Here is a 57,671-nt window from a genome sequence, read left to right as displayed (position 1 = left end):
AAACTCCAATTACCGGTTTCTAAAATGACTATTCCATCCCTGGTCTTAAGATTTATTCTAGCCGCATTGTTAATCGCTGCCCTACTGACCCCGTCATGACCAATAATCAAATCTCCAGCGCCAGTTTTACCAAATATCATTGGACCTAGACCATGCATTCCTTGTCCTGATGGAATGTGACTTTCACTCATCCTATTTATGGTCTCCCTTTTCAATACCTTATTGTCTGAGAAATTTGCTTTAAGAAACAAGGTCATATCTTCGATATTAGTATAAAGGGAAGCAGCTGCGAGTGCCGTGTATTTATAATGAGGTGCAACGGACGAGTCACTATCATAAAATGTCGCTAGATGCAAAGAAGAAGTGTCGGACCAATGAAAAGAGGAGTTCTCCATTTTCAAAGGTTTAAAAACAGTTTCTGTCATGTAATCATTAAAGGATTGGCCACTGACTTCTTCTATTATTAATTGAAGTAGCGTGTACCCACCTCCTGAGTATTTGTATTCAGTGCCGGGTTGATAACCCACTTTTGTTATTCCTTCGGTATAGAATGCGTCTGTCGCTTTAGTTAATGATTCTTCTAAAGTCTGGACAGAGTCTTGAGTAGTAAATCCAGCATATCCAAGACCATCAATAAGTCCAGAAGTATGACAAAGTAGATTGCGAATGGTAACTTCATTATTATTGAATTCACTTTCAGGTAAATGCCATCGGCTAAGGTGTTTTTCAACGGAATCATCAAGGGTGATTTTACCCTCTTCAATTAATGCAAATACTCCCCAAGCAGTCACCCATTTACTTACTGAAGCCATTTGAAAAATGGAATGTTTATCGATTGGCTCGTCAATAGAGTAATAATAATCTTCGGAGACTTCTCCACCCTCCAATAGTACCATAGCTAAATTTCCAACAAACTCATTTTCAAGCTTTGCTTCGGTCGCCTCGACAAATGATGCGGAAGTATCTTTTGATGTAATTGATTTTAGTAGAAGACCAGTGCTAGCTCCAAAATTAATAATAGCGGTCCATGCCAAAAGTATCAAAACTAGTAGAGCTATATATTTGACTTTTCTCATTTATTAGTATTTAATTCCTGATCCTCTTTGATGAAGGGTACCAGTCAGGTTATACCCATTGTTGTGCAACGAATTTTATTCTTTTTTAAACATGATTTGAGCAAAGTTCCAAAAAGCTTCAATTCCCAATGCATTGAGTTTAGGTTGGTGGCTTGTCAATTCGATTCGCCCGTTCCGCTTTTTAATTTTATACTCAATGTCCTCTTTTATATCTGAACCTTTCTCCTGAATTCTAATTTGAGTCTGTCCAATTCTCTCCCAATTGAACACTCCAATTTGATTATATCCGCCTATTTCATCATCTCCTTCTGACCAGCTTTTATATGCTCCGGTTCCATCAGGCTTTATATTCATCCATGAACCCATAATCATCATAAACCCGCTTCCATCGTCCGAATTCCACTCTCCGCACAATTCATCCTTTTGCATGCCACGTTTTCTATTTCTAAATAAGTCTATAAACATCTATGTCAAGAATATTGCTTAATCCAAAAGCTTTTTAAAAAAGAGAGAATCAATTAGCAACGGAATCGCTAAAGTTGCAGAAATCACAATTAGGGATACTATCAAATCAGGCCACTTTTCGCCGCCACCAGCACTTATTTCAGGTTCTCGTTTGAAGAGGATGTAGAAAGGAAATCTGACTATTTTGAATAAAATCAAAAAAGTAAATGTCATTTGTGATCCAATGTAAACAAGAAACTTGTTTTCTGTTTCAGCATATTTTTGGTATAAAATGCCCGCAATTAAAACAACAATTGAAATTAATAAGTGCTTAATAAAAACAGATCGATACTTAAGTTTCTGTTGATCCAAAACCAGAATCCAACCAAAAGGGATAGCCATTATTAAAAAAAATATAATAGTGTCAATGTTCACTTTTGATCAAGGGTTTTTAGATATGTTGCACAATGTGTTTGTGTATGGTGCGTTGCCATATTAGTAGGAGAGAGTTTAAAGTTAGCCAAATTTTGGCAATGTGTTATACACGCTGTTAGCCATAGTTATTACTCTGGTATCAGTCGAAATTTGGTTCTCATATTTCCGCCAAGTCCCATCATCGAAAAGTTGGTTTGGATTTCCATATCACCGTCATATTCAATCCACATTCCTTTATTAATTGAGAAATGACCTATGGCTTGATGTGTCATTTTCATATAGGTTTCTTCATCACTTTTTCCGGTAAACATGGTCATGGGTCCGTTACCAAAGTTGCCAGATACAAACTCTTCAATGTCATATTTAATCACAGCAATTTGGTCGCCATTTTTTTCAATAATTTTATCAAGGTAGACCTCGTTCCTCTTGAACAACGTGTCCGCAATAAAATTTTGGTCCATTGCAATCATATCGACATTTAAGCTCCACTTGTCACCTACTATGACAGGTTTATTCGGCAGTTCAAATAATATCGAAACCAGATTGTTTTGAGCCCTTTTGTAGTAAAAACTTAAGAGTTCGCCATTCTGGCTCACCTTGCCGCGAAGGACAACGTTACCATTCATTGCTGCCATTCCAGTAAATATGTTTTCGGTTGTATCGGTCTTATCTTTTTTAATCAACATCGCGATATCGATGTTTTTCATTCTGTCAGGATAAAGTTTCGTCTCATATTTCAAATTACCCATGCTTTCCTTCATATTCTTAAAAATATCAGAAGCCTTTCCAAATATTGTATCATTTGTCTGCTCTTGTTTTGCTTGCTCTACTGGAATGTCCGTCATAACAGTTTTATAAGTGAGCGTATCATTTATTATCCACTTTAAATCTACAGTTTTGTCCTCCTGAGCATTTACTGAAGAAATGGTAATAATAATAATTAGCAATAATTTTCTCATAATTGTGGGTAAAGTGTTCGTGTATGGCTCGTGCCGCATTTTCGGCAGAGTGAGTAACACGAAAATTAATTAAACTAAAAGTAATGAATTTTTGTGTTTAGCGAAGGCATGAGCTATACGCGTTGTTGTAGGTAGTTTTATTTAGTTTCAGGAAATTCAACTGCAATTACCTCCGCCTCACCGACTTTAATTGGACCTTCATGAATCCACCATTTTCTTCCTATATCCAAATATTCATCAATAGGTTGTCTCGTTAAAAATCGGACTGTTACCTCATGAGTTTCACCAGGCAAAATCCATTCATTTTGAGCAAATTGAATATCTCCCATAAATGCATATCTCATTTGACCGTCTGATTCATATTCAAACACGTGATTGGGTCTGTAGCCAGAATTTATTCCCGTTTTACGACCACTTTGTTCTGTTGGTAATAACGTAAAACTGGCTTTTACATGAATTAAGTCTGGTGTTTCCTCTAAGTCGAAATCAGTTATGCTATAATCTGTATATTTTCCATAGGCAAAGTGATCAAACACCTTTCCGTAGCCCAAATTCAGCCACCTTTTGTAAATCAATTTACCATTGAAATACAAATACAATTCATTGTCATCCTTTATTTCCTTTTTTACAATCATTGGCTTAAATTACCTACAACGGTCTCGGCTATGAGTAGTTGCGTGGGTTAGCACTTAACTTAGCAAGTACACACCAAACTGACACGAGCGCAGCGAACTGGCACCAGTAAAATCCGCAAGGATTTTCAGAAGCGATGCCCTGAGTTTGTCGAAGGGTAAGCGAGTACTAGCTATTACTTATAGCCATTGTTAGCAAACGTTTTTATTTAGTCAATTCGTAGTATTTAAATCGACCGTTCTTTTTATTTTCTTTTTTATATCCTTTAGCATCTTTGTATTCAGGAATTTTAAAGGCACTATTTTCAATTACCTTATTATTGATTTTAACTAATTTATATTCCTCATATAAGTCCGCATTTTTAACGTCCAACTTATAATAGAAGAGTATAGAGTTTTTCAATTCAGATGCTATTTCGTCAGGATGTATTTGTTCTCCAATATTCCTTAATATGTTGCGATTGTCAGTCAGCTTAAATTCTTTAGAATCGGAATAAACATAAGTTTCGTTCCCATATTCTCTTTCCACGAATAGCTTCTTTAATTCACGATTTTCTTTGTCAAAATTTATAATTGTGTCTGATTTTGATAACGAAACTATTTTTCCAAAATGAGAATTTTCTCGATTGTAAAGTTTTCCAAAATTCAGGTTATCCTCATTCATTGAGAGGTTTTTAGATTTACTCAAGTTGTCTTTATAGATTACATAAACTTTTCTCAAAGAATCAATGAAAAGTATTTTTTCATAGTTCTTTTTGTTTGTCAGTTTTATGTAATTCTTGTCCTTATAAGTTATTGTTAGAGTATCGTAAAACTTTCTTGATTCGGAATAATTTTTTGAGTTCATTTTCATATCGTGATGATAAATCAATTCTCCTTCAAATACTTTTTCGGTAGATGAGACATTAATGAATAAAATACAAATAATGAATGTCAATATCTTCATTTCTCAAATGTTTGCTAACGCCTCACGGCTATGGCGAGTAGTGTTGTTCCGCTTTAGCGGTACAAAAGCTACGGGTAGCCATTAGACACTAATTCGCTATAGCCCTTGTTAGGGAAAGTACCGAGATAGCGGTTGTGAGAGCCTGTTATTGGGTATTAAATATAAAGTTATTTTGGCGAATTTGCAGTCGTACTGTGAGGCGTTAGAGGAAAATAGTTCAAGAGGGAATCCCAACTTGTTGGGATGGCTTGAACGACCGCAGGTATTTTCCTCTAACGGTCTCGGCTATGAACAGTTGCGTGGGTTAGCACTAAACTTTGCCAGTATACACCAAACTGACACGAGCCCAGCGAACTGGTGCCAGCAATTCAACCGCGATGAACTCTACGCTTTATCAACCAATGTTTTTTATTTCTTTTTTTATTTTTTCAACCCAACTTTTGTCAGATTGTTCAACTATAATTGCCTTAAAGTTAAATCGATTGGCTTCTATTCCGACACCTTTTGAATCGTCAATATGTATGTCAAAGTCAAAAGCTGAAGGGAACTTAGACGAAATTATATTTAAAGATTTTAAGGTCCGCTCATTTTCTTTTTGATTGACAATTCGGTCAACTTTTATTCCATAATATTTTAAGAACCTTCTTATTTTTCCTTTAGTTCTAAAAGATGTAGTATAGATATGAATTTTGTGTCCTTCTTTTTGCAATTCAGAAATCAGTTCGGAACTACCAATTCTTATTCTTTCAATTCCGAAAAATTTTGCTATAACGCTTCTCTTTTCAGTATCAAATTCATCCCCATTTGGTATTAAAGTACTATCTAAATCAAAGCTGATATTCATTTTCCAGGGTTGGGTAACGTTCCTGCTTAAAAGCTTAGAAACGGTTTGGTTGGTAAAGTCTATGATTTTTAGCCATTGTTGGGTTTAATGCGTTTAATTTTTCATTTTTACATCGACTTTAACCTTGCCGTCTTTGTCCCTTGTAATAGTTCTTTTAGTGTCAGGCCGTAAGTTGCCTTTCAAAACTTCCTTAACATCATTTTTAAGCTTTTCAAAGTCAATATCTTCGTTATAAGTATATGAATACAGGGTACCACTCACGTCTTCGGTGGCTGTTTCCAGTCTTTTGTCCATTACGTAGTCAAAATTTTCATTATTACCGTGAAACATTAAAACGTGTAATCGGTAAAGTTGGTCTTTATCGGAACCATCTTGATTTGTACTGTAAACATAGTATACTACTTTTGTAAAACTACTGGAAAATCGGTCTTTTGGTAATTCTGCATACCATTCATAACCCCAAATGTTTTTGTCCTCGAATTTGAAAAAATCATAATTGAAATATTCGTCAATTCCCTCAGGTAACACACCATTCCTTCTGGCCTCATACATTTTCTCTTTCCATTTTTTGCCTTCTTGAAAATTCCCTGAACCATAATAAGAAACAATAATGTTTTTTATCATAAAGTATTTTCTTTTGGCAAATTCCTTATCAAATAGTTCTATTCCTTTTTCAATTCCATCCAGTGCCTCAAGCCCAAATTCAAGGGATTTATCAAAATTTTCTTGAAGTCTATTAACCTCTTCCAGATAGGTTGCAGTTCCTACTTTGTACCAAAGCGAGTACTCATATAAAGTATCATTTTTAGGCAAGCTTTTTTCCAATTCGTTGAATTTAACATAAGCAGAGTCAATATCATTTGTTTGTAAAAAGCTTTCCGCTTTTTTATATTCTATTAGATAGTCCCTTTGTCCAAATCCAATTATCGGTATTAACAGTAAAATCAGAAACTTTATTTTTTTCATAAATGTTTTTTTGGCATTCGGCCCAACGGTCTAAAGGCTATGATATACATTTTATTTTGGTCTGGCACAAAACCACCATGAAATATAGCCATTGTTGCAGGTAGCTTTTTAATCTAGCGAATTAAGATACTTTTTTCTTTTAAATGCATTGTAATCATCAATTACAAGTCCATTGGAGGTATAAAAAAACACCGAGTCAGAGTCCATTTTCTTGATTATTGAATCTCCAATCATTAGGTTGTCAAATAATTCTCTATAAACTATTAATTCAGGTCCATTTTTTAGATGGATTTTATTTCCTTTCGTAGGATGTTCGTCAATTTTCTTAGAGAGGGTTGCTTTGAATCCCATGTCTTTAAACCCGAAATATTCCTTTCGTAAGTAATGGTCCGAGTTTAAATACCAAATCAACGCTCCAAAAATTACTACGAAGGTCCCCAGAACTGAAAATTGAACCTGTTTTAAATTGAAATCACTCATTCTTAAATCACCTACAACGGTCACGCGGGTAAAGCGAGTAGCGTTATCGGGCTTGCCCGATAGTGAGCTACGGCAGCTTTTAACGCTATTTGTTTTTAGCCGCAAGTTGGTATATGTGCCGAGGCACCCTGCTCTGTATTGGTTATAAAGATATGTAATAACAACAAATAGCAGTGTACTGCGTGACCATTGGTAAAAATAGGATTAAAACGAGCCATGAAGTGGCGGTTTAACCGTGCCGTCAGGCATTTTTACCAACGTGTTCGTGCATGGTTTGTGGTGTTTGCGACCTAAGTTAGCAAAAAGGAAGGGAAGAGTGGATGGATTTCGCAAGAAATCCCTGAACATCGTTTAAACACTATGAACTATACACGTTGTTGGCAACAGTTATATTTCCTTTTTTTGTCCATCAGATAATACTCGATAGTAGGTTTCATTTTCAATTAGAAGTCCTTCTGACTTTCTATTGGGCCAATTTTTGTGATAATCCTTAGGATGTTGCACATCTATAGCTATCACCTTCCCCTCAAACTGCCTGTTTACTTTTTTCTGTATAGTATGTCCTACAATAATGTCTTTAGCATTAAAATTATCAAGTCCTTTTTGAACTTGATCGAATGTTACATCATCTTTAAAGTAGCCACGATACCAAGAAGGACCCTTGAAAGTTGAGATTAACAACTGTTCAGTACTTTTTATTCTTTTTGGATAAAACGTATTACGATAATTTGCTCTGACAATTTTGTTTATTTCTTCAATAGGCATATTTGCTTCCGCAACATCTGGATGTACTCCTCCGTGTACAAATAGGTGGCCGTTGATTCGTTCTACCGTGTTTTTACTTTCTAGCCATCTGCCTAAAAATGAATTGCTATCGTATAAATTATGCTGCTGTTTGCCTAGTATAGCTGAAACATAATTATATTTAGGAGAGGCAGCTTCATAATTACCTTGCAAATTCTTTATTTCGTGATTTCCAAGTATAAAATGTACAGTACCACCATGATTTTTAGCATTCTGCTCTAACTTATAAATAAACCATAGAACTTGCGTGGTAGAAAACCCTCTATCCACAAAATCTCCCACCAAAACAAGATGTCCTTTACCAAAAGTCCACTGTAATTGTTCATCTATTACCCGACTATGGATTAAAAAATCCCTGAACGATTTGAAGCCACTTTCAATATCAGAAATTGCTAAAATCTTTTCATCGTCTTTGTAAGTTGCCATTGGCGTTTCAATTATGTCGTTGTCTATTGAAAAATTGAAACTTGTGTCATCAAGGGCAAAATAACACTTTAAAGGAATGGTTTTTGATGTTGAGTACTTTTCTTGGTTTACATAAAAACCATCTTTTTGATTTCCTTTTACATACTGTACGTTGACTGTACTGTCATTTTCATAAAATACATAAGGTCCTTCATTATCCCAGTTCATTTTTAAATTATTATCTCCATAATGAATACCGCCATTTTCTGATAGTAACACATAAAGTGTTCCTATTGATAATAGTAATAGTGTTCCAAAAATGTGCTTGAAGTAGCGTAAGATTCTTTTTTTCATTGTAATAGATTTTGATGATTATTAGTTTTTTATCATCGCAAATATGAAAGGAAGGTGTAACTCAAGAAAGTAAATGTGATGAACGACTAAAAATGTGTGGCACATACCTGTTTTAAAATAAAAATCATCTTATACCATATAACATCAAAGTCATCACAGCTTTGATATAGTTTGTCACTTTTGTTTTAAAAACGCTTTTAATAAAACGTATTTTGCGATATGAATTTTACACTATCAAAAAGCAAAAGGCTAATTATATTCAGCATAATCGTTGGAATTGCTTTAATTCCTATCTTAATTACTGCTTATCAAATCATTACCACCTCTGACAAATCTGTGGTATTTTTGGAAGGTTTTCATCCCAATGTAGCGAGGATAATAGAAGGCTATTATGTTCTACTACTAATTTTAGCTCTTCTATGGATAACTATGCAAATAAAGGCTATAGTGCAATTGAAAAATGAGAAAAAGAAGAATGAACTACTGCATTTACAAAGCCAAGTAAATCCACATTTCTTTTTTAATATACTTAACAATTTATATGGACTAATAGATGTAGATTCTGAAAAAGCCAAAAACCTCATTCTAAAACTTTCTGAATTAATGAGATATAGTATTTACGAAGGTGAGAGAAAGACAGTAGCACTAAAGGAAGAAATTAAATACTTAAAAAACTATATTGAGCTACATCGAATGCGTTATCATAAAGACATTGACATTACATTCAATATTGAGATAGATAAAGACCGTTATAAAATAATGCCATTGCTTTATATCATTCTTTTGGAGAATGCATTTAAACATGGGGTAGAAAATTTACGAGAAAATTCTTTTGTGGATATAAATTTGGTGGCATCTTTAGGGCAGATTTCTTTTGAGGTCAAAAATAATTTTGATTCCGAAGAACTGCCAAAAAAACCGGGAATAGGTTTACAAAACCTAAAACGTAGATTAGACTTGGTATATCCTAAAAAGCACAATCTCATCTTTACAAAAACCAAAGATGTCCATACTGTTACATTACAATTAGAATTATGATTAAATATATTATCATAGATGATGAACATATAGCTCACGAAATTATTAAAGGGTATTGTGATAAAATGCAGAGTATGGAATTAATGAAGAATTGCTATGATGCCTTGGAAGCCTTGGATTATTTAAGAGAAAACCAAGTGGATTTGATATTTTTAGATATCAATTTGCCTAAGCTAAAAGGATTCGAATTTTTAAAAACACTCACTGCGCCACCTAAAGTAATTGTTACTACAGCCTATCAAGAATATGCTTTGGAAGGCTATACACTAGATGTAGTCGACTATTTATTAAAGCCCTTTAGTTTTGAACGATTTTTGAAAGCACTTAATAAGGTAATACTCGTAAATCCTACTTTAAGTAATGACAACAAAGACAATAAACAATCAGATTTAATGTTTGTTTATGCCAACAAAACTCACACGCAAATTAGCATTAGCAGTATAAGTCATATTGAAGCTGCTGGAAATTACGTGAAGATATATACCACAAACGAAACATTTACGATAAGGGATAAAATTTCAAATATAATTTATAGACTACCCAAAGATAATTTCATACAAGTCCATAAGTCCTTTGTCGTTTCAAGACAGCACATTCATTCAGTTGAAGGAAACAGAATTAAAATTGCAGACTACATTGTTCCCATAGGAAAGTCCTATAAAAATGAAATAAATAAATTGTTGAAGTAGTTAGTTGTCTTTAATTGTTGCCAACGGTTTTGTGTATGAGTAGTAGCGGATTTCACACCACTAAGCTGCTGGATAGCAAGATACTTATAAAAACGCAAAAACGGCTCAAGTATGCACTCGAACCGTTATTGCTTATACACAATGTTAGGCACTGCCTTTTATGAATCTTTAGCCATTTTTTCTGTCATTTCCTCAAGTGAACTTAGCATAAAAGCTTGAAATTGTTCTTCAGTCATTTGTGGGTTTTCCATAAACTCATCATAGTTCGACCACCAAACAAGTATGCACTTTCCATAACCAAGGTCAACTACTTGCATGAAGTTAGTCATTCCTTTTACAGGTGCTCCCTCAAGTACAGAATAGGAAAAGCTTCGTGATGATTCGTCATAAGCAACAATTTTTTCTTTGAAGAATCCTTTCCCATCTGGTGTGTGGCAAATTCTTTCTCCTCCAACTCCCATATTACCGCTCCAATCTACCTTTGCAATTACAGAGGAATATTTATGTACTTGGTCTAGTTTTCTAACTGTCTTCCACATTTCATCTGCGGACTTATTTACTACCTTACTAAATTGAACTTTTGGCTCACCCATACTTTGGGCAGTGGCCAAATTCGCACTTAATAGAAGAACGAATGTGCTTAATAATAAATTTTTAATTTGCATTGTTAATGATTTTTATAGTTTACCTTTTGATACAGTATTAATTGATGTGTTACAGAATTAAGCTACTTTCTCTCGATTTTTTGCCAATTCTTTTTGCTTATAATCGCTTGGGTTACCTGTTTCAACGAATATTTTTAGGTCTTCAATAACGCCTGCTACTGTTTTGTTGAGTTGCATTTTCATCATTGGACCCATAATGGTCCCTTTAAAGCCTTTGGTTTGCATTTTCATGTGCATGCTTACAAGCGTATTGCTTCCCTTTCTTTCCAAAGACCATGTATTAACAGCGGAAGTGATAAAACCAGGAAAGCCTTTAACGACTTCGTAAGCCAACACGTAATTTTTTGAATCGAATTTTTTGATGTCTTCCTGAATTGTTCCAAAGCCAGCAACTTCGCAGGTTCTGTTGCTACATTCTGCCCCATCAAATTTTGATTTTCCAAAACCTTCGGAATGAGTCAAGCCTCTTGCCCATTTGTAGGCAGTTGTAAATTGATTCCCCAAAACCTCCCATACCTCTTGAATTGGACGATTAATTACGATTTCTTTTTTTATTTCCATTTTGTTTGAATTTTTAATTTATCATTTTGATACAGAAAACTCTCTTGTGTTACAAAACAGAAAACAAAAAGCCCGTGATTTTCAGAATCACGGGCTTTTTTATAAGTATTGGTCAATACTAGTTTAGCTCAAAAAAATCTAGTAATTCATTATTCCCAATAATTTCCTCAACAATGGCTTCTTTAGAAAAATCATCCCTCGCTGGAATATCTCGAAGTAACTCTAAATGCTTTTTATCTACAATATCAGCAACCAATTCACTGTTCTGAAAAGCATAGTCCCTTACTCTGGTTTTGTAACCTACATTGAAAAACTGTTGGTCTTCGGTGAGGTAACCATTTTTGCGCATAGTTTTTGCCTTTTTACCACATCTGCAAGGGTTTTTCGGGTTCATCAGTCCGCATTTTTGTTGCATAAAGTTGATTAACTCCTTTCTTGCTCTGTGAAGCTTTACCCTATAGTTAGCTTTTGTCATTCCGAATATTTCAGAACCTAAATTGTGGTCGACTCCGAACGTTTCTCCTACAATAAATAAAAGCCTTTGCTCCCTGGTAAGACACATTATCATACCTGACAGACAACGATATCTAAGCTCCTTAGCCAATTCCTCGTATTCCTTTTCTTCACTTTCGCCTACGGTTGCATTTTCAATAGAGTCAAGTCGTTTTCCTTGATTTTCAAAATCCGTGAATTGTTTTTCTCCTTTTCGTCTTTTGGATAACAAAAATTCGTTAAATACAATGCGATAGAGCCAAGTTCTAAATTGGCTTTCGAATTTAAATTGTGATAGCTTGGTTATTACCTTGATAAGTGCCTCTTGAGTTAAGTCTTCTGCGTCTTGAGGGTCAAAGGTAAATTTCCATGCCACATTGAAAATATAAGGTCTGTGGATTTTTATAAGCTGATTCAATGCTACTTTGTTACCATCCAAAGAGGAATTTAATAGTTCTAAATTTTTTTCCTCTGAATATTTATCTCCAAGTTGATTCATATGAGTATTTTCTTGTTAGATACAAGAATTGGATAGGTGTTACAAAGTTCGTTTTAAGGTTGTGCCTAACGGTATTGTATATGCCCCGCGCCAGCCTCAACGCTAAACTGGGTTACACAAAAAATTAGTTTCTTAAAGCTACTATTTTTTTGTGTATGAATTGGTGGTATGGGGTATATGCGTTATTGGCCACTGAATCATTGCTTCGGTTCGAGCCAATATAGACTATCAACTTTTTTTAAGTTGTTATTCAAAACTGTATTAATTACAACCAAGCTATCGCTTTCTAACCACTTGACATTGAGCACTTCACTTATTCTTTCTTCTCGCGTGAAACCTGAGTAGAAATTCATAGAAACCACCCCTTTTTCATTTGCATTGAAGGGTCTTGAGATACGAATTAAATTATGTCCGCCCACATCATACTCAAACCAATTGGTCCTAACTACTATTTCGTTCCCGACTGAGCTTACGGTCTTCAGTTTGTCCTTTTGGAACATATCCTTGAAATCCGACCAATATATTATTATGACAATTGGAACTAGAAATAGTGAATAATACTTTTTGAAAAGTTTCATCTGCTATGGTAAGATTTTGTGGCCAACGGTCTCGTATAACCGTCAGTTACGGGCCAAATTAGCGATTATTTTCGGATTAAACCTCGACTGTAGCAATTCTGAGTGGATTCGGACAGCCTGTCCCGAATTTGTTTCGGGATAGTCGAATTAGCCCTAATTTCGGTTATACATTGTTAACCACTGGCTTTTTATTTTTGAACAAGATTAAGGCAAACCAAACAAAAACGATAAGACTCCATAAGCCTAAGAATGGGCCTAAGTCAAATAATTCAGCATCTGCTGGTGCCACAGGGAAAGTTAGTATGTTTAATGTAAAAAGGCCTGCTGATATAAGACAGCCAGTCCAACCCAATAATTTATTGAAATTAGAGTTTTTTGCAATATTAATTCCGAACAGAAACCAAGATATAGTTATAAAAATATCGAAGGCAACATCTAGTCCTGCTTGCACTCTATTTGCTCCTTTGAAAGATGCTTTCAACAATGATTTTGCTTCATCAGAATTCGCTGCTTCCATTGCGGTCTCATGCCATATAAAATTTGCTTGTTGAACTACAATAAATGAACAAGCAATAGCGGCTCCAATAATTCCAAATAAGTAAGCTATTTCTAAAGTTGGTGTATGAGACTCCCTTTTTAAAAAACTATAAAGTCCCATAAAAGCAATGATCCACAATAATGGAAAGGTAAATCCTAGCAATCTACTAACGTAATCCGGAATAAATGGAAGAATAGCTGCAGCGAAGTAGAATATAATTGAAATAATGCCGGATATCGCTCCGATTTTTTCGATGTGATGAATTGTGCTCTTTTTTGGCTCCATGTCTATAGTTAAGTTAGTCTTCTAGACTCGTCAAGTATTGATTGTCTTTTAAGTCTTTCAACTATAATAGACGCAAAAAATTTGGAAAAGGTTGTCTAGTCTTTAGGCTTGGAATGCGATTATAGCTTGTGGCTAACGTGTTTGTATATGGTTTGTTGTGTGTTTTGAGCACCTAATTTTGTAAATACAAACCGAATAGAAAATCCGCGAGGATTTTCAGAAGCGATGCCCTAAGCTTGTCGAAGGGAAAACGAGTTCTAGCAATTACTTATAGCCATTGTTGTAAGCAGTATTTTTAGTTTAACCAGACAATTTTCAGTCCAGTTTTATTCTTAATTTCTTTTAAACTTTCCGCTGTTTCAAATCCGATAACTGCATTTTGTCCTGCTGTGTCAAAATATGTGTAACGACCTTTAGAGTTACTGTTTTCAGTCAGATTTACGATTTTGGAAAACAAGTCAGTATCAACCCAATCATTGTCAACTTTTAAATTCCATTTGTAATCTTTTCCATTAAACGTAAAAGAAACCCAAGCTTTTTCCTCTTCAATATCCACATAGTCTTTCACGTTTTCAAATTTCAAACTACCTCTTGTAATTCGTTCAAGATTTTCAAATATATCAACATACGAGCCGTGGTCTTCAATAGCTTCTGTGTCAAAATCCCAGCATTTATTCGTTAGTGGTGTCCAAGGTTCACGCTCTATTGTTTGTCCAAGTGTCATATACATTAAAGAAAACGGTTCATCAAGAAAATCTTGCTCATCCCAACGCTCAATGTCAGATTTATCGGTTCCAGGATTTAATTCAAATCCCAATTCCTTAAATATTTCAAGTTGTTCCTCAAACGAAGGGTTTTTTGATGCAGAATTATTCTTAAATCCTAAAAATGATAATATTCCCATAAATAATAATATTTTTTTCATTTTGTGTTTTTGTCAAATTGCTTACGGTGTGCATGGCACGTGTCCCGCAGGGCATGTGCAATACACGATGTTAGCGCCTGTTTTTTTTATTTTTCTATCCATCCAATAATACTTGATATCCAAGGAATTTCAATATCTGTCCAAGTTACGGTTATGTTGTTCCACACTCTGACACCTTTAGGGTAACCAAGATTAGAGCCAATATCCCCATACTCTACTCCAATAAAACCTGTAGTTGTTTTGGCATTGTAGTAGTTACACCAAACCCGTCCTATTTCTTCGTTATTGAATGTAATGACTCTCCCATAACTGTCGTTTCTGTTATTCTCGATTGAGAAGTCATTATCAACTGAACTCATCATGTGAGGGATAGCTTGCTTCTTATCAAGGTCAATTTCAAATTGTCCTTTTGCGCTATGGAATATTACTACTCCCCGCGGGTCAATCGAAAAGCTTGACCTTGAAATAGCTGGAGGCACTGAATCAATTTCCGCAACCATGTCAGAGCTTTTTGTTTCTCTATTGACTTTATGAATATTTACAGTTGCAGTTACTCTATCTGTCCAACGACCCGATATACTATATGTCGCATATAGGAAATGTTCATTGTCAACCCAGTAAACTGGGACATTCGGCATAGTTGAAGCATAGGATGATAGTAATGTCCCAGCACCACAATTATTCACAATAACTTCCTGCTTATTCTTTTTGTCATTTAGAACTATCTTGTAAGGCAACTCGGATTTTTCTATTTCAAGTCCCCAAAGATGGTCTGGTGAATTAATGCCCTTTACACCTAGAAACTTCTTATTCTTGACAAACCCATAAGTCCTAGCCTTTAAATCACACACCAAATAACCAGTTCCAGTGAAAATGTTATCCCTATGAAAAATAATGCTATCACCTTTGGTTTCAATTAAGTCGTCACTTTCTTCCATTACCAATGATTGGGTCTTTACGTCAATGACGTTTCCAATTCCTGAAATCACATATCTATTTTGATAAACAAAATTGTGTCCTAAGTCATACCGCACATAGGAGCCTTGATATTGTCCTTTACTTGTCGGTGCAGAAAGTATTGTATCGTTGGAAGAAAGCTTCCCGTCAATGAAGTTGTAACTTACAAGATGGGTGTAATTTCCAGTTCCTTCATCATTTTTCTGATATTCAGCAACGAGCAAGGAGTTTTTTCTAGTTTGCTGCCCAAGACAAAGGGTAGTCGAAAGAAGTCCTATGATGAAAAATATCTTGATCATTTTTTAATTGGCGCTAACGGTCTCGGCTATGAGTAGTTGCGTGGTTTAGCACTTAACTTAGCAAGTACACACCAAACTGACACGAGCGCAGCGAACTGGCACCAGCAAAATCCGCAAGGATTTTCAGAAGCGATGCCCTGAGCTTGTCGAAGGGTAGATGAGAACAAACAATTACTTATAGCCATTGTTGTGGTTAGTGTTTTTTATTCGTTTAAATTAATTTTTTTTATCTCAAAATAACACTTTTCGCATACTAATTTAATCTTAGCAAATTCCATTGATTCGTCATTCCAACCGTCTGTTTTTATTCGTTCTTTTTCGCATTCAGAACACCAAGCTTGAAAATCATCTTCTCCGCCCAATTCCATTCCACGAAAAGTTTCAAAAGCTTCTTCAAATCCAGTTTTGGTTTTAACATTCAGATGTTGGCAGATAAATGCCTTTCGTAATTTTCCGTGAATTCCGCAGTCAATTAACTCGTTTTCTATTTTCTCAACTTCTTCAGTTGAGATTTGGTCGGTAAGTACAAAGTATTTTTCTAAATGGTCAGAAATTACTCGATAAGTTCCAATTCCACCAAGTATGTCAAAAGTTATAGAAGTCAATTCCCAACCTGTGTATTTATCTCCGTCAAAATGAGCTTTGGTCAGGTTTTCATATTTCTTTTTTTCTCCAAATTCCTTAACTTTTAAAGTCTTAAATTTTCTCGGCTCAAAAGAATTTTCGTTCGCCCAAGCCCACATCCACGTATTTGTCTTTTGAGAAAAAGTTCCAACAGGTATGTATTTGAAATAGATTTCTTTGTCGTCTGAATACAGTCTTAATGTTTCGCTGGATTGATTATAGAACCAATTTGCATAATTGTCAAGGTCATATTCGGCTCTGAATTCGTTTTGAAATTCAGTCAGCTTTTGACAAATTTTGTCCGCATATTTTTTGTATTTCAGTGTTCCAAATATCAATTCAGTTAGTTTTTTTACATTAACCACAACGGTCAAGCTACCCCCCGTACCGGAGCGAATGCGAAGGTATGGTCGTGGCAGCTATTGTTGTAAGGCGTTAATTTTTAATTTGGCTACTTGCTATTCTAAATCCCAAATTAAAATATCGACTATTAGGGTAATCATAATTCCGCCATGCAGTTTTCAATGCATTTTCTTTATTGTGAAAAGAGCCTCCTCTCATAGATTTTGCATTTTCGTAATTCTCGATTGGTCTATTTTCGTATGTCTCGGCGGTGTTTTCACACCATTCCCATACATTACCCGCTAAATCATAAACTCCATATTCATTTGGAGAATAACTTCCATTTGGTGCTGTGAATGCATACCTATCATCAACTAGATTATTAGCCCAAGGATAAGGTGTGTTTTTGTCAGCGAAATTTGAATTTATACCGGTAGGTATATTATTTCCCCAAGGATATTTTATAGATTTCCCTTTATTTCTTGATATATACTCCCATTCGTCTTCAAATGGAAGTCTATATTCTGTATTAGTTTTTTTCGATAACCATTTACAATATTCTTTTGCATCATTCCAACTTACACAAGTTACTGGATGATTATCACTTTGTTTAAAGCCAGGGTTTTTCCAGTTGATATTTTTCTTCTCCCATCTTCGGATTGAATCGTTAACATATAAATAACTATAGGCCCAATTTTCTTTTTCAGCTTCAGTTACATAGTCTGTTGCATCTACAAAAAGTTCAAAATCTTTCACAGATATTTCATGCCGACTTATTCGAAAACTATTAACAAGAACTTTATGTACTGGTTGAGCTGTCAAGTTTGAAGAATCGAATTCGTCTCCCATATAAAACTCTCCTCCTGTTATAAAAATCATCATATTATTTGAGTCTGGAAATGGATTGGTGTCTCTTTCGCATGAAAAAAGAAAAGATAGAATAAATAACACAATGAATATTTTCATGACATGAAATATAATTACTTACAACGGTATTGTGTATGGCAAGTTGCCGTATTAATAGTTTTATATTATTCAGTCGTAACTGAGGTTTATTAGTAGGAGAGAGTTTAAAGTTAGCCAAATTTTGGCAATGTGTTATATACGTTGTTAGCTGCTGGCCTTCTATAACTCTAATATTTTATCAGCTACTTTTAAGCACCTTTCAAAATCTCCTGTCATAGACATGGATGTCCGTTCGATGTTCAGCAATTGTTGAGCAATCTTATTGCGATCAGAACAATTTTCCAGCAGTTTTTGTATTCCATAAATATATGATCGATATTCATCCCGTGGTCCATAATCATTGACTCCTATAGGATCCCAATGGGTCCATAAAATATCATCAATTTTCTTGAGTTTTATTAAATCTATTGCCGCTTTCTTGTTGTTCTTAGAAATTCTAGTTTGATTAAAGATTAGAATTGTCGCTCTAACCTCTTCGTATAAATGTTCATCGTCAAGACTACTAGCTAATTTCAGGGCTAGCATTGGAATATAAAATCCGCAATCATAATCAAATGGAGCCGGCTCTCCAGAGGAATTATATGTTATTTTCGCAACATTCTCCGCTAAAAGAAAATAAATTTCAATTTGAGGGTTTTTATTTTTTAAAGTTAATTCTCTAATTCTTGTGAATTGATTGTGGGCTTTTTTCCAATTATTTTTATCTTGAATTATTTGATATAACTCTGAAATCTCAACAGGAATATTACGAATCTCTCCATCAAATCTTGATAATATTAACCCGCCCCAATTTGGTCGAACAGATTCGGGAACATTATCAAATATTTTTTCACCAACGTTTAAATCAGTTTTAATTTTATCCATGGTTTATGGCTTGCATATAACGGTATTGTGTATGGTTAGTTGCGGTTGTGTTTAGCGGAAAGTTAGCAAATAAATCACAACCCATTGAAGTTGTCCGATGATTTTTCCAAAGGGAAAATCAGCCAGCAATTGATTATACACATTGTTGGGCGTAGTTGTTTTTATTTCTTTTTCTCAATCAAAGTAATTGTCAACTTGTTCTTTTGCTGTTTAATCTCAATCTGATCTCCAACTTCTTGCCTTTTTCCATCTTTCATTTCTTGCATTAAATCTGCAATTGTTTTATTCCAATTTTGAGGTCGTGAAACAGGTTTTTGAATTTTTGTTCTTGTTTTATTTAAACCAAATTTTTTAAAAAAGTTCATTTTTTGATTAAGCACTGACGCTCGCAATTCCCGAGTGGATTCAGACGTAGTCGAATCCGCCGTAATTGCGGTTATACATTGTTGTACGCAGTTTTTATTTTATTTAAACTTTCCATTTGACTTTCAAATCCCTTAAATGAAAATTCCAAATCTTGAGCATATTTGTCAGAAACCCAATCTTTGTATAATTCTAAATATTTTTCCATTTCATTGGTTCCGTTGAGTTGGTCAGTCCATTTAAGAGCAGACATAGCATCTCTTTGGTCAAAATGTAAGTGTTTTTGAGTCAAATAGTAATCAAGATATTTTTTTAAATACTCGATTCCATTTTTAGTGTTGAAAGAAGCTAAAGTCAAACAATACCCAGTTCCAGCATAGCAAACTTGACTTTTTAAAAGATGAATTCCAATTATGTCCTCAACTTCCTTTAATTCCATTATTGTTGAGAAATATGCTCCGACAATTCGTGTCCTCCAATTAAAATCGCCAAGCAGATTCTTAACTATACCTGTATTCAATTCGGCTTTTATTGGCTCAAGCTTTTCTATAAATTTCGCCGTGTTGTTTATTTGAAACATATAGAAAGGAACACACCATTTTTTTATAAAATCAGGTTCGAGCTTTTTTTTGTTTGAGTAATGCTCCAATTCCTCAAATGAACTTTTATGTCTGACAGTCGCTCCAGCAGAATGTAATTCGATTTGTTTTTTTGTTTTGTCGTCCATTTTTCAGTTTGGGCAAATTGCGTACAACGGTTAGTATATGAATAGCAGGCGATTTCGAAGCACAATACTCTCGGTTAATCACAAACTTTTATACAAGCCATAAGCCTTGTATTTATTATTATTCGACTATTTCTTATATACATTGTTAGCAACTGGCTTTCTTTATTTTCGATTTAAAAATCCTTTCGCAATATCATCTACGAGACTATGGTGGGCACTCCATTTTTCATAAACTTCCAACGCCCATTTTCTTATCAATTCTTTACAATCTTTTTCGTTGGTTGATTTCTCCTTAATATCGGTTGTTGTAATAGTTCCTCTTTTTAGTATTTCAGGTGGGGTTAGAAATTCATTCTGTTTATGAACCTTATATTTATTAAGATAATCACTCAGTTTTGGTGAAAGTTCATAAGTCCATTTAATACCGTATTCAAAAATCAAATGAAGTCTTGACAGGTGAAAATGATTATTCCACCTACCGTGAATTTCTGGGTGTTGTAATGTGTGTGCATCAACAATCAGAAATCTATATATGTGATTTTCAATATTTGAAAAGTCAATTTCTTGAAATCCAAGATTAAAAATCTCTAAGCATTCGTGAATCCCTCTTTTCGTATTTGCTCCACAAAATTGACATTGTCCACGATCTAAAAGTGCAACTCCATTCTTTTCAGCTAAATCAATATAATCTTGCATTGTCTTTTTCGCTTGTTGCTAATGGTATTGTGTATGGCACGTTGCCGAAACAAAATTTTATTATTAAAATCAAAGGTCCTCGGGACCTTTGGTGGAGGCACCCGCGTTAGCGGTTTGCGCTCTTTTGATTTAAAAGTAAGGGAGAGTTTAAAGTTAGCCAAATTTTGGCAATGTGTTATATGCGTTGTTATATGCTGGCCTTCTATAACTCTAATATTTTATCAGCTACTTTTAAGCACCTTTCAAAATCTCCTGTCATAGACATGGATGTCCGTTCGATGTTCAGCAATTGTTGAGCAATCTTATTGCGATCAGAACAATTTTCCAGCAGTTTTTGTATTCCATAAATATATGATCGATATTCATCCCGTGGTCCATAATCATTGACTCCTATAGGATCCCAATGGGTCCATAAAATATCATCAATTTTCTTGAGTTTTATTAAATCTATTGCCGCTTTCTTGTTGTTCTTAGAAATTCTAGTTTGATTAAAGATTAGAATTGTCGCTCTAACCTCTTCGTATAAATGTTCTTCGTCAAGACTACTAGCTAATTTCAGGGCTAGCTTTGGAATATAAAATCCGCAATCATAATCAAATGGAGCCGGCTCTCCAGAGGAATTATATGTTATTTTCGCAACATTCTCCGCTAAAAGAAAATAAATTTCAATTTGAGGGTTTTTATTTTTTAAAGTTAATTCTCTAATTCTTGTGAATTGATTGTGGGCTTTTTTCCAATTATTTTTATCTTGAATTATTTGATATAACTCTGAAATCTCAACAGGAATATTACGAATCGCTCCATCAAATCTTGATAATATTAACCCGCCCCAATTTGGTCGAACAGATTCGGGAACATTATCAAATATTTTTTCACCAACGTTTAAATCAGTTTTAATTTTATCCATGGTTTATGGCTTGCATATAACGGTAAATTGTATGAGTAGTGGCAGATTTCGTGGTAGTTTCCTGTCAAATCACTATGCAGTTTGAGCGGGCTACATACCTTGATATTTAGCATTTTCCCTGCCATTACTTATACAAAATGTTATACATTTTTTAATTTAGTCTTTTCCAAGTTTCATTATGACTAGGAACTGTCACTTTTGATATCTTACCATTGGAATCAAGTATGAAATCAAAATTAATAGTCGTTCCTTCCACATAGAATCGAGTTTCAGATTCAGGAAATAGGGTGAAGGTTTGGTTATTTGCCACAAAAAATAAAGTGCCATTTTTAACAAACATTGTAGCTGTTGTGTTTGCTCCTATAAGTTTGTAATCGCCACAATATTTCTTTAACTCACTCTCGCTTAAGCTTAGAAATTCTTTGTTCTCAAAATTGATTACTGATCTTGTTTTTAAATTATATTCATCACCTGATTTTAAAATGTAAAACTCTCTACTGCCTTTTGGTAATTTATAAATGGTATCTCTTTCTTTTGACCATCGGGTTCCATCATATATGGCAACATAACTCTCTCCGATAACTTTAAATGTATTGCCTTGTACAATTATTCCAGTACCTTCATCTATCCCTATCCCTAATAATTTAGGCCTGTTATCCAGAATTTCAAACATATCAAACTGCCTGTTTCTTTTCAGAAGGTGCTGGTCAATCGCAATATTTTTTATAAAACCTAATCCTTCCTCATGGTCTCCCATCATTTTTGTATTTCCGTGTGAATCTCCCCTAGCCAAATACGAACCTTGAATAGTAGCACCCGCAGATCCCCCTGCGATTACGCCACCGCGATCTAAGAGTTTAAAAAATTCATCATGTGTCTTTGTATTTAAATAAGAGTCTGCATGCCTCCATTGTCTTCCTCCACTGAATATCACACCCACAGCATTTTTGATGGGTTCAATAAATTCATTTGAATTGGCTTCTTCTGGGTCTCTAGTGTGTAACACCGTTACATTGGTAAATCCAGATTTAATGAATCTTTGTTTGTATTCTTCTAAAAAGTCATCAGAGAGAACTTCTGAAGAAGTAGCTGTCGGAATAACAATTATTGGTGAATCTGCTCCACCGATGAGCTCCAGGAATTTATCTTGAAAAACCCCATAAATTCCATCACCAGTTATAATTAATGTGCCCTTTGCCGGACCAATAGTTTCATTTGCTTTCTGGTCCATCGAATTTTGACCAAACAAAATGTTCACTGGCAAAATCGCCATTGTAAGAGCAAAACAGATTAATAAAGTAGAGTTCTTTTTCACAGTTTTTTAAGTTGAATAATGATGCATAACGGTTTGTATAAGAATAGTGCGGTTTTGAGTCCGAGGATTTTCCGCAGGAAAATCAGAGTGACCAAATACGCACTAACCTTTTGATTTAGGATTAAACTTAAGCATTATTTTTATACGTTGTTGGCAGTTGGCTTTAGTTTGTTTAAATAGTAACTAACTCCTTTTTTCCTCATTATAAATATGTTATATACAACATATGAGTATCCAATAATATTAAATATCAAAAAGACTATTAATTCCCATAAATCAATGTTGTTTTCATTTTCAACATAATAATTGTTGCCGTAAAAAATGAAGCTAAAAAACGTTGCTAAAAATAATATTGCGAAAGGATTAAAAATCATTGAGAGATAGTTTTTTATAAACGAAACGAATTTATTCGAATACCTGTCAAGGGTAAGCTTATCAAAATTTCTGAGTGTTGATTCATAATTCAACTCTAAAATTTCTTTTTCAAAAAAACATATGATATAAGCAGTAGTGAATACTTGCCGATTTGATTGACTCCTATATCCAGATAAAGTAATAACAAGAATAACTAGAAGGGCTATTGGTATAATGAAATCAGGAATTTTATCCGAAAAACCAAAAACAACACCAAAAGCGGTTATGCATAAAATAATCATTTGATATCTGCGTTCCTCGTTTTTTCTAATTTTTTCCTTTGCGAATTTATATTCCTCTATTTTATAATTTGAAGACATAATGTTTTAAAATCTAAATTGTCTTAAGCTTACTGCCAACTTGTCGTTATTTGTAGTTTCGGTTATTTATTATGTTTTAACACTTAAATAGTATGTGATACATTGTAAATAAGAGTAATGGTCCTATATCGATGTAAAGGATATATGGGTATGTATTTATTGAAACAAAAATCCGGGGAGAACTCAAATATAAGAAAATCCTGTGCGTACGAGTCATACCAAAACAAAAAACCACCCCTTTCAAGGTGGTTTTCTACAATTTATATATCGTTACGCTCTACTCTCCCATAGCCGCCGCCACATGGGCAGAAAGGCGCTTGTAGGTGCCGTTCTCCAATCGCTCACGGATACCAGAGAAGGCTTCGAGTGTAGTTTGTATGTCTTCCATAGTGTGGGAAGCCGTTGGGATCATACGCAATAGGATGAGTCCCTTAGGAATTACCGGATACACCACAATAGAGGTAAATACCCCGTAGTTTTCGCGTAAGTCCTTTACCAAGGCCATCGCCTCAGGAATACTTCCCTTTAGGTATACGGGCGTAACACAGCTCTGGGTCGTCCCCAAATCGAAACCACGCTCACGTAATCCACCCTGTAAGGCATTTACGTTATCCCATAGCTTGTCCTTAAACTCGGTACTGCTACGCATCATGTCCAAACGCTTTAAAGCACCTTCTACCAACTGCATCTGTAGCGACTTGGCAAACATCTGCGAACGTAGGTTGTACTTTAGGTAATTCATGATTTCCTCATCGCCGGCAATAAAAGCACCGGTACTGGCCATAGACTTGGCAAAAGTGGCAAAGTACACGTCTATATCGTCCTGTACGCCTTGCTCCTCTCCTGCCCCTGCTCCTGTCTTACCCAAGGTACCAAAACCATGGGCATCGTCTACGAACAAACGGAAGTTGTATTTTTTCTTAAGGGCCACAATTTCTTTTAACTTTCCTTGCTCCCCGCGCATTCCAAAAACACCTTCGGAGATCAACAAGATACCCCCACCGGTCTTTTCAGCTACTTTTTCGGCACGTTTTAGGTTCTTCTCGATACTTTCCATATCGTTGTGCTTGTAGGTGAAGCGCTGCCCCAAATGGAGGCGTACACCGTCTATAATACAAGCATGGGCATCTACGTCGTATACAATTACATCGTCCTTAGACACCAAGGCATCTATGGTAGATACCATTCCCTGGTAGCCAAAATTCAGCAAATAAGCTGCTTCTTTATGTACAAAGGCCGCCAATTCGTTTTGCAGTCGTTCGTGAAGATCGGTATGTCCGCTCATCATACGGGCACCCATAGGATAGGCAGATCCGTATTTGGCAGCTGCCTCGGCATCGGCCTTTCTCACTTCGGGATGGTTGGCCAACCCTAGATAATCATTTACACTCCAAGTGATTACTTCCTTTCCTTGAAACATCATTCTGTTGCCAATGGGACCTTCCAGTTTTGGGAATACGAAGTACCCCTCTGCCTGTTCTGCCCATTTACCCAACGGTCCTTTGTCTTTGTAAATCTTATCGAATAAGTCTCTCATCAATATTCAGTTAATTCAAATCCAAGTCGCAAAAATAGTTATTTTATGTAGCATGGCAATATTCTTGGGGGAGAAAGAAATCAACATTACCTATACAACAGGCATAAAAAAACCGCCAACGAAAGTTGACGGTCCTATATAGGGTTGTATTCTTCTATTTAACGTATTGTATGGATTGCTTTTGCAATTCTTCTTCGGCATCCATAAAACCTTGTTGCTGCATCCACTCGTCATTGTACACCTTGCTCATATAACGCGAACCATGGTCAGGGAAAATAACCACCACCACACTGTCCTTGGAGAAGGTTCCTTCCTCATCCAATTGCTTGATGCCCTGCATGGCCGCTCCACTGGTATATCCCAGGAATAAGCCTTCGGTTTTCGCCAATTCGCGGGCCGTATGGGCACTGTCCTCATCGGTTACCTTGGTAAACGAATCTATGATCTCGAAATCGGTTGCAGCTGGAATCAGGTTTTTACCCAAACCTTCAATTCGGTACGGATAAATCTCTTCCTTGTCCAATTCGCGGGTTTCATGGTATTTCTGAATCACACTTCCGTAGGCATCTATCCCCAACACCTTAATGTTCGGGTTTTGTTCCTTTAGGAACCTTGCCGTTCCGGAAATGGTCCCTCCTGTTCCACTACAGGCTACCAAATGCGTAATCTGTCCCTGTGTCTGTTCCCAGATTTCAGGACCGGTACTATGGTAATGTGCGTCAATATTCAATTGGTTGAAATACTGATTGATATAGATAGAACCAGGGGTTTCTTCATGCAAGCGCTTGGCTACCTCGTAATACGATCTTGGATCGTCCGCAGCTACATGGGCAGGACAAACGTGTACCTCTGCTCCCATGGTCTTTAGCATGTCGATCTTATCGGGTGAAGACTTAGAACTCACCGCCAATATACATTTGTACCCTTTTAAAATACTCACCATGGCAATACTGAATCCTGTATTTCCACTGGTGGTTTCTATAATGGTATCTCCGGGTTGTAACAAACCTTTCTTTTCGGCCTGCTCCAGAATGTAAAGCGCGATTCTGTCCTTCGCTGAATGCCCAGGATTAAATGCTTCCACTTTTGCGTAAAAGTGTCCAGCCATTCCAGAAGTGATGCGGTTAAGCTTAATGAGCGGAGTATTGCCTATTAGGTCCAGCACACTTTCTTGGGCTTGTATGTTCTTCATAAAAGGTATTTTAATTAAAAATCAAGGTATTACCTATCATTTAAATCGGGACAAAGTTACAGCAAATTTTTTAATTACTTCCCTATGCCCTCCATATCGAGAATGAACGCATAATCCTTGGCTACTTCCTTCAACGCTTCAAAACGTCCGGAAGCTCCCCCATGTCCTGCATCCATATTGGTATGTAACAATAAAATCTGATCGCCTTTCTTCATTTCACGTAGCTTGGCTACCCATTTGGCAGGTTCCCAATACTGCACCTGCGAGTCGTGAAGTCCCGTAGTTACCAACATATTAGGATATTCCTTGGCCTCCACGTTATCATAAGGGGAATAGGATTTCATGTACTCATAATATTCCTTTTCATTCGGATTTCCCCACTCGTCGTATTCTCCCGTGGTTAACGGAATGTCATCGTCCAGCATGGTCGTAACCACATCTACAAAAGGAACGGCTGCCACAACCCCATTATACAATTCTGGTGCCATATTTACCACAGCTCCCATAAGAAGCCCTCCGGCAGAGCCTCCCGAAGCGTATAAATGCTCTGGAGAGGTATATTTTTCTTCAATTAAATACTTAGATACGTCTACAAAGTCGGTAAAGGTGTTTTTCTTCTTCAACAACTTCCCATCTTCGTACCATTGCCTTCCTAAATACTGGCCTCCCCTAACATGCGCGATGGCATAGATAAAGCCTCGATCCAACAAACTTAATCGTACGGATGAGAAATAAGGGTCTATCGTAGATCCATAAGAACCATAGGCGTATTGCCATAACGGATTGTTACCGTCTTGTTTCATTCCCTTTTTGTAGACCAATGACACCGGAATTTTGGTACCGTCCGCTGCAGTGGCCCACACCCTTTTCGATTCGTAATTCTCCTTATCGAACTTACCCCCAAGGACCTGGGTTTCCTTTTTCACCTCTTTTTCCTTGGTGTCCATGTTAAAATCGATCACAGAGGCAGGCGTGGTGAGGGAATTGTAACTATACCGTAGGATATCGGTATCGAATTCTATATTCTGAATGGCATAAGCCGTATAGGTTTCATTATCGAAGGGTAAATAATAGTCTGCCGCACCATCCCAGCGTTTGATTCGGATTTCGTTCAAGCCATTGCTTCGTTCGCTTACCACCAAGTAATCCTTGAAAATATCCACATCCTCTAACAAAACATCGTCTCGATGCCCTATTACTTCTTCCCAATGCTCCTTTTCCGTTTTATTTTCAGGGGTTTTCATGAGTTTGAAGTTCTTGGCCTCATCCTTATTGGTCACCACATAGAAATGGTCTTCAAAATGGAAAATACTGTATTCTAAGCCCCTGGTACGCGGTTGAAACACCTGAAATTCTTCATCGGGCGTATCGGCGTTCAAAATCCTGAATTCTGAGGTAAGGGTACTATAGCAGCCAATAACCAGGTATTTTCGGCTTTTTGTTTTGTAAATATAGGTTCCGAAGGTCTCATCCTTCTCCTCATATATCATGGTATCGTTTTCACTGGAAGTTCCTTTGGTGTGCTTAAAAATACGGTGCGCACGCAGTGTAACCTCATCCTTACGGGTGTAAAAGAGGGTTTTATTGTCGTTGGCCCAAGTTGAGCTTCCCGTGGTTAAAGGGATGGATTCATCCTGAATCTCCCCGGTCTCCAAGTTCTTAATATAAATGGTATACTTTCTCCTACTCAGGGTATCTACCCCAAAGGCGACCCACTTATTATCCGGGCTTATATTCAGCCCCCGTAAGTTGTAATAGGAGTAATCTGCGGCCATATCGTTCACGTTGAAAAGGATTTCTTCATCGGCATCCAACGAGCCTTTCTTACGTGAGTAAATGGGGTAATCCTTGCCCGTTTCATAACGTGTAATGTAGTAGTACCCGTTGTAGAAATAAGGAACGGACTGGTCGTCTTCCTTGATGCGGCTTTTCATTTCTTCAAAAAGATCCTTCTGAAAGTCCTTCGTGTGCGCACTCATCTTATCATAGTAGTCGTTCTCACGCTCCAGATAATCTATCACCTCTTCGTTTTCCTTGTCATTAAGCCAATAGTAATTGTCGACTCTTACGTCATCGTGCTTTTCAAGGTTTTTAGCAATTTTATCGGCTTTCGGTGGTGTGATGTCCATAGAAGTTTCGGTAGTTTCTTTTTGTTTACAAGCGGCTGCAAAAATAAGGGATAGAACCGAAACAAGTAGCAATTTTTTCATTGTAGGGAAATGATGTTAATAAAGGACCAAAGTAGTAAATTTGCACTAAACTTAAAACTCGTACTATGTTTGGAGACCTTATGGGAATGATGGGTAAACTGAAAGAAACCCAGGAAAAAGTAGAAGCTACAAAGCAACGATTGAATACGGTTTTGCTCGATGAAAGTAGTTCGGACGGATTGCTGAAGGTAACAATAACAGCCAATAGGGGCATAAAAGCCATAGAAATTGATAATAGCCTTTTAGAGGACAAAGAGCAGTTGGAGGATTACCTTATTCTCACTTTGAACAAGGCTATAGAAAATGCTTCAAAGGTGCACGAAACCGAAATTGGGGCCGTTGCCAAGGAGGGAATGCCCAATATTCCCGGAATGGATCTTTTCAAATAATTAGTTGTACCCCACCAAATGCTGGTCCAAAAAGTCGAAATGGTGACTGGTATCCTTGTAGGTACTGAAGGAACTATATCCTGAAAGCTCCCCTAATGCCTTTCCTTTGCTGTTGGTCATTACCATTAATGGAAAGGAACCGTTCTTATTGTACTTGGCCATAATGGTTTTGTTATAAGCACGTTGTTCCTCGGTAATAATATCCATCCTACGTGGATAATCTATCATGACCAAAACCATATTATTACTTCTCTCCGCAAAGGCCTCTGTGGCAAAAAAGTCTGTTTTTAATGCTTTGCAGGGTGTACACCAATCGCTCCCAGTAAAGTAGATGAGGATGGGTTTCTTTTCTGCTTTCGAAATTTCCTTGGCCTCATCTAAATTGTAAAGCCAGTTTAGTTCTGAAGATTCCTGTGAAATACCGGTAGTACAAATTCCTACCAAAAAGAAAAATACCAAAAGTTGTTTCATGAAGAATGGTTTTTAAAAGACTACCATTATTTGTGCCAAAGATGCCAAAAAAAAAAGAATTCCCAAATTTATTGGGAATTCTTTAATTAGTTGATGGTTAATGCTTTATTCCTAATTGTTAATCAATCGGAATTCTGTTCTACGGTTGGTAGCATGTTCTCTTTCAGTACATGACACTCCGTCCGCACATCTGTTCTTAAGACGGTTTTCCCCGAATCCGTTAGCCACTAACAAACTGTTGTTAACCCCTTTAGACTGAAGGTAACGTACTACTGCTTGCGCTCTTCTTTCAGAAAGGTCTTGGTTAGACGCTTTACTTCCTCTTGAATCGGTATGCGAAGCAATCTCCAATTTCACACCTGGGTTCTGAGCCAATACCGGCATTAAACGAGTATCGATTAAGCTTTTAGCCTGTGCTGTAAGGGTGGCACTACCTAAGTTCCAGTTAATAGGAAGGGCTTGGTACTCTACCAACGCACACTCTACTTCTTTCCAGGTGGTTAGCCCACCTTTAGACTGAAGTACTTCCTTAGTTACCGTCTCATACTTTGCAGGAACCGTTACCTCTTCTACCCTAGCATCGCTTACAAGCTTAGTTACTGTAAGGGTCTTGCTCTCTGGGCTAACTGGCACAGCTACTGTAGTTGGAGGTGTATTCATAACCGTTTTAGTGAAGGTCTTCGATTCGGAAGGAATCGTTTCCTTACGTGTAGCCTCATCAGAGTAAATAGTTTTCTTAACTGTTTTGGTTACTGCAGGAATTTCAATTCGTTGCGTAGATGGTGGGGTCACCATTACCTTGCGAGTCATTGTTTTAGTTACTGCAGGAATATCAATTACTCTTGTAGTAGGAGGCGTTACCATTACCGTTTTCTTGATGGTCTTAGTCTCACCAGGAATATCGATTACACGGGTTGTAGCAGGCTTTACCAAGATGGTTTTGGTATAAGAACTCTGTCCACAATTTCCGGCTCCACCATTCTTGTCACAATCTGACGTCTTTACGAAAGAAGCATCGTTCGCTAAACGCTGTACGTTTACGGTAGTGAATTCTGCAGGAATCCCTTTGTAACACCAGTATCTACAATCGTTAGGATCGCTAGAGGCACATTCGGCAGCTGGAGTTTCGCTCATTTCCCAACGAGCTGTCTTTGGCTTTACCTCGATAGTCTCAAAGTCTGAAGAAAAGCTTGCAGGAATAGTAGAAATACTTGATCCATATTCTCTTTTCACATACGTGATTTTCTCTGTTCCGTATTCGGCAGGAATCACTTCTAATTTTTGTGAAGGCTCTTTTACGGTAATAACCACATCTCTAGTTTCGTATACGGCAGGAACCACTTCTACTTTCTGGTAGGCAGGTTGAACCACAACCTCGAAAGTTCTGTTTTCATACACCGCAGGAACCACTTTAAGGCTATAGCTAGCTTCGCTCACTACTACGGTCTCAGTGTCATTGGATTTTTGGGAAGGAACCCGAACCAAGCGCTCGGAAGCTTCTTTGGTTTCTACACTAAAGGATTCTGTTCCATACTTAGCAGGAACCACACGTAGATTTTCAGATGGTACTTTAGACTCTACGGTCATGGTTTCCTTTTTGTACACGGCAGGAACTACCGATAGTTTCTTGTACGCGGGCGATACCTCTACGGTAACGTTCTCATTCACCCATACATCTGGGGTGACACAGCGCACATAACACTTACCCGGCTCAGGGTTCGTGGGAAGGTCTTGCGCTTTGGCAAAAGTAAATGCAAAGCACACAAGGACAAATAGAATAGATTTTTTCATGTTGTTGATGTTTTATTTAACGCGTTAAAATTATGCAGTAAGCCTCTTAAATATAGCAAATTAAGATTGCTTTTCGCTTAAATGCAGCCGATTTTCGATCAGATGTTTTCCTTTTTAGTTGAAATGTAAAAACGGAGCAGTAGCTTTGCCCCAAGTAAAGAATACGACCCTTTTTGGCCTAAAAAAGAAGTTTCATTTATTGTATGGAATTGGTTTTTTTCGGATATTTAGGGATCATAACAAAGTTTAACTACTAAATCAATAAATATGTTCGAACTAAAGAAAAGCGGTGATAAATTTCACTTCGTATTAAAGGCTGGTAATGGCCAAGTGATTTTGTCCAGCCAAATGTATGCCTCTAAAGCGGGAGCCATGAACGGAATCGAATCCGTTAAGACCAATTGCTCCGACGATAACTGTTGGGAGCGCAAGACTGCCAAGAATGGAAAATTCCATTTCAACCTTAAATCAACTAACGGGCAGATTATTGGTAGTAGTCAAATGTATGCTGGGGAATCTGGAATGGAGAATGGTATCGATTCCGTAAGAAACAATGCTCCAGGTGCAGATGTAAAAGAAGTAGAATAATTAGTTCTTACCGCACATGAATAAAAAAAGCTCCTTTCGAGGAGCTTTTTTTATGGTTCATAATCACTGAGGACTTCCAGTAAGTATTCATGCATTTGCTGTGTATAGTCCAAATGGGTCACTATTCGCAATTTACCGTGCCCCATACTGCTTATCTTAATATTTTGCAGAAGAAGGTCATTCATGAACTTCTCCTCTATAATATGGCTTTGTAAATAGAAAATGACAATGTTCGTTTCTGTGCGCTCCACCTCCTTTATATAATCCTGCCCTTTCAATACCAAGGCAATTTCCAAGGCACGTTGATGGTCTTCTGCCAAACGTTCTATATGATGATCCAAAGCATAAATACCTGCCGCAGCTACATAACCTACTTGGCGCATACCACCACCCAATACCTTCCTTACCCGCATGGCATTGGCCATGGCGTCCTTGGTTCCCAATAAAACGGTTCCTAAGGGAGCACCCAAACCTTTACTTAAGCAAATAGAGATGGTATCGAAGATCCTTCCATAGTTGGTGGGGTCCTCGTTATTCGCAACAAGGGCATTCATTATACGGGCACCATCCATATGGTATTGTAATCCATGAATATCACAAACTGTTTTTATACGTTCCAAGGCCGCAAAATCATAGCATGCACCTCCTCCTTTGTTGGTCGTATTCTCCACGGCCACGAGTGAGGTTAATGGACTGTGATAAAAATCTGGAGGATTTATGGCTTTTTCCACTTGCTCGGCATTGATCATTCCGCGATCCCCATCGATTAGCTTGCAGGAAACACCACTATTGAAAGAGGCTCCTCCTCCCTCATAGTTGAACACATGTGCCCATTTATCGCAAATAAGCTGTTCCCCTGGCTGGGTGTGCAATTTAATGGCGGCTTGATTGGCCATGCTGCCAGAAGGAAAAAACAAACCTTCGTCCATTCCAAAAAGATTGGCGAGGCGCTCTTCCAGCTCATTTACCGTCGGATCTTCTTTGTATACATCGTCACCCACTTCGGCCCGGGACATGAACTCGAGCATTTCTGGTGTGGGCTTGGTTACCGTATCACTTCGTAAATCTATGATCATTTTTGGGGAACCTATTTCTAATTGAGTTTAAATCTTTTAAAAGTATGCTTGGTAATTTCTTCTGAAATCATTTCGTTGAATTCCACAATTTTCAATTTCATATTCGATTCATAATTCAAATTCTTCCCTCCTTCAGATTCATTGCTAATATCGAATAAACTGAATGCCTTCCTTGCCGAACCCGTAGTTCCTTCCATCATAAAAACGCGGCCGCATGGCTGTACCTTTCTCCGCACTGCAGGTATTTTGCCGTAGGTTTCGCTCTTATACTTCCCTACCTTCTCCTTCATCATTTCCCCTCGGTTGGCCATATAAGTTTCATATAGGGTGTCATCTTGCAATGGAATAGAATGAAACAATCCGCAATTATCGATTTTCTTCAGAAAAGTCTGACCATCTTCCTTCCAAAGCACATACGATTCCACATAAGTGTCTTTGGTCACGCACATTTTGCCATCTATCTTGAACATTTCAATTTTACCCGAACACACATGTTGGGTAACCATATAATCCTGAATATCCCTTTCCTTTAGTTTTTGGGTAAACTCATCGGTCAATTGCTGTACATAGGCCATGTCATTTTGACCTAACATACCGTAGGAGCACAGGGCAAAAAAGAGTACTATTATATTTTTCATAGGGGTGAGGTTGTGTACTATGAATGCAAATTTAAGGCTTTTGACCTTCCGTTGAAACATTTTCATCTCCCAACCAACTACACTGCCAGCTACCAATAGGGCTTCCGTCTGGAATTTTCGGGCTAGGGAACACTTTAAATTTTGAGGGTTCCTTTAGAAAGGCATCGATTTCTGTTTTCAATTGAGTAGCATACGCACTGCCTCCCAAATCCGACTTCAAATCCTTGATGGTTTTCATTGTAACTGCTTTCACTTGAGCTGTACTCCGTGAATTTGCGGCTAAATTCATAAGGTATTGCAATGTCGTAAACTGTATGGTGCGTTGTACTTCGTCCAAATAAGCATTTCTGCTATTGGTATCGAATACCTCATTAACAAGCGTTTCCTGAACATCTACTAAGCCTATGTTGTCCTGGTCCAGGGCTTTTTGCTGAATTAACCTATTGGCCCTTTCCGGATTGAGCAGCAATTGCAGGGTCATTTTCGAACTGGTTGCCACGGCACCCAGGGCATCGAAGGCAACTCCTGTTTTACTTTTGAAGGATTCTCGCCCCCTAGGATACCCCATGGCCCTTGGTGGGAACAATGCTAATTTATCTTCGGGTACTGCAAGTGTTTCGGCTTCCAAAGTACTTACAACGGCATTGAGTGCCCTTTTCTGAACCTTCTTGGGAAGGTATTTGGGTTCCTTACCATTATAACCTTTTACCAAATAATCGTAATCCATACCCCCAATGACCTTCACAGCCGCTTCGGTTTGATAACGGTGGAAAAAATACAATGGGACGAACAGGTCCTCCAAAACCGTATAAGGCTCACCCGTTCGTATGTTCTCCTTAGAAAAATTATCGATGGCATTTTTGCGCAATTCCAATACGCGTTCCAACTCTTCGGAAGGATCTTCTCCATTGTCCCATAAATGTGCTATTCCATGTGCCCCGGAATGTGCCCTGGCGTCACTATCGGTTATATATCGCAATCCCTTGGCAAAGGCACCTTCCAAAATTGAATTAAGGTGCACCTCTTCACTTACGCCGGTGGGAGTGTCGCTATAACTGTAGGCCACAGTAACCTTGTCCCATTCACCAATGCCTACATCATATGCATTCGTAATGTCTAAAGTACCATTCTTTAATTCTAGTTGGGGATGGGGATAGTCCATAACACTCGCCCTATCGTTGGTACTGGCCGCAAAATTATGTGCAAATCCTATGGTGTGTCCCACTTCATGGGCAGATAATTGACGAATACGTGCTAAGGCCATCTCTAACATAACCTGATGGTTTTCATCATTATCCTTAAAAGGCTTATTCATCAATGCTTGGGCAATCATAAAATCCTGACGTATCCTTAAACTTCCTAAACTCACATGTCCTTTTATAATCTCACCGGTTCTTGGGTCAGTTACACTGCCGCCGTAGCTCCAACCACGTGTGGACCTATGTACCCATTGTATGACATTATATCGCACATCCATGGGATCGGCTCCTTCGGGCAACAACTTCACTTGAAATGCATCTTTATACCCTATGGCCTCAAAGGCTTGGTTCCACCACTGTGCGCCTTCCAACAAGGCGGAACGAACGGGCTCTGGTGTCCCTGGATCGAGATAATAGATAATGGGTTCTTTTGCTTCACTAACCGCAGCCGATGGATTCTTCTTTTCTAACCGATGCCTTGTGATATAGCGTTTCTTTATAGGTTCCCAGATAGGCGTGCTATAATCCATATAGGTCATGGGATACGAGCCACTCCGTGGATCGAAAACCCTTGGCGTGTAGTTTTCGTCCGGTAATTCCACAAAACTATGATGCTGAATAACCGAGACCGATGAGTTTTCTGGTGCCACTGTAGATAGATTTCGTCCTGTGGCCTGACCTTTATAGGTGAGCATGGCCTCGAACTCACAATTCTTGGGAAAGGCCTTGGTACGTTCCATCCAAATGACCGAACGGCTCTTTTCCAGTTTGTAGGTCCCCTCCTTTTGTCCTTTCAATCGCTTTACCACACCATGCGTATCTTCCATAAGAAATGGTGTAATGTCTATTATGTATTTGGATTCCTTGGTTTCCTTAATTGGGAACCCATAAAGCACAGAGGTAGCAAAAGCTTCCGTTACGGATTTTCGCTCCAATTCATTTTCGGTAATGGCCCTGTAGTCCAAGTTGGGTTGCATAAGGAGCAGTTTATTACCTGCTTTTATAAACTTGACCACTGCTTCTCCTCCCAGCTGACCGCGATCCAAACCAATATCGTTAGACCCTAGTCCAGTTCGCAGGGAATGCACATATAAAAATTCCTTGTTTAATTTATCTGAAGGGACTTCTAAGTAGATGGAGCCTTCGTCTTCGGCATAGTGGAAATTGAAAAAACCCATAAAACTGTCCAGTTGCTTTTTCCCTTCCAAAAACTGCCCAGCTGCCGTGTAGGTCCCTAAAAATAATAGGCCTATAAGAATACGTGTAATCATATGTTAGATTTAATGTAGCGGGGAATGCCCTAAACTACTAAAATATCCTGAAATTAATTTCGGCTTGAAGATTTAAATTCTAATTTTACGTGAAATTTCAATCACATGATAACAACCGATCATTTAAAAGATCTTAGAAATCGCCTGGATGCGTTAAGGAGGTATCTTTGACGTTGATGGCAAACGAATAGAAATAGCAAACGACGAAGAGAAAACCTTCGACCCCAACTTTTGGAACAATCCCCAAGAAGCAGAGGCTTTTATGCGCCAACTGCGCAACAAGAAAAAATGGGTCGAAGATTATGAAAAGGGAATCTCCCTTACCGATGATACCGAAGTGATGTATGAATTCTTCAAGGAAGATGAAGGGGATGCCGAAACCTTATCGGCCAGTTATGAATCGGCACTCGAAACCATAGAGGCATTAGAGTTCCGAAACATGCTTAGTGAGGAAGGTGATGATCTCTCGGCGGTTCTTCAAATTACAGCAGGTGCCGGAGGTACCGAAAGCTGCGATTGGGCACAGATGCTCATGCGTATGTACCTTATGTGGGCCGAAAAAGAAGGCTTCAAGGTAAAAGAACTGAATTTGCAGGATGGCGACGTCGCTGGTATAAAAACAGTGACATTGGAAATTGAAGGCGAATATGCCTTTGGTTGGCTAAAAGGCGAAAACGGGGTGCACCGATTGGTTCGTATCTCCCCTTTCGATAGCAATGCAAAACGCCATACCAGTTTTGTGAGTGTCTATGTCTATCCCATGGTAGATGATAGTATTGAAGTGGATATAAACCCAGCGGATATAGAAATTACGACCGCCCGATCCAGTGGTGCCGGAGGACAGAATGTAAATAAGGTGGAAACCAAGGTACAATTGTTTCACAAGCCCACGGGCATACAAATATCCTGTTCCAATTCCCGATCCCAACACGACAATAGGGCCACGGCCATGCAGATGTTGAAATCGCAATTGTACGAAATAGAATTGCGAAAACAACAGGAACAGCGTGCCGAAATTGAGGATAGCAAAATGGCTATTGAGTGGGGCTCACAGATTCGCAACTATGTGCTTCATCCTTACAAATTGGTAAAAGATGTGCGTACCGCTCACGAAACTGGAAATACGGATGCCGTTTTAAATGGCGATATCAACGAATTCCTGAAAGCCTACCTCATGATGACAGGACAAGAGGAAACCAGCAATGAACTATAATTAAGGTGCTATGTTAAACCTGTCCTAAATGACTTTTGCCACTGTTTAGGTCTTGTTACATTTAGAAACTAAACCTGAACCATTTCATGAGATCTCTATTCATTCTAACGCTCTTCTTTTTTGGGGGAGTTTCGACAATTGTTTCCCAAGATTTAACCTTCGAGGAATATAACCCCACCTCTACTTTGGTGGTCGAAGGAGTTCCTGTCCTTAAAGCCAAATACCCATTTATCGATATTCATGGGCATCAATATCAAATGGCCGATCAGGATTTAACACCAGTGGTGGCGGCCATGGATACACTAAACCTTCAAATCATGGTGAACCTTTCAGGCAGATCGGGAGACTATTTGGAAAGGTGTGTGGATAATATAAAGAGCAATTACCCCAATCGTTTTGTGGTTTTCGCCAATATCGATTTTGACGGTGTGGGAAGCGAGGGCTGGACCGAACGTGCGGTAAAACAATTGGAAGTAGATTGCAATAACGGCGCCCGAGGATTGAAGATATACAAAAGCCTTGGATTGCGCTATAAAGATACCAATGGTAACAGGGTGGCCGTAGACGATCCAAGGTTGGATCCCATTTGGGCCAAATGTGGTGAATTGGGAATTCCTGTATTGATCCACACCGCGGACCCTAAACCATTTTGGGATGAATTTGATGGTGACAACGAACGATGGCTAGAGCTGAAACTGCGCCCTAGGAGAAAACGTGGTGCAAACAATCCGGCTCCATGGGAGCAGCTTATTGCAGAGCAACACAATATGTTCAGGAAACACCCGAATACTACCTTCATAAATGCACATATGGGCTGGTATGCCAATGACCTAGGCACCCTTGGCACGTTATTGGATGAAATTCCTAATATGTATGTGGGGATTGGTGCCATTATCGCAGAATTGGGGCGGCAACCTAGAGCGGCCAAGAATTTCTTTATAAAATATCAGGATCGCATCCTTTTTGGCAAGGACAGTTGGAAACCCGAAGAGTTCCCCACCTATTTCCGTGTATTGGAAAGTGACGATGAGTACTTTCCTTATCATAAAAAATATCATGCATTTTGGGCCATGTATGGACTTGACTTACCAGATGAAGTACTTAAGAAAGTTTACTACCAAAATGCGCTTAAGATAGTCCCAGGATTGGATAGAAGTTTGTTTCCAAACTAGTATCTTCGAATATGAATTCGACACAAACTATCATTGATACCCTTCAACTTCAACCACATCCCGAAGGAGGTTATTTCAAGGAAACCTACCGCAACCCTAACACCATTCCTGTATCTGAGTTAGGAAATGAATATTCTGGCGAAAGAAACTATGCCACGAGCATTTATTTTCTGTTAACACAAGGCAATTTTTCTGCCTTTCACAAAATCGTTCAGGACGAGCAATGGCATTTTTATGACGGAGCGACCTTATGGCTCCATATTATTTCTCCTGAAGGGGATTATCAAAAAATATGCATAGGTAAAGATCTTGTAAAGGGTGAAGTACCACAGTATACAGTTCCTGGAGGGTATTGGTTTGGTGCCGAAGTAAGTGAGGGCGGTGCATTTTCACTTGTGGGCTGCACTGTGGCACCGGGATTCGATTTTAGTGATTTCCAAATGCCATCACAGAAAGTGCTATTGAATACGTTTCCCGAACATAAAGAGATCATACAAAAACTAACACGCTTATAATACATGAAAGGAATTACCACTGTTATTTTCGATTTGGGAGGAGTACTGATCGATTGGAGCCCGGAATACGTTTTTTTGAAGGAATTCAGGGGGAACCGAGCCAAAATGGACTGGTTCCTGAATCATATTTGCGCGTGGGACTGGAACGTGAATCAAGACGCAGGTTATCCCTTGGCCAAAGCAACCGAGGACCGTATCGCACTATTCCCCGAATACAAGGAGCTAATTGAAATGTATTATGGCCGCTGGGAAGAAATGCTAGGTTACGCTCATGAGGACACCTTGGCAATTTTGAAAAGCCTAACAGAGAATCCAAAATATCGAGTATATGCACTTACCAATTGGAGCGGTGAAACCTGGCCCAAAGCGATCGAAAAATTTCCCTGGCTGGATTGGTTCGAGGGTATCTTGGTAAGTGGCGATGAAGGCATGCGCAAACCCTTTCCCGAAATTTACGAACTCATCCTTTCCCGTTACCAAATAAATCGCGAAGAATCTGTCTTTATAGATGACAGTATGAAGAATATAGAAGGCTGCGAAGCCGTCGGAATTAAAGGAATACATTTCACCTCTGCAGATACCCTAGCTGTTCGTCTAAGAGAGTTGGGAGTTATGCTATAATTTGTGTACTTTTCGGAATGAATCATAAAGTAGCTGTGTTAGGTCCCATTCCAAGGGATTATATCATTACCCACCATAAGGAAGTTATTCAGAAATACGGCTGTGCCACACATACTGCCATTGCCCTTTCCAATTTAATGGAGGACCATGACGAAATCATACCCATTACCCATGTGCGTAAAAAAGATTCAGAAGGTATCATTTCCCTTTTTGAACCTTATACCAATATAAAAACCCATGCGATTTCTTCTGAGGCAGATCAAGGGGATGTGATCCGTTTGAAATTTAAGGATCAGAACAACCGTAAGGAAACCCAAACCGCCTTTATGAAGCCCATAGGTCCAGATGATGTAAAAGACTATCTAGACTGTGAAGTTTTTGTATGTGTACCCGTCACCGATTTTGAAGTTCCACTGGAAACACTTCGTTATATCAAAGAAAACTCGAATGCCAGTATTGTTTTTGATGCCCACGGCCCTACCACTGCCTTGACAGTAAAAGGCAAACGGGTAACCAAGTTTTGGGTAGATCGCGATTTGTGGCTTCCTTATATCGATGTCCTTAAAATGAATTTGGAAGAAGCCAATTGTAGTTGGTTTCAGAATGAATATGCCTTGAAGGACCTTAAGGAAAATGAAGAAATCGAAGAATCTGAACTTCCCAACTTTGCCAAGCACTGTCTAGAACATGGACTAAAGGCACTGTATGTTACCCTGGACTCCAGAGGGGTTATGGTCTATACATTGCAGAACGGGGAACTTAAAGAAGACTTTGTGCCTTCTGTACCCGTATCGCATGTGGTAGACACTACAGGTTGTGGCGATTCATTTGCTGGCGGTATTGCCTTTAGCCTTATGAAAGACCCCAACGATCATATAAAAGCTGCCCGTTACGGAAATGCCATGGGAGCCCAAAGAACCCAAGGGAAGACCTTCGATGTGTTTAAATCCCTAGAGGAAACCGATAGAATTATTGCCAATACGTATAAGTAGTCCAATTTGAAAGCCGCCAGCGTTGCCCAGTTAAAAAAAGAATTAAAATTCCGATCCTCAGATGAACTGGAAGCCCTGTGCTTGCGATTAGCGCGCTTTAAAAAAGAAAACAAGGAACTACTCACCTACCTCCTGTTCGAAAGTGAGGATGAAGCTGGATATGTGGATTCGGTTAAAGAGCACATAGATGAAGGTTTTACGCAGATAAACACCAGCAGTTTTTATTATGTAAAGAAAAGCATCCGTAAAATACTTCGGGAAACCAAAAAATACGTTCGCTATTCGCACCATACGGAAACGGAAATAGAATTGCTCCTGTACTTCTGCGGTAAACTGAGGTCATTCTCTCCTTCCATCAAACAGAGTAGGACCATGATGAACTTGTACGAACGCCAATTGCTCCTAATCGAAAAAAAAATGTTGAGTCTTCATGAAGACCTCCAATACGATTACCACAAGGAATTGGACCATTTAAAAAAGTAAGATCATGAAACTACCCGTTATCAAATCCTTTGTTCTTCTAGTTATATTGTGTATCACCTGGCAAGGTGTAAGTCAAGAGCAAGGAATAAAACAACTCGCTGTAGAGTCGAATCACTCTACCCTCCTATTCTCAGTACCTATTTCGAATGGAATTACCCGGATAACGGGAAAATTCAATACGTACGATGTGGCGCTCGATCTCAATGAACAGGATTTTACACAATCTTCCTTGGTGGTTACCATTGACGTAAACAGTATTGATACGGGCATACCAGCACGGGATGAGCATTTATTGACGGCCGATTTTTTTGATGCAGAGAACTTCCCCGAAATCACCTTCGTAAGTGAACGTATTGCCATAAAAGACAATGGTTACGAAGTACACGGAAAATTTACAATGAGAGGAATTACCAAACCCTTAACCATACCTCTCCATAAAACGGGTCAGGACGGCAAGAATACATATGGCTTTTCGTCTAGGTTGGCCATAGATCGAACAGGGTACGGCGTGGGTGCTTCATTTCAGCACGATTCCATGGATAACTTTCTGGGAGAATTGATTCAGGTAGAAATCGACTTTTGGACGAAAAAGAGAAAATCAACAAAGAGTAAAGAATAATGACAAAGATATATCACAATCCCCGATGCCGAAAATCAAGGGAAACCCTTCAACTATTGGAAAGCAAGGGAGAGAAAATTGAAATCATTTTATATTTGGAGGACACACCTTCTGAAAAAGAACTTTCAAGCATCATTAAACAATTGGGAATAGCCCCTATAGAACTCGTTCGGAAGAATGAGGCCGTCTGGAAAGAACAATTCAAAGGCAAGGAATTGTCTGATTCCCAGATCATTTCGATCATGATAGAACACCCCAAACTCATTGAAAGACCCATTGTTCTAAAAAACGGTAAAGCAGTATTGGGCCGCCCACCAGAAAACGTTTTAAATATCCTTTAAAAAGTTTAACAAAAGCTTGGCATTTTAAGGATAAACCCCGTGCTATTTTCGTGGTCTAAGAACGAAAAACCACCGATGAAATATATTACTGTTTGTGTATTGCTCCTTTGTACAACCATGGTTTTCGGTCAGCGAGGACAAGGCAATGGAGGAAGCACCACCCCTGTAACGATTTATGGGAATGTCTTGGACAGGGATTCCCAGAACCCTTTAGAATTTGCAACCATCGCCGTTGTAAATAAAAATGGTGAGGTTGTCTCAGGAACGATCACCGATGCCAAAGGAAAATACACCATGGAAGTGCCATCCGGTGTCTATTCCATTAGGTTCGAGTTTATTTCCTACAAGACGGAAACCCTGCAAAACCAGCGAATTTTTCAATCTACCAAGCTCCCCAATATTCTCATGTCATTGGATACTGAAAGTTTGGATGAGGTTGTGGTACGGGCCGAAACTACAGAGGTACAGATTCGTCTAGATAAGAAAGTATATACCATCGGTAAAGATCTTACAACCAGTGGTGCTACGGTTAGTGACGCGCTGGACAATGTGCCTTCCGTTACGGTAGACGTGGATGGGACCATTGCATTAAGGGGAAATGAAAATGTACGAATCCTGATCAATGGAAGACCTTCTGCCATTGCTGGATTTGGATCTACAGATGCACTACGCCAATTACCGGCAGAAGCCATTGAAAGGGTTGAAGTGATTACCTCCCCATCCGCACGTTATGATGCAGAGGGAACGGCTGGGATATTAAATATTATTCTGAGAAAGGAAAAAACCCTGGGTTTAAACGGATCCATTCAAACCAGTTTTGCCTATCCATTGGGTAGTAGTGCTACGGGAAATATAAATGTACGTACCGACAAGTTCAATATATTCAATACCACAGGGGTTCGGTATCGTGACTTACCCGGAAATGCCAATTTCGAAAACAGGTATTTCAACGATGCCATTAATCCACTGGTTATAGAAGATCGAGTGTTCGATCGTACCAGAAAAGGATTCAATACCAATCTAGGGATCGAATATTTTTTAACCAAAACATCATCCATTACAGCATCTGCCTTTTATCGCTTAGGGGACAATGAAAGTACCACTACAAATATTACGGATGAGTTTGACCCAACTGAGGTACTTGCTATTTCAAGGGATCGAATTGAATTGGAAGAGGAAGAGGACGATAACTTTCAGTTGTCCTTAAACTATGTAAATGACTTTAATCCCAACGGACATAGACTTACCGTCGATCTTCAATATGAAACAGGTGATGAGACCGAAAAATCATTAATTGAAGAAAGTAATACTTTTCCAACCCTCGAAATATTGCCCTCAGAGAATATTGTTCAGGTTCAAGACGAATCGGAATACCTTGTACAAGCAGATTACGTGCTGCCCATTGGAGAAAATGCACAATTTGAAGCGGGATACAGAGGTCGATTCGAGAATACGCTTACGGATTATCTGCTAGAAGAGCAACTAACGACCGGTGGCCCCTTTGTGAGAAATGACAGTTTAAGTAACGTGTTCGATTTTACCCAAAATGTGCAGGCCCTATATTCACAATATGGAAATAAATTCGGCAAGTTTTCCTTCCTTTTAGGATTGCGTATGGAATCCACGGTGCTGAAAGGTGAAGTAACCGGAGAGGATGTGACGACCAATGACGATTTCAATATTAATTTTGATAAGGATTTCATAGGACTTTTTCCTACCCTGAATTTGGTGTATGAAATTGGAGAACGGGAAAATGTGAATTTTGGGTATAACAGAAGAATCAACCGACCACGGTTTTGGTTCTTGAACCCCTTCCCTTCACGATCGAGTGAGGCCAACGTATTTCAAGGAAACCCTGGATTGGACCCGGCGTATTCCAGTGCTTTCGACTTGGGATATTTAAGGCGTTGGGGACGAAAACTTACCCTAACGGCCTCTGTTTATTATCAGTATGAAACAGATGCTTTTGAGCGGGTTCAGGAAGATACTGGGCAATTTACTCCCAACGGCATACCTATTATTCGAACCATACCCATCAATCTTTCTACCAACCAAAGGTTTGGTGGTGAGGCCGCCATTCTGTACAATCCTTTAAAATGGCTTCGATTTAATGGAAGTTTCAATTTTTTCCGTTTCGAAACCGAAGGAAGTTTTAATGGTGTAGACTACGGAACCGAAAATACAAGTTGGTTTGCCCGTGGTAGCGCTAAAGTGACGTTACCCGCAAAAATAGACTGGCAGACGAATGCATTTTACAGGGGACCAAGAAATAATGCGCAAACGGAAACCGAAGGAATACTTTCCATTAGTCTTGCATTCAGTAAAGATATCATTAATGACAACGCTACCATTGGTTTCAACGTAAGTGATTTATTCAATTCAAGAAAGCGGATGTCCTTTACGGAAACCACAAACTTTACCAGTGATAGTGAGTTTCAGTGGCGTGAAAGACAATTTAACTTAGCCTTTACGTATAGATTCAACCAAAAGAAACAACGACAACGCGGTGGTCGTGGTGGTGGTGATTTCGATGGTGAAGGTTTTGAAGGGAAGCCATAAAAAAAGGAGAACCCATTTGGGATCTCCTTCTTATTTTATTATTGACGGGGGACTTAGTTCCCTTCTTGTGCTTTTCTTTTTGCTTCGCGCTTTAGCTTCATGTTCTCGATCAATGCACCTCCTATCCAATAAGGGATAAAGGAAATTAGGAAAATCATTAACCAAAACCCGATGGTTAATATGGTCAAGAAAGCTAGAAATCCTAAATATTGCTGAAAATCGAACATGATCTGTTTGTTTTGTTTTTGCAAAGATAAAATGAAAAAATCAATCTTAAAACATCTCTTTGCAAAAACTACATAAGTTATGAACAGAAAACTCCAGTAATCTATGTCATTCTTACTTCCATCTTCCCTGTTAAAATCGTAATTTTGCATCGTATTTCAGAAACCAATATATATGAGCTACCGGATAGAAAAGGATACAATGGGCGAGGTACAAGTGCCTGCCGATAAACTTTGGGGTGCACAGACACAGCGCTCCAGAAACAATTTTAAAATTGGAGCACCTGCCTCTATGCCTTTAGAAGTGGTCTATGGGTTTGCATACCTAAAAAAGGCGGCAGCATACACTAATTGCGAATTGGGTGTTCTTGCAGAAGAAAAAAGAGATTTGATTGGTGCGGTTTGCGATGAAATCCTTGCGGGAAAACACGATGATCAGTTCCCCTTGGTCATATGGCAAACAGGAAGCGGAACACAGAGTAACATGAATGTGAATGAAGTAATTGCCAACAGAGCTCATCAATTGGCTGGAAAAGTTATTGGAGAGGGTGATAAAACATTGCAACCCAATGACGATGTGAATAAATCACAATCTTCTAATGACACCTTCCCTACCGGAATGCATATCGCTGCTTACAAGAAGATTGTAGAGGTAACCATACCAGGGGTAAAACAACTGCACAGCACATTGGTTGCAAAGTCCAAGGAGTTTAGGAAGTGCGTGAAAATTGGAAGAACGCACCTTATGGATGCTACTCCACTTACCCTAGGACAAGAATTTGGCGGGTATGCCTCTCAGCTGGATCATGGTATTCGTGCTTTGGAGAATACACTTGCTCACTTAAGTGAATTGGCACTGGGAGGAACTGCAGTAGGAACTGGCATCAATACCCCTGAAGGCTACGCACCAAAAGTAGCGCAGTATATTGCCCAGTTTACGGAACTTCCTTTTGTGAGTGCCGAAAATAAGTTCGAAGCTTTGGCTGCACATGACGCCATTGTAGAATCACACGGTGCATTGAAACAACTCGCTGTATCATTGAACAAAATAGCAAATGACATTAGAATGTTAGCCAGTGGACCTCGAAGTGGAATTGGCGAGATTATTATTCCAGCCAATGAGCCAGGGTCTTCCATTATGCCCGGAAAGGTAAACCCGACCCAATGTGAAGCACTTACCATGGTATGTGCACAAGTAATGGGGAACGATGTTGCCATAAGTGTCGGTGGCATGCAGGGTCATTACGAACTAAACGTATTTAAGCCAGTCATGGCGGCCAATATTCTTCAATCAGCCCAGCTTATCGGGGATGCCTGTGTATCTTTTGACGTAAACTGTGCTCAAGGAATTGAACCTAATCATGAAGTAATTAAGAAATTATTGGACAACTCCTTGATGTTGGTAACTGCTTTGAATACAAAAATTGGATACTACAAGGCGGCCGAAATCGCAAATACCGCACATAAAAATGGTACTACCCTTAAGGAAGAAGCTATAAATTTAGGGTACCTAACGGCGGAGGAATTCGATGCCTGGGTAAAACCGGAAGATATGGTGGGTGAACTGTAGATTCATCCCTAAATACATCATTGAAAAAAGGACCGTCCAATGACGGTCTTTTTCTTTTTTAATGCCAAATTTCCATTTTCAAGTTAATTGCACTAATGATTGTATTTTATCGATAAAGTGCATAAAAATTAGTTGAAATGTAAAAAATATGTATATTGGAGAACCCAAATTTATAAAGCCTACTTATTATGAGGTCAGTTTTATTACTCCTTTTTCTAACCATATCTACGCTTACTTTTGCGAAAAAGAAGGTATATACCACCAAGGTAAATACAGAAGTCGTAACAGCGAAAAGTATTGAAAATACTATACGCACGACTGATATGGGTAGCGAATTCAATGGGTTAAATGCCCCTCAAATTAATCAAAGTATTTTGAGTCCGGAAAATGGTTTTTACTACTTCAGTAACTCGTTTGCCCCTTCGGATCATTTTTTTGGTTTTTCAGAATTTTCCTACAAAATTGAAGCTTCCGGATCTGGAAGTCCTACAAGTATTGTTCAAGAAAAAATTTCTGAAAGTTCAACTTCAATGGCAAGCGGGCATACCCTATTTAGACAAGGAATGTACTATGGTTTTACACTTATGTTAGTACTACTTAACTTGGTGTGCTTCTTTCTATTTGAAGAGAAAACCTATCTGTTCTATGCTGCGGCATTAGGTTCCATGTCAGTGTTATTATTTAATAGTGATGGGTTATTTTCTGTCTTGGGAATACATGTAACTCCCAACAATGTCAATTTGGAGTCAATTTTACTGCTGGTCGCCACGGTATTAGGTGTCCTTTTTGCCGATAAATATTTAACCTTAAAAGAATTTGCACCCAAAATAAAGTATTATGCTATTGCCTTAATGGCCGTATCTGGATTGCTTACCATATTTGCCCTAGCTACAGGAAACGAAGTCTTTAACCAGGTGGCGAATGCAGTTTTATTTGGAATTATGGGGATGTATTTCTTTACAGGTGTTTATCTCTTTAGTAAGAAGAATTACGCCAAATTCTTTGTCATTGCCTCTTTTATCCCCTTGCTGTTCTCGGTAGACTTCTTTGTATTGTCCCCTATGGGAATCGAGTTCCTATCTACCCAGACGATGCACATAAAGGCGTCCGCTATAGCAGAAATGTTGATTCTTACGTATGCAATAATGTATCGCATGCAATCCATTAAGGAAGAAAATGAACTGCGTCAAGCGGAAATGAGGATATTCTTAAAACGACAGGAAGCATTATCTACCCGCAAAAAAACGGAAAAGATCGTCGAGGATGTGTATTTGGAAAACCTTATTATGCATTATGATCTGGACGGATTGGAAATAAAACTATTACAATATATTTCGGAAGGCAAAACCAACACGAAAATTGCACGCAAGTTAAAAACTACCGAATATGATGTAGAAGAGCTAACCAAAGATTTGTACGAGAAACTTGAAATAAGTGAACAGATACAACAGGATTATAGGATGGTTGATGCACAACCAGACTATATCTACAATTAAAGAACAAATAGTCCCCCGACCAACGTTTGTTTAATTTTATGGCGAAAGGATAATGCAGCTGCATTATCCTTTTTTTATGACATAGTACTTTTTGTATTGAAAATAAGACGCTATACTCAATAATATAAAGAAGGTAAGTATATAAAACACAAAACTAGGTGTTACAGGCACATCACCACTTGCATACGAATGCAATCCTGTAAGGTAGAAATTAACCCCAAAATAAGTCATCATAATTGAGGCATAGGCGAAAATAGCCATTACGTTGAACAACCATCTCCCACGTAAACCTGGCACCAATCTGGCGTGTATTACAAAAGCATATATCATAATACTAATAAGTGCCCAAGTTTCCTTAGGGTCCCAGCCCCAGTAACGACCCCAACTTTCGTTGGCCCATTGCCCACCCAAGAAGTTCCCAATGGTCAGCATTACCAATCCGACGGTCAGTGCCATTTCAGTGATTATTGTAATCTCTTTTATGTTTAGGTCCATTTTTACCTTATTCTTTTTATTGGTAAGAAGCATTAAGAGTAATGCCACCGCACCAAGGATCATTCCTAACGTAAAAGGACCATAACTGGCCACAATTACAGCCACATGTATCATGAGCCAGTAGCTATCCAAAACGGGTTGCAAATTGCCTATGGCAGGGTCTACCCAACTCATATGTGCTACCCATAGTAACATAGAAGCTACAAAGGCAGTAGCCGATATCGTAAGATTGCTTTTACGGCCAAATGCCAGTCCAAAGAACATGGTTGCCCAACTCACGTAAATGATGCTTTCATAGGCATCGCTCCAAGGTGCATGGCCACTAATGTACCATCGCATCACCAAGCCACCGATCATAAGTACAAATAGAATCCAAATGCACACTTTACAAATTTGAATGGCCCATTGCAGGACTTTATTATCCTGAAATATTTGAGCTATGATAAAGATGAACATGAACACCCCAAACATCATAAAATAATGAAAGAGCCTATTGAAAAGGTCGATCTTATTATAAAGCACTTCCATTTCAACCTTCTCCTCAGAAAGCATTACCTCGCTTCCATGCCTTTTTTGGAAATTGGTAATACTTTCCAAAAATTCATTTGCCTTGGTATAATCACCATCTGCCCTCGCCTTCTTAACACTGTCAAAATACAATGGCAGGATGTTGCGGGCATACAGGGAATCCATTCCCGTAAAACGATATTCCTGCAGCTCTGGAAAAGAAACCCATTTGTTGTTTTCATCGCCAGGTACCGGGAATACTTTTAAAATACTTCCGCTTAACGCCTGACTTAATAAGGAAGACTTCTCATAGAGTTTTATAAAGTCTTTTTCGAACTGGTTAGGATTGGTTTTTGAAGAAGCCTTTTCTAAATAGGGCCCCAATTTATTGTTGCCCTTTTCATCGAAGAGATCCAGTAAGGAGGCTTTTTTCGTTTCCTTAGATACACCGATCACTTTCTTAATACTGTCATTTCTCCAATCTAGCTTAATGACGGGGGTTTCATACCAAACAAGCCTTAACTCTGTCATGGATAGAAAGACCTGGTTCGCATCCAAACCATTAAACTCATCCTTCCCACTTACCTTTCGCAGCAATTCGCTGGCAAAGGTGTTTAGGGGTTTCATCCTTCCATTGTCCTGAATAACCAAGTTTCCAAACTTCGCGGCATGCTCCTTAGAAACTGCATTTGCTTGGATAATTGAATCGATCTGCGCATTGGTGGCACGCATGGAGTGTCCATCCTGCCCATTCATGGCAAACGCACCTAACAAAAGTACAATCGTGGTAAGCTTGGCTTTCTTGTCCTTCACTTTGTCCAACATCTTTTTTAGATCGGCAAAGCGGGTTCTTCTATCAAATAAAATAGCCATAAGGCCAATGTACAATAGGAAGTAACCGATATAGGTAATCCAGGTACCCCAGAAGTCTTTATTTACAGAAAGTACTGTTCCTTTTTCATCCGGACTGAAAGAGGCTTGAAAGAATCGATATCCTTTATGATCCAGAACGTGGTTCATGAAAATGTCATAATCGAAATAATCCTGTTCTGTATTGTTTACGGTTACCTTACTCCGAAAAGCAGCATATACCTTCTCCGTTCCAGGTTGTTTGTCTGCGATAAAATCATTTAAGGTAATACTAAAAGGGAGCTCATATTTTTTGGAACCATAGGTTAGATAGACTTTCAAACCGCCTACATCTATACTGCGTGGATCTGGAGCTTGGAACTTCCCGCCCATTAAATCTATCTCCTTACTTTCACCATTGGAAGAAACCTCTAGTACCAAAGCATCCACACCTGTTTCATTTTCGGACTTTACAGCTCTGTATGTACCAGTACTTACTGGTTCTGGTAATACAAAAGCCATACTGGCCATCTGATAGAGGGATCGAAGGTTAAGTGGCTGGACACTGTCTGCTACCACCTCCCCTTGAAAACGATCCGCCATGCGCATAAAACTTCCTTCGAAAGGACTTTCAATGGTATAATCGCCCGATTCCGTGATATTAATATTTATAGCACCAGGCGTATCCTTATTCACCGCAAATAGTACGTTGTGAATATTCATCACCTCTCCTACCTTAATCCAATGATCATGGCGGTTACCATCGCCCGCCTCTACAATCTTGAGGTATTCTTCACCGTCTTCAGAAGCCACCAGTCCTTCTTCTGCGTTAGAAATGAAGTCTTTATATCGTATAGTTATGGGTTGCTGGTTGTAATCGGTTTCAACTACAAAGTCGTTGTTCAGTCGTTCACTTAAGCGCAATTCCTTCAAAGGAATTTGCCTCCTTTGAGGAACCCCATCAATCTTGTAATCCCCATCGATAAAGACATCTAAGTAGGTTTTTTCAGAAAGAAAACTACTTTCGGTCGCTCCTTCCCGAATAAGCATACTACCCTCATAACCTATATAACGGGTCACAAAAGCACCTATAATGATAAGAATGAAAGATAAATGCAGGAGAAGCGTCGCCCATTTTTCCTTGCGGTGCAATCGAAACCGAAAAATATTTCCGACAAAATTGATTACAAAAAACACCATAATCGCCTCGAACCACCAGGCGTTGAAAATCCATTCCCTAGCATAATTTGAGGGTGGGCGTTCGTAGGATGCATCTAGAAATGTCCCCACAGCCATGGCGATGGCAAAGATCAAAAATAAGATAGCGGTAAGTCGGGTGGAGAAAAGAAGGCTTGCAAGTTTCTTTTGCATCTGAAATTTTTGTGCAAATTTACGGATTTGAGTTCACAATAACTACATCCGTAGCTGTTAAGGTAATTCTAATAATTTCAAGAAGTCTTGGCCCTGGCTTCGAAAATCTTTAGGTGAATGAAAGTTCCCATATTCCTTGCCCTATTTTTCGCAATAGTTGCTACTTCGCCTTCGAACAATTCATCAATGGTCTGAAACCATAGATTTAACCAAACCCCAAAATGCATTTCATTAATAGAATGGTTATTGGCCACATCTACCTCAATATGCTTTTGCATTGGATCACCTTTATATTTTTTTTCAAAAAAAAGATTGGTCTGCCAAAAATCGGTCAATCGCTCAAAATGCGTTTCCCAATCCTCTATTGCTGAATTGAAAATGGGTCCCAACAAGTCATCTTTTCGCACTTTTCCATAAAAAGTCCGAACCAAAAGCAGTACATCTTCCCTTTCTTTGATTTCCTTCATAGAAGTACTAAATTAAGAATAATTAATGGGGTATTCACTTAAAAATTCTACCTTCGTTATATGATTTCCGTAGTAATTATCGGTTTTGGAAATGTGGGCCTCCACCTGTATCATGCTTTCGATGCTTCTAGCCATGTACAAGTGGTTCAAATTGCCAGTAGAAGTACAATCTCAAACTTGGAGGGCACACCTACTACCACAGATTTACAAGGGTTGAAAGAGGCCGACCTATACATAATTTCGGCTCCCGATGATGCCATTGAAGCCATATCGGAGCAGCTTGATTTCACTAACCGATTAGTGGTTCACACATCGGGCAGTGTCTCTATGGAAACATTATCGGAAAAGAACCGTAAAGGGGTGTTCTATCCACTTCAAACCTTTTCCCAAGACAGGGCAGTAGATTTTAAGGAAATACCTATTTGCATCGAAGCGGATTACGAAGAAGATTACGCGCTTCTCAGTTCGCTGGCCCGGCACATTTCGGAAAAAGTAGAACGGGTTACTTCAGAAAAACGCACTCAGCTACATTTGGCTGCCGTTTTTGCGAATAACTTCACCAATCATTTATATCACCTTTCCGATGAATACCTTAAAAAGCATAATATTAGCTTCGATCTATTAAAGCCACTTATCAAGGAAACCGCCATGAAAGTGCAAACACTCTCCCCTTCCGAAGCGCAAACAGGTCCAGCCAAAAGAAAGGATCGCAAGACCATTTCCAAACACTTGGGCCTTTTGGAACAAAGGGAGTATCGAAGAATATACAGATCGCTAACCAAATCCATTTCTAAAACACATGGAAAAAAGTTATAAAGAGTATTTACAGCACATTACCACTTTTATTTTCGATGTAGACGGAGTCCTGACCGATGGGTCTATTCTCATAAATACAGAAGGGGAGCTTTTCCGAAGCATGAACGTAAAGGATGGATTTGCCCTCAAGACCGCAGTAGATCACAACTATAATATTTGTGCTATCAGCGGAGGAACCAATGAAGGCGTGCGAAAGCGTTTAGAAGGGTTGGGAATAAAAGACATTCATTTAGGTGCAAAGCACAAAATAGAATTACTCCAGAATTACTTTTCGAAAAACAATATTAAATCCGAAAATGTAATTTATATGGGCGACGATATTCCGGACCTGGAAGCCATGAAAATGGTGGGTCTTCCCTGTTGTCCCCAAGATGCAGTTCCTGAAATAAAAGCAGTCTGCAAGTATATTTCGCATAAAAAAGGAGGAAAGGGCGCTGTACGCGATGTAGTAGAACAGGTGCTCAAGGTGCAGGGAAACTGGATTAGTAACGGTAGTGCCAGTGCCCGATACGACTAGATGTATTTGCTATGATTTCATATGTAAAGCTTCTAAGGCCCATCAATCTATTGCTCATTGTTCTTATACAATGTCTTATAAAATATGGTCTCCTAGAATCTTGGCAGGTACAAACCCAACTTTCAACAATTCAATTTGTGATATTGGTGATTATTACTCTCCTAATTGCAGGCGCAGGTAATGTGGTCAACGATATTTTTGACGAAGCTGTTGATCGAATTAACAAGCCGGATAAAATGATCGTTTGGCGGCTTCTTTCAGAAAAAAAAGCGTACAACTATTACATAGTCCTAAACATTATGGGAGTGGGATTAGGGTTTTATTTGGCAAACTCCATTGGCCATCCCGGATTGACCGCAGTTTTTATTGGCATTTCCGCCCTGTTGTATATCTATGCCACCCATGTAAAGGCAATGCTGCTGGTGGGGAACCTATTGGTTTCCCTATTGGTTGCCATGAGTTTAATGGTAATGATACTTTTCGATATCTACCCAACTATCGATTTGGAAGTGACACCTTTACAGGTTAAGGCCTCCAAGGTTATTCTATTCTATGCGGGTTTTGCTTTTTTTATGAACCTCATACGGGAAATTGTAAAGGACCTTCAGGATATAGATGGGGATAAAAATGGCGGAAGGAATTCCCTGCCCATTGTATTGGGAAGAACCCGAGCTACCAATCTGGTATTTGCCATGGGAGCCATAACGTTTCTAGGAATCTTATATATCACTTATCTTAAATTATATACCTACACCTGGCTTTCGTTTTATTTTGTCTTTTTAATCGCTGCCCCCCTGCTCATTTTCTGTATTAAAGCATGGAACGCTGAGACCAAAAAGGACTATGCCGGTTTATCGGTACTATTAAAAATAATCATGTTATTAGGGGTATGCTCCCTTCCCCTTTTCGCTAAATCCTTCCTGCCCGTATGAATTTTGATGTATCCAGAACCTTCACATTGGAGAACGATCGTGTATTGCTAAGGCCTCTTGAAAAAGGGGATATAGACCATTTGTTGCCATTTTCCATTTACGAGCCCGAGCTTTGGACCTATTCATTGATCTCTGGAGCTGGCGAAGAGAATTTCAGGGATTATATGGATGTTGCTTTTGAAAAAAAGAATATCGGGGACTCCTACCCTTTTATTGTTTTCGATAAGAATGTCCAGCGTTACGCAGGCAGTACCCGATTTTATGATATTCAGCCCTACCACAAAACCCTTCAACTGGGCTACACTTGGTATGGAAAAGATTTTCAAGGAACCGGACTTAATAAGCATTGCAAATACCTTTTGCTCGAGTTCGCATTTGAGGTAATAAATGTAGAACGTGTGGAGTTCCGTGCAGATGCGAATAACGCACGAAGTATTGCCGCTATGAAGAGTATTGGCTGCACACCCGAAGGTATCCTAAGGAACAACTGTACAGCTCCCGAAGGACGAAGAAGCAGTATTGTCTTGAGTATTCTGAAAGAGGAATGGTTTCTGGGCGCAAAACAACAATTAAAGAATAAATTAATCTAATCCTTCATGCTAAGAAGTAAGCTAACAAACCACAATATAATCCTTGCCTCCGGCTCTCCGAGGCGGCAGAATTTCTTCAAATTACTGGACATAGATTTCAGTGTTGATGTTCGAGAAGTGGATGAAGTCTATCCCGAAGAACTGAAAGAAGACGCCATAACAGATTACCTAGCACAATTGAAAGCTGCTGTCTTTAACGATATTGGCGAAAAGGATATCATTGTAACCAGCGACACCATTGTTTGGAAAGATGGCGCTGCCATTGGCAAACCAAAAGATACGGAAGATGCCAAAAGAATGCTATTCGAGTTAAGTGGTACTTCCCATGAAGTGTTCACTTCAGTGTGCTTTACGGGGAACAACTTTCAAAAAACGGTAAATGACCGCACAAAAGTTTGGTTTAAAACACTTACCGAAGAAGAAATAGACTATTATTTAGACGCCTATCGACCTTATGACAAAGCAGGAAGCTACGGTATACAGGACTGGCTGGGATATATTGGGATCGAAAAACTGGAAGGCTGCTTTTTTAACGTCATGGGACTGCCCACTAGGCTTGTTTACAAAACGTTAATGGAGATTGCCGATAAGGGTGTGTAGCGTACCTTTATAGAAAATATGCTGTCATGAAAAATGCGATCCAATTTTCACTTCTGTTGGTATCCCTTGTGATCCTTCAATCCTGCCAGAATTCAAAAAAAGAAGACCAAACACTTGCCATGTCTTCGGGTTCCATAGTAGAGAATACCTTGTCCGAGCGAAGAAATCTATCGGAAGAATTTAAAGAGTATTGGTACGGAGGAACAGCTGAGATTACTTCTTATTCCCTATCACAGGAGCGTTATGGTGAATTGAGGGAAGGCACATCGGTAAACATCTATGTTACCGAGGATTTCCTTCCAGAAGTTCAGGTAAAGGCAAATCGCTCGGCACCTAACAACATTCCAGTACTGAAATTGAATAATACTAAAAAATACCTTACCGGAATTTATCCTTATTCGGTTATGACGAGTACTTTCAGTCCTGTTTCGGAGCAAAGTCATGCAATAAAGGTTTCTCACTCCATGCAGGAATGGTGTGGCCATGTATATATGCAGCTTAACAACAGAAATGGCTACGAACTGAAAGCGCATTCCTACTTTGAAGGGGAAGCAGATCAGGAATGGAAAGTTCCAGAAGTTTGGTTAGAAAGTGAATTATGGAACCTTATCCGTATTAATCCTGAAGAACTTCCAACGGGGAATTTCGATATCCTTCCAAGTTTCGAGTTTGCCCGAATGAGCCATAAGGAGTTGGCCCCAACCAAAGCCACGGCAAGCCTAAAGCAAGACAGCGGTATTTCTAGCTATACCTTAACGTATCCTACTCACAATAGGGAACTCGTTATTCAATTCAATAGTGAGTTTCCATATATTATTGAAGGTTGGAAAGAGACCCACCCCAATGGACTGACCACCACGGCTAAAAAAATGAAGCAGATTAAATCTGCCTACTGGGGTCAAAATTCCAATAAGTATGTATTCCTAAGGGATTCCCTAGGTATATAGCTTAAAAATAACACCGAATGGTAGCGTTGGTGGTAATGCCTAATGAAGTCTGCCTAAATTGCTGTGCCTCATTTGTCTGGTTTACCCGATAGAAACGATTAATCTCGTTATTAGTGTTCAACAAGTTCCAAACGGAAACACCAAACTGCCATCGCGTTTTCTCAAAAATTAGATCGTACATAAGGGAAGCGTCCCATCTAAGGTAATCATCTAAACGTTCCGTGTTGGAGGATGCGTAATTAACGGCATTTTGAACCACTTCATTTCCCATCATAGGTTCTGTGGTAGGCTTTCCGGTTCGCCAATTAATCCCTGTAGATACTTTTAGGTCTTTATAGTTATAGCTAATCCCGCCGACCACGGCATGGGTAATGTCTAAGTTGCTAGGGAAAGATTCTTCTTGAAGATTTTCGAAGGTATAGGTATTGTCCATAAAGGAATAGCTCATCCAGAAATTAAGATCCTGTATCCGTTTGCGAAACAGAAAGTCCAAACCAAAAACTTCATAGCTACCTGCCGATTTAACAAATTCGTACTGATCCAGAAATCCTTGACTTTGGGTGGTGATTCCCTCCACCTTCTTAAAATATCCTTCGGCACTCAACAACCAACCTTTTCTTGAGTAATTCAAGCCCAATGCGGCCTGTTTACTCTCCAATACAGGGATATCGGCATCATTGGCCAATTGCCATCTCCGCTTTTCTACCCCTAAAAAGTCATTCTGAAAATTAATGATTTGGGAAGCTACCTGATGCTTCATCTCACCCAGTAATTCGACACTAAAGTATTCGGCAAACTTTTGGGTAATGGTAATTCTGGGTTCAAAAATACTCTTCTGAAATTTATCCAGATAATTGTACCGAAAGCCCAATTGCATTCTAGTGTTTTGATCAACCGAAAGGTAATCCCCTTGAATAAATCCACTATGCGAACGCACCACTTCTGCAATTAAGGAACGGAACAAGGGAACATCAACATCGTCTAAGTTGGTGACTTTGGTTTCTATAAATTGGTACCCCAAATGACCGGTCCATCGCTCGTTAAATTGATAACTACCCTTTAAACGGCTTCCAGTTTCAGACACTTTATTCTCTTGCAGGAATCGCTGTGACAACAGCAAATTGGCATTGATTGCCCTTAGCCTGTAATCACTTTCATAGATTTGAAATGTAGTGGTAAAAGCATCGCTCCATTCCCGCTCATAAAAAAGCCCTCCGGCAAGGTTGTTTTGGGTTACACTGCTGGTCCTAGTCGTTTCTACACCGGATACCGTAGCATTTTCATCGAAAGCCAATTGATTATCCATTACGATGAAATTCAATCGCAATCGATCTTTATCACTTAAGCGGTATAGCCATCGTAATGAAACATCGTAAAAATCGAATGTCTGATCTGTATTGACTGCCGCCTCCGAATTTTCGGATACTTCGGTATTCTGGGAGATCCGATCGAAATACGACTCATACGTTGGTGTTTTCCAAACATCGCTAATGGATTTTCTTCCTGCGAACTGCAGAGACGACTTTTCGCTAATAGGTATGTCCAAAAACCCACTCGCATCAATCAAGTTCACCCCGAGGTTTCCTTTCCATTCCACATTTACCTCCTGTTCCGTTTCCATGGCTATCGTTCCGGACACACCATCCGAATATGCCGAAGGGGTTCCGTTCTTGCGCAATGATACTTTCTGGGTTATTTGTGGGTTAAATGCCGAAATAAGTCCAAAGAAATGTCCGGTTTTGTACATTTTAATATCATCCCAAAGAATAAGGTTCTGATCATGTGTCCCTCCGCGAATATTGATATTGGAAACCGTTTCGTTGATACTCTGTATTCCAGGAAAAGCTTGAACAGCTTGTAACACGTCCGGTTCAATTAATCCCGGCAGCAATCCGAATTTTTCCACATCGATCTGAAAATCCCCAGTATTTAGTTTATCGATTCCCTGTACCAAGTAGTTAGAAAGGATTACCTGGGATAGTTGCTCGGTCTTAGGAACCAAAT

Annotated in this window: 59 protein-coding genes (2 of these 59 cut by a window edge); 21 read left to right on the top strand and 38 right to left on the bottom strand. The window is 38.8% G+C overall.

The features are described 5' to 3' along the window. The 10 genes from AC6JAD_RS13535 to AC6JAD_RS13490 all read right to left on the bottom strand — a co-directional run. Window positions 1-1,076 carry the 5' portion of a serine hydrolase domain-containing protein gene (locus AC6JAD_RS13535; protein ID WP_461302878.1) on the bottom strand. 172 nt of this gene lie to the left of the window's left edge, so the window shows 1,076 of its 1,248 coding nt (coding positions 1-1,076); the start codon lies at window positions 1,074-1,076; its stop codon lies beyond the left edge, outside the window. Window positions 1,077-1,151: 75 nt separating this feature from the next. Further along, complete coding sequence (locus AC6JAD_RS13530; protein ID WP_497865586.1) at window positions 1,152-1,505, bottom strand: hypothetical protein; 354 nt, start codon at window positions 1,503-1,505, stop codon at window positions 1,152-1,154. A gap of 54 nt (window positions 1,506-1,559) precedes the next feature. Then, complete coding sequence (locus tag AC6JAD_RS13525; RefSeq protein ID WP_461302876.1) at window positions 1,560-1,955, bottom strand: hypothetical protein; 396 nt, start codon at window positions 1,953-1,955, stop codon at window positions 1,560-1,562. A 128-nt stretch (window positions 1,956-2,083) separates the two neighbouring features. Then, entirely contained in the window at window positions 2,084-2,914 is an 831-nt protein-coding gene (locus tag AC6JAD_RS13520) for a hypothetical protein (protein WP_461302875.1), read from the bottom strand. 137 nt (window positions 2,915-3,051) lie between these two features. After that, entirely contained in the window at window positions 3,052-3,549 is a 498-nt protein-coding gene (locus AC6JAD_RS13515; RefSeq protein WP_461302874.1) for a hypothetical protein, read from the bottom strand. 202 nt (window positions 3,550-3,751) lie between these two features. After that, the gene (locus AC6JAD_RS13510; RefSeq protein ID WP_497865584.1) at window positions 3,752-4,492 is read right to left on the bottom strand and encodes a hypothetical protein; all 741 of its coding nucleotides are present in this window, start codon (window positions 4,490-4,492) and stop codon (window positions 3,752-3,754) included. Window positions 4,493-4,886: 394 nt separating this feature from the next. Further along, window positions 4,887-5,336, bottom strand: a complete 450-nt coding sequence (locus tag AC6JAD_RS13505; protein ID WP_461302872.1) for an HAD family hydrolase — start codon at window positions 5,334-5,336, stop codon at window positions 4,887-4,889. Between the two features lie 93 nt (window positions 5,337-5,429). Continuing rightward, the gene (locus AC6JAD_RS13500) at window positions 5,430-6,302 is read right to left on the bottom strand and encodes a hypothetical protein (protein WP_461302871.1); all 873 of its coding nucleotides are present in this window, start codon (window positions 6,300-6,302) and stop codon (window positions 5,430-5,432) included. 108 nt (window positions 6,303-6,410) lie between these two features. After that, window positions 6,411-6,887 (bottom strand): hypothetical protein, encoded by a 477-nt coding sequence (locus AC6JAD_RS13495; protein WP_461302870.1) that lies wholly within the window; start codon window positions 6,885-6,887, stop codon window positions 6,411-6,413. Window positions 6,888-7,169: 282 nt separating this feature from the next. Further along, window positions 7,170-8,345 (bottom strand): metallophosphoesterase, encoded by a 1,176-nt coding sequence (locus AC6JAD_RS13490; RefSeq protein WP_461302869.1) that lies wholly within the window; start codon window positions 8,343-8,345, stop codon window positions 7,170-7,172. 219 nt (window positions 8,346-8,564) lie between these two features. On the opposite strand from AC6JAD_RS13490, the gene AC6JAD_RS13485 reads away from it, so the two are divergent. Both AC6JAD_RS13485 and AC6JAD_RS13480 read left to right on the top strand, forming a co-directional pair. Further along, window positions 8,565-9,383, top strand: coding sequence for a sensor histidine kinase (locus AC6JAD_RS13485; RefSeq protein ID WP_461302868.1), 819 nt, complete (start codon window positions 8,565-8,567; stop codon window positions 9,381-9,383). Then, window positions 9,380-10,072, top strand: coding sequence for a LytR/AlgR family response regulator transcription factor (locus AC6JAD_RS13480; RefSeq protein WP_461302867.1), 693 nt, complete (start codon window positions 9,380-9,382; stop codon window positions 10,070-10,072). The genes AC6JAD_RS13485 and AC6JAD_RS13480 overlap by 4 nt, the downstream gene beginning before the upstream one ends. Window positions 10,073-10,230: 158 nt before the next feature. On the opposite strand, the gene AC6JAD_RS13475 is transcribed toward AC6JAD_RS13480, so the two are convergent. From AC6JAD_RS13475 to AC6JAD_RS13385, 19 genes are all read right to left on the bottom strand, one after another. Next, on the bottom strand, window positions 10,231-10,737 hold the full coding sequence (locus tag AC6JAD_RS13475; protein WP_461302866.1) for an SRPBCC family protein: 507 nt from the start codon (window positions 10,735-10,737) through the stop codon (window positions 10,231-10,233). 57 nt (window positions 10,738-10,794) lie between these two features. Next, entirely contained in the window at window positions 10,795-11,298 is a 504-nt protein-coding gene (locus AC6JAD_RS13470; protein ID WP_461302865.1) for an SRPBCC family protein, read from the bottom strand. A 118-nt stretch (window positions 11,299-11,416) separates the two neighbouring features. Then, entirely contained in the window at window positions 11,417-12,289 is an 873-nt protein-coding gene (locus AC6JAD_RS13465; protein WP_461302864.1) for an RNA polymerase sigma factor, read from the bottom strand. A 197-nt stretch (window positions 12,290-12,486) separates the two neighbouring features. Continuing rightward, window positions 12,487-12,867, bottom strand: coding sequence for a hypothetical protein (locus tag AC6JAD_RS13460; protein WP_461302863.1), 381 nt, complete (start codon window positions 12,865-12,867; stop codon window positions 12,487-12,489). A gap of 163 nt (window positions 12,868-13,030) precedes the next feature. Continuing rightward, window positions 13,031-13,690: a hypothetical protein gene (locus tag AC6JAD_RS13455; protein ID WP_461302862.1), complete on the bottom strand. Its 660-nt coding sequence runs from the start codon at window positions 13,688-13,690 to the stop codon at window positions 13,031-13,033. A 295-nt stretch (window positions 13,691-13,985) separates the two neighbouring features. Further along, on the bottom strand, window positions 13,986-14,615 hold the full coding sequence (locus tag AC6JAD_RS13450; protein WP_461302861.1) for a hypothetical protein: 630 nt from the start codon (window positions 14,613-14,615) through the stop codon (window positions 13,986-13,988). A gap of 86 nt (window positions 14,616-14,701) precedes the next feature. Continuing rightward, entirely contained in the window at window positions 14,702-15,871 is a 1,170-nt protein-coding gene (locus AC6JAD_RS13445) for a hypothetical protein (protein ID WP_461302860.1), read from the bottom strand. A 203-nt stretch (window positions 15,872-16,074) separates the two neighbouring features. Continuing rightward, a complete protein-coding gene (locus AC6JAD_RS13440; protein WP_461302859.1) occupies window positions 16,075-16,833 on the bottom strand; it encodes a DUF6882 domain-containing protein in 759 nt (252 codons plus the stop codon). A 97-nt stretch (window positions 16,834-16,930) separates the two neighbouring features. Next, window positions 16,931-17,803 (bottom strand): formylglycine-generating enzyme family protein, encoded by an 873-nt coding sequence (locus AC6JAD_RS13435; RefSeq protein WP_461302858.1) that lies wholly within the window; start codon window positions 17,801-17,803, stop codon window positions 16,931-16,933. Window positions 17,804-17,962: 159 nt separating this feature from the next. Then, window positions 17,963-18,667: a hypothetical protein gene (locus AC6JAD_RS13430; RefSeq protein WP_497865580.1), complete on the bottom strand. Its 705-nt coding sequence runs from the start codon at window positions 18,665-18,667 to the stop codon at window positions 17,963-17,965. A gap of 161 nt (window positions 18,668-18,828) precedes the next feature. Then, window positions 18,829-19,032, bottom strand: coding sequence for a hypothetical protein (locus AC6JAD_RS13425; protein ID WP_461589767.1), 204 nt, complete (start codon window positions 19,030-19,032; stop codon window positions 18,829-18,831). Window positions 19,033-19,103: 71 nt separating this feature from the next. After that, a complete protein-coding gene (locus AC6JAD_RS13420; RefSeq protein ID WP_461589766.1) occupies window positions 19,104-19,757 on the bottom strand; it encodes a DUF6000 family protein in 654 nt (217 codons plus the stop codon). A gap of 162 nt (window positions 19,758-19,919) precedes the next feature. Continuing rightward, the gene (locus AC6JAD_RS13415) at window positions 19,920-20,453 is read right to left on the bottom strand and encodes a DUF5946 family protein (protein WP_461589765.1); all 534 of its coding nucleotides are present in this window, start codon (window positions 20,451-20,453) and stop codon (window positions 19,920-19,922) included. A gap of 202 nt (window positions 20,454-20,655) precedes the next feature. Next, window positions 20,656-21,360: a hypothetical protein gene (locus AC6JAD_RS13410; protein WP_497865578.1), complete on the bottom strand. Its 705-nt coding sequence runs from the start codon at window positions 21,358-21,360 to the stop codon at window positions 20,656-20,658. A gap of 151 nt (window positions 21,361-21,511) precedes the next feature. Continuing rightward, on the bottom strand, window positions 21,512-22,675 hold the full coding sequence (locus tag AC6JAD_RS13405; protein WP_461303715.1) for a Type 1 glutamine amidotransferase-like domain-containing protein: 1,164 nt from the start codon (window positions 22,673-22,675) through the stop codon (window positions 21,512-21,514). 140 nt (window positions 22,676-22,815) lie between these two features. Continuing rightward, window positions 22,816-23,409: a hypothetical protein gene (locus AC6JAD_RS13400; protein ID WP_461303714.1), complete on the bottom strand. Its 594-nt coding sequence runs from the start codon at window positions 23,407-23,409 to the stop codon at window positions 22,816-22,818. A gap of 277 nt (window positions 23,410-23,686) precedes the next feature. Then, on the bottom strand, window positions 23,687-24,946 hold the full coding sequence (gene capB / locus AC6JAD_RS13395; RefSeq protein ID WP_461303713.1) for a cysteate-C-fatty acyltransferase: 1,260 nt from the start codon (window positions 24,944-24,946) through the stop codon (window positions 23,687-23,689). Window positions 24,947-25,100: 154 nt separating this feature from the next. Then, complete coding sequence (capA, locus tag AC6JAD_RS13390; protein ID WP_461303712.1) at window positions 25,101-26,138, bottom strand: cysteate synthase; 1,038 nt, start codon at window positions 26,136-26,138, stop codon at window positions 25,101-25,103. Between the two features lie 74 nt (window positions 26,139-26,212). Further along, window positions 26,213-28,348: a S9 family peptidase gene (locus AC6JAD_RS13385; RefSeq protein WP_461303711.1), complete on the bottom strand. Its 2,136-nt coding sequence runs from the start codon at window positions 28,346-28,348 to the stop codon at window positions 26,213-26,215. Window positions 28,349-28,413: 65 nt separating this feature from the next. Between AC6JAD_RS13385 and AC6JAD_RS13380 the strand changes: the two genes are divergently transcribed. Next, entirely contained in the window at window positions 28,414-28,737 is a 324-nt protein-coding gene (locus AC6JAD_RS13380) for a YbaB/EbfC family nucleoid-associated protein (RefSeq protein ID WP_461303710.1), read from the top strand. Here the strand turns inward: AC6JAD_RS13380 and AC6JAD_RS13375 are convergent, their stop codons facing one another. Together AC6JAD_RS13375 and AC6JAD_RS13370 are read right to left on the bottom strand one after the other, a co-directional pair. Then, window positions 28,738-29,208 (bottom strand): thioredoxin family protein, encoded by a 471-nt coding sequence (locus AC6JAD_RS13375; RefSeq protein ID WP_461303709.1) that lies wholly within the window; start codon window positions 29,206-29,208, stop codon window positions 28,738-28,740. Window positions 29,209-29,319: 111 nt separating this feature from the next. Beyond that, on the bottom strand, window positions 29,320-30,999 hold the full coding sequence (locus AC6JAD_RS13370; RefSeq protein ID WP_461303708.1) for an OmpA family protein: 1,680 nt from the start codon (window positions 30,997-30,999) through the stop codon (window positions 29,320-29,322). A gap of 267 nt (window positions 31,000-31,266) precedes the next feature. On the opposite strand from AC6JAD_RS13370, the gene AC6JAD_RS13365 reads away from it, so the two are divergent. After that, complete coding sequence (locus tag AC6JAD_RS13365) at window positions 31,267-31,587, top strand: YegP family protein (RefSeq protein WP_461303707.1); 321 nt, start codon at window positions 31,267-31,269, stop codon at window positions 31,585-31,587. A gap of 50 nt (window positions 31,588-31,637) precedes the next feature. On the opposite strand, the gene AC6JAD_RS13360 is transcribed toward AC6JAD_RS13365, so the two are convergent. From AC6JAD_RS13360 to AC6JAD_RS13350, 3 genes are read right to left on the bottom strand one after another with little or no spacing between them, the layout of a single operon-like run. Beyond that, entirely contained in the window at window positions 31,638-32,663 is a 1,026-nt protein-coding gene (locus tag AC6JAD_RS13360; RefSeq protein WP_461303706.1) for a threonine aldolase family protein, read from the bottom strand. Between the two features lie 17 nt (window positions 32,664-32,680). After that, entirely contained in the window at window positions 32,681-33,301 is a 621-nt protein-coding gene (locus AC6JAD_RS13355) for a hypothetical protein (protein ID WP_461303705.1), read from the bottom strand. Window positions 33,302-33,332: 31 nt separating this feature from the next. Further along, window positions 33,333-35,771, bottom strand: coding sequence for a zinc-dependent metalloprotease (locus AC6JAD_RS13350; protein ID WP_461303704.1), 2,439 nt, complete (start codon window positions 35,769-35,771; stop codon window positions 33,333-33,335). 105 nt (window positions 35,772-35,876) lie between these two features. Between AC6JAD_RS13350 and prfB the strand changes: the two genes are divergently transcribed. The 9 genes from prfB to AC6JAD_RS13305 all read left to right on the top strand — a co-directional run bounded on the left by prfB (window position 35,877) and on the right by AC6JAD_RS13305 (window position 44,286). Beyond that, a protein-coding gene (gene prfB, locus AC6JAD_RS13345) for a peptide chain release factor 2 (RefSeq protein WP_461303703.1) occupies window positions 35,877-36,984 on the top strand; the annotation gives its coding sequence in 2 pieces (ribosomal slippage) (window positions 35,877-35,939 and window positions 35,941-36,984; 1,107 coding nt in all). 86 nt (window positions 36,985-37,070) lie between these two features. Next, window positions 37,071-38,156, top strand: coding sequence for an amidohydrolase family protein (locus AC6JAD_RS13340; RefSeq protein WP_461303702.1), 1,086 nt, complete (start codon window positions 37,071-37,073; stop codon window positions 38,154-38,156). Window positions 38,157-38,167: 11 nt separating this feature from the next. Then, on the top strand, window positions 38,168-38,671 hold the full coding sequence (locus AC6JAD_RS13335) for a cupin domain-containing protein (protein ID WP_461303701.1): 504 nt from the start codon (window positions 38,168-38,170) through the stop codon (window positions 38,669-38,671). A 3-nt stretch (window positions 38,672-38,674) separates the two neighbouring features. Continuing rightward, window positions 38,675-39,292: an HAD family hydrolase gene (locus AC6JAD_RS13330; protein ID WP_461303700.1), complete on the top strand. Its 618-nt coding sequence runs from the start codon at window positions 38,675-38,677 to the stop codon at window positions 39,290-39,292. A 17-nt stretch (window positions 39,293-39,309) separates the two neighbouring features. Further along, window positions 39,310-40,284, top strand: coding sequence for a carbohydrate kinase family protein (locus tag AC6JAD_RS13325; protein WP_461303699.1), 975 nt, complete (start codon window positions 39,310-39,312; stop codon window positions 40,282-40,284). 6 nt (window positions 40,285-40,290) lie between these two features. Then, window positions 40,291-40,767, top strand: coding sequence for a hypothetical protein (locus AC6JAD_RS13320; RefSeq protein ID WP_461303698.1), 477 nt, complete (start codon window positions 40,291-40,293; stop codon window positions 40,765-40,767). 4 nt (window positions 40,768-40,771) lie between these two features. Then, on the top strand, window positions 40,772-41,386 hold the full coding sequence (locus AC6JAD_RS13315; RefSeq protein ID WP_461303697.1) for a YceI family protein: 615 nt from the start codon (window positions 40,772-40,774) through the stop codon (window positions 41,384-41,386). Next, window positions 41,386-41,727 carry an arsenate reductase (glutaredoxin) gene (gene arsC / locus AC6JAD_RS13310; protein ID WP_461303696.1) on the top strand — a complete coding sequence of 114 codons (342 nt, stop codon included), beginning with the start codon at window positions 41,386-41,388 and terminating at the stop codon, window positions 41,725-41,727. Before AC6JAD_RS13315 ends, arsC begins: the two co-directional genes overlap by 1 nt. A gap of 75 nt (window positions 41,728-41,802) precedes the next feature. After that, entirely contained in the window at window positions 41,803-44,286 is a 2,484-nt protein-coding gene (locus AC6JAD_RS13305; protein ID WP_461303695.1) for a TonB-dependent receptor, read from the top strand. Between the two features lie 53 nt (window positions 44,287-44,339). On the opposite strand, the gene AC6JAD_RS13300 is transcribed toward AC6JAD_RS13305, so the two are convergent. Beyond that, complete coding sequence (locus AC6JAD_RS13300) at window positions 44,340-44,663, bottom strand: hypothetical protein (RefSeq protein WP_461303720.1); 324 nt, start codon at window positions 44,661-44,663, stop codon at window positions 44,340-44,342. A 22-nt stretch (window positions 44,664-44,685) separates the two neighbouring features. Here AC6JAD_RS13300 and fumC point away from each other — a divergent pair, with 22 nt between their 5' ends. Both fumC and AC6JAD_RS13290 read left to right on the top strand, forming a co-directional pair. Further along, window positions 44,686-46,080 (top strand): class II fumarate hydratase, encoded by a 1,395-nt coding sequence (fumC, locus tag AC6JAD_RS13295; RefSeq protein WP_461303694.1) that lies wholly within the window; start codon window positions 44,686-44,688, stop codon window positions 46,078-46,080. 188 nt (window positions 46,081-46,268) lie between these two features. After that, complete coding sequence (locus tag AC6JAD_RS13290; RefSeq protein ID WP_461303693.1) at window positions 46,269-47,576, top strand: 7TM diverse intracellular signaling domain-containing protein; 1,308 nt, start codon at window positions 46,269-46,271, stop codon at window positions 47,574-47,576. Between the two features lie 63 nt (window positions 47,577-47,639). Here AC6JAD_RS13290 and AC6JAD_RS13285 read toward each other — a convergent pair whose 3' ends face one another. Beyond that, window positions 47,640-50,798, bottom strand: a complete 3,159-nt coding sequence (locus tag AC6JAD_RS13285) for a cytochrome c biogenesis protein (RefSeq protein WP_461303692.1) — start codon at window positions 50,796-50,798, stop codon at window positions 47,640-47,642. Window positions 50,799-50,875: 77 nt separating this feature from the next. Next, window positions 50,876-51,265, bottom strand: a complete 390-nt coding sequence (locus AC6JAD_RS13280) for a group III truncated hemoglobin (protein ID WP_461303691.1) — start codon at window positions 51,263-51,265, stop codon at window positions 50,876-50,878. A gap of 60 nt (window positions 51,266-51,325) precedes the next feature. Here AC6JAD_RS13280 and AC6JAD_RS13275 point away from each other — a divergent pair, with 60 nt between their 5' ends. From AC6JAD_RS13275 to AC6JAD_RS13250, 6 genes are read left to right on the top strand one after another with little or no spacing between them, the layout of a single operon-like run. Continuing rightward, window positions 51,326-52,081 (top strand): Rossmann-like and DUF2520 domain-containing protein, encoded by a 756-nt coding sequence (locus AC6JAD_RS13275; RefSeq protein WP_461303690.1) that lies wholly within the window; start codon window positions 51,326-51,328, stop codon window positions 52,079-52,081. After that, window positions 52,065-52,598 carry a KdsC family phosphatase gene (locus tag AC6JAD_RS13270; RefSeq protein WP_461303689.1) on the top strand — a complete coding sequence of 178 codons (534 nt, stop codon included), beginning with the start codon at window positions 52,065-52,067 and terminating at the stop codon, window positions 52,596-52,598. Before AC6JAD_RS13275 ends, AC6JAD_RS13270 begins: the two co-directional genes overlap by 17 nt. 11 nt (window positions 52,599-52,609) lie before the next feature. Next, on the top strand, window positions 52,610-53,530 hold the full coding sequence (locus tag AC6JAD_RS13265; protein WP_461303688.1) for a geranylgeranylglycerol-phosphate geranylgeranyltransferase: 921 nt from the start codon (window positions 52,610-52,612) through the stop codon (window positions 53,528-53,530). Then, on the top strand, window positions 53,527-54,120 hold the full coding sequence (locus tag AC6JAD_RS13260; protein ID WP_461303687.1) for a GNAT family N-acetyltransferase: 594 nt from the start codon (window positions 53,527-53,529) through the stop codon (window positions 54,118-54,120). The genes AC6JAD_RS13265 and AC6JAD_RS13260 overlap by 4 nt, the downstream gene beginning before the upstream one ends. 6 nt (window positions 54,121-54,126) lie before the next feature. Continuing rightward, window positions 54,127-54,720 (top strand): Maf family nucleotide pyrophosphatase, encoded by a 594-nt coding sequence (locus AC6JAD_RS13255; RefSeq protein ID WP_461303686.1) that lies wholly within the window; start codon window positions 54,127-54,129, stop codon window positions 54,718-54,720. A 26-nt stretch (window positions 54,721-54,746) separates the two neighbouring features. Further along, the gene (locus AC6JAD_RS13250) at window positions 54,747-55,667 is read left to right on the top strand and encodes a septum formation inhibitor Maf (RefSeq protein WP_461303685.1); all 921 of its coding nucleotides are present in this window, start codon (window positions 54,747-54,749) and stop codon (window positions 55,665-55,667) included. 1 nt (window position 55,668) lies between these two features. Here the strand turns inward: AC6JAD_RS13250 and AC6JAD_RS13245 are convergent, their stop codons facing one another. After that, on the bottom strand, window positions 55,669-57,671 hold the 3' portion of the coding sequence (locus tag AC6JAD_RS13245) for a TonB-dependent receptor (RefSeq protein WP_461303684.1). The gene runs 499 nt beyond the window's last position; 2,003 of the gene's 2,502 nt are visible here — the last part of the coding sequence; the start codon falls outside the window, past its right edge — the gene reads right to left on this strand; the stop codon is at window positions 55,669-55,671.

This window comes from Aureisphaera sp. (assembly GCF_059726885.1).
Note: the sequence above shows the minus strand (reverse complement) of the source record. Positions and strands in the feature narration are given on the sequence as shown.

Coding starts and splice junctions, on each gene's coding strand:
- AC6JAD_RS13275 (WP_461303690.1), top strand. CDS start 51,326: ATGATTTCCGTAGTAATTATCGGTTTTGGAAATGTGGGCCTCCACCTG.
- AC6JAD_RS13485 (WP_461302868.1), top strand. CDS start 8,565: ATGAATTTTACACTATCAAAAAGCAAAAGGCTAATTATATTCAGCATA.
- AC6JAD_RS13340 (WP_461303702.1), top strand. CDS start 37,071: ATGAGATCTCTATTCATTCTAACGCTCTTCTTTTTTGGGGGAGTTTCG.
- AC6JAD_RS13520 (WP_461302875.1), bottom strand. CDS start 2,914: ATGAGAAAATTATTGCTAATTATTATTATTACCATTTCTTCAGTAAAT.
- AC6JAD_RS13420 (WP_461589766.1), bottom strand. CDS start 19,757: ATGGACGACAAAACAAAAAAACAAATCGAATTACATTCTGCTGGAGCG.
- AC6JAD_RS13455 (WP_461302862.1), bottom strand. CDS start 13,690: ATGGAGCCAAAAAAGAGCACAATTCATCACATCGAAAAAATCGGAGCG.
- AC6JAD_RS13370 (WP_461303708.1), bottom strand. CDS start 30,999: ATGAAAAAATCTATTCTATTTGTCCTTGTGTGCTTTGCATTTACTTTT.
- AC6JAD_RS13365 (WP_461303707.1), top strand. CDS start 31,267: ATGTTCGAACTAAAGAAAAGCGGTGATAAATTTCACTTCGTATTAAAG.
- AC6JAD_RS13305 (WP_461303695.1), top strand. CDS start 41,803: ATGAAATATATTACTGTTTGTGTATTGCTCCTTTGTACAACCATGGTT.
- AC6JAD_RS13505 (WP_461302872.1), bottom strand. CDS start 5,336: ATGAATATCAGCTTTGATTTAGATAGTACTTTAATACCAAATGGGGAT.
- AC6JAD_RS13500 (WP_461302871.1), bottom strand. CDS start 6,302: ATGAAAAAAATAAAGTTTCTGATTTTACTGTTAATACCGATAATTGGA.
- AC6JAD_RS13290 (WP_461303693.1), top strand. CDS start 46,269: ATGAGGTCAGTTTTATTACTCCTTTTTCTAACCATATCTACGCTTACT.
- AC6JAD_RS13470 (WP_461302865.1), bottom strand. CDS start 11,298: ATGGAAATAAAAAAAGAAATCGTAATTAATCGTCCAATTCAAGAGGTA.
- capA (WP_461303712.1), bottom strand. CDS start 26,138: ATGAAGAACATACAAGCCCAAGAAAGTGTGCTGGACCTAATAGGCAAT.
- AC6JAD_RS13425 (WP_461589767.1), bottom strand. CDS start 19,032: ATGAACTTTTTTAAAAAATTTGGTTTAAATAAAACAAGAACAAAAATT.
- AC6JAD_RS13465 (WP_461302864.1), bottom strand. CDS start 12,289: ATGAATCAACTTGGAGATAAATATTCAGAGGAAAAAAATTTAGAACTA.
- fumC (WP_461303694.1), top strand. CDS start 44,686: ATGAGCTACCGGATAGAAAAGGATACAATGGGCGAGGTACAAGTGCCT.
- AC6JAD_RS13260 (WP_461303687.1), top strand. CDS start 53,527: ATGAATTTTGATGTATCCAGAACCTTCACATTGGAGAACGATCGTGTA.
- AC6JAD_RS13315 (WP_461303697.1), top strand. CDS start 40,772: ATGAAACTACCCGTTATCAAATCCTTTGTTCTTCTAGTTATATTGTGT.
- AC6JAD_RS13375 (WP_461303709.1), bottom strand. CDS start 29,208: ATGAAACAACTTTTGGTATTTTTCTTTTTGGTAGGAATTTGTACTACC.
- AC6JAD_RS13400 (WP_461303714.1), bottom strand. CDS start 23,409: ATGTCTTCAAATTATAAAATAGAGGAATATAAATTCGCAAAGGAAAAA.
- AC6JAD_RS13530 (WP_497865586.1), bottom strand. CDS start 1,505: ATGCAAAAGGATGAATTGTGCGGAGAGTGGAATTCGGACGATGGAAGC.
- AC6JAD_RS13480 (WP_461302867.1), top strand. CDS start 9,380: ATGATTAAATATATTATCATAGATGATGAACATATAGCTCACGAAATT.
- AC6JAD_RS13510 (WP_497865584.1), bottom strand. CDS start 4,492: ATGAAGATATTGACATTCATTATTTGTATTTTATTCATTAATGTCTCA.
- AC6JAD_RS13360 (WP_461303706.1), bottom strand. CDS start 32,663: ATGATCATAGATTTACGAAGTGATACGGTAACCAAGCCCACACCAGAA.
- AC6JAD_RS13325 (WP_461303699.1), top strand. CDS start 39,310: ATGAATCATAAAGTAGCTGTGTTAGGTCCCATTCCAAGGGATTATATC.
- AC6JAD_RS13490 (WP_461302869.1), bottom strand. CDS start 8,345: ATGAAAAAAAGAATCTTACGCTACTTCAAGCACATTTTTGGAACACTA.
- AC6JAD_RS13385 (WP_461303711.1), bottom strand. CDS start 28,348: ATGAAAAAATTGCTACTTGTTTCGGTTCTATCCCTTATTTTTGCAGCC.
- AC6JAD_RS13350 (WP_461303704.1), bottom strand. CDS start 35,771: ATGATTACACGTATTCTTATAGGCCTATTATTTTTAGGGACCTACACG.
- arsC (WP_461303696.1), top strand. CDS start 41,386: ATGACAAAGATATATCACAATCCCCGATGCCGAAAATCAAGGGAAACC.
- AC6JAD_RS13280 (WP_461303691.1), bottom strand. CDS start 51,265: ATGAAGGAAATCAAAGAAAGGGAAGATGTACTGCTTTTGGTTCGGACT.
- AC6JAD_RS13430 (WP_497865580.1), bottom strand. CDS start 18,667: ATGGATAAAATTAAAACTGATTTAAACGTTGGTGAAAAAATATTTGAT.
- AC6JAD_RS13335 (WP_461303701.1), top strand. CDS start 38,168: ATGAATTCGACACAAACTATCATTGATACCCTTCAACTTCAACCACAT.
- AC6JAD_RS13515 (WP_461302874.1), bottom strand. CDS start 3,549: ATGATTGTAAAAAAGGAAATAAAGGATGACAATGAATTGTATTTGTAT.
- AC6JAD_RS13415 (WP_461589765.1), bottom strand. CDS start 20,453: ATGCAAGATTATATTGATTTAGCTGAAAAGAATGGAGTTGCACTTTTA.
- AC6JAD_RS13450 (WP_461302861.1), bottom strand. CDS start 14,615: ATGAAAAAAATATTATTATTTATGGGAATATTATCATTTTTAGGATTT.
- AC6JAD_RS13255 (WP_461303686.1), top strand. CDS start 54,127: ATGCTAAGAAGTAAGCTAACAAACCACAATATAATCCTTGCCTCCGGC.
- AC6JAD_RS13435 (WP_461302858.1), bottom strand. CDS start 17,803: ATGAAAATATTCATTGTGTTATTTATTCTATCTTTTCTTTTTTCATGC.
- AC6JAD_RS13285 (WP_461303692.1), bottom strand. CDS start 50,798: ATGCAAAAGAAACTTGCAAGCCTTCTTTTCTCCACCCGACTTACCGCT.
- AC6JAD_RS13445 (WP_461302860.1), bottom strand. CDS start 15,871: ATGATCAAGATATTTTTCATCATAGGACTTCTTTCGACTACCCTTTGT.
- AC6JAD_RS13355 (WP_461303705.1), bottom strand. CDS start 33,301: ATGAAAAATATAATAGTACTCTTTTTTGCCCTGTGCTCCTACGGTATG.
- AC6JAD_RS13475 (WP_461302866.1), bottom strand. CDS start 10,737: ATGCAAATTAAAAATTTATTATTAAGCACATTCGTTCTTCTATTAAGT.
- AC6JAD_RS13300 (WP_461303720.1), bottom strand. CDS start 44,663: ATGCAAAATTACGATTTTAACAGGGAAGATGGAAGTAAGAATGACATA.
- AC6JAD_RS13330 (WP_461303700.1), top strand. CDS start 38,675: ATGAAAGGAATTACCACTGTTATTTTCGATTTGGGAGGAGTACTGATC.
- AC6JAD_RS13380 (WP_461303710.1), top strand. CDS start 28,414: ATGTTTGGAGACCTTATGGGAATGATGGGTAAACTGAAAGAAACCCAG.
- AC6JAD_RS13460 (WP_461302863.1), bottom strand. CDS start 12,867: ATGAAACTTTTCAAAAAGTATTATTCACTATTTCTAGTTCCAATTGTC.
- capB (WP_461303713.1), bottom strand. CDS start 24,946: ATGAGAGACTTATTCGATAAGATTTACAAAGACAAAGGACCGTTGGGT.
- AC6JAD_RS13265 (WP_461303688.1), top strand. CDS start 52,610: ATGATTTCATATGTAAAGCTTCTAAGGCCCATCAATCTATTGCTCATT.
- AC6JAD_RS13270 (WP_461303689.1), top strand. CDS start 52,065: ATGGAAAAAAGTTATAAAGAGTATTTACAGCACATTACCACTTTTATT.
- AC6JAD_RS13410 (WP_497865578.1), bottom strand. CDS start 21,360: ATGGATAAAATTAAAACTGATTTAAACGTTGGTGAAAAAATATTTGAT.
- AC6JAD_RS13250 (WP_461303685.1), top strand. CDS start 54,747: ATGAAAAATGCGATCCAATTTTCACTTCTGTTGGTATCCCTTGTGATC.